Origin of the sequence: Halomonas rhizosphaerae (genome assembly GCF_030012485.1) — a bacterium.
Taxonomy (GTDB): domain Bacteria; phylum Pseudomonadota; class Gammaproteobacteria; order Pseudomonadales; family Halomonadaceae; genus Halomonas; species Halomonas rhizosphaerae.
Window position 1 is genome coordinate 1 of the sequence record NZ_JASCQQ010000010.1, and the last position, 53,611, is coordinate 53,611.

Sequence of the window (53,611 nt, forward strand, 5' to 3'; positions counted from 1 at the left end):
GGTCGACGCTGCCTGGGAGGTTACTCGATGCACCTACTTCAGCCCCTTCGTCGCCTGAGTGACCTGGTCAATCAGGCGGCGATCGTGACGTGTGTGGCCTGCGTGCTGATCATGCTGGGCATCTCCTTCACGGCCTTCCTCTACAAGCTGGCCACCGGCAGCACCCTGAGCTGGACCTACTCGCTGGCGCGGCTCTTCCTGCCCTGGATCGGCTTCCTCTCCATGACCATCTCGCTGCGTTACGGCGAGCATGTGGCCATGACCCTGTTGGTGCGCAGCCTGCCCCGCGTGCTGCTCACCGTGGCAGCGGGACTCTGCCTTGGCGTCATCGCGCTGTTCGCCCTGATGCTGGTCTGGTACGGCTGGATCTTCTTCCAGGGAGCCTCCCAGGTCTACATGGTCTCCGACCAGATCCAGATCTCCGGCAAGTTCACCGCCATCGTGATTCCGATCAGCGGGGTCATCATCCTGCTGCACCTGGTTCAGGGCTTCGACCTGCTGGAACACTTCATCGATGACGAGACGATGATCGAGGAACTCATTGACGCCACTGATGGGGAGGAGCGCTCATGACGCCCGCGATCATCGCCTTCGTCGTGCTTCTGCTGATCGGGGCCCCGGTGGCCGTGGTGATGGCCATGTCGGGGCTGGCCGGCGGCTTCGCCATGGGCGGCGAGCGCATGCTCGGCATCATCGCCGACCGCATGTTCTCGGGCGTCTCGGGGTTCCTGCTGATCGCCGTGCCCTACTTCATCTTCACCGCCGAGCTGATGAACCAGGGCGGCCTGACCCAGAAGCTGATCGCCTTCAACAACGCCCTGTTCGGTCGGGTGCGCGGGGCGCTGTCCCACGTCAACGTCTCGGTGTCGGTGTTCTTCGCCGGGCTGACCGGGGCGGCGATCACCGACACGGTGGCGATCGGCAAGATCATGATCCCGGAGATGAAGCGGCAGGGCTATGACGCCGAGTACGCCGCGGCGATTACCGCCTGCTCGTCGATCATCGGGCCGATCATCCCGCCCAGCGTGGTGATGGTGGTCTATGCGACCCTGCTGCGTGACATCTCGGTGATCGACCTCTTCGCCGGGGGGATCATTCCCGGCCTGCTGATGGCCCTGGCGCTGCTCGCGGTGAGCTTCTTCCTGGCCTGGAAACGGGGCTATCCCAAGCAGCCCCCCACGCCGCTCAAGGCGGCGGCCATGGCCTTCCTGGTGGCACTGCCGGCGATGATCGTGCCGCTGATCATCCTCGGCGGCATCCTCTCGGGGCTGACCACCATCACCGAGGCCTCGGGGTTCGCCGCCGTCTATGCCATCGCCATCGGGGTCGTCTTCTACCGCAACCTCACCTGGCGCAAGATCTGGCACGCGCTGGTGGTGACGGTGCGCTTCTCGGGGGTGGTGTTCTTCCTGCTGGCGACCTCGGCGGTGCTCGGCTGGTTCGTCACCCGCTCCGGTATCGCCCGGGACGCGGCGGGCCTGATCACCACCTTCAGCGACTCGACCTTCCTGCAGCTGCTGCTGGTCTGCGCCTTGCTGATCCTGGTCGGCACGGTCATGGACGTGCTGCCGGCGCTGGTGGTGGTGGCCCCGGTGCTGGTGCCGGCGATGATCCAGCTCGGCGTCGACCCGCTGCACTTCGCCATCCTGATGATCGTGGTGCTCAATATCTCCAACGTGACGCCGCCGGTGGGGATGACGCTAATGACGGCGGCGAGGATCGCCAACGTGCCCTTCGAACGGGCGATCATTGCCTCGCTGCCGTTCTATGTGGCCTTTATCGTGGTGATCCTGCTGCTGGTCACCTTCCCGTCGCTCTCCACCTGGATCCCCTCGCTGCTGGGCTAAGGAACCCCTCATGAAGCTCTTCTACCATCCCGACCAGGAACGCCATGCGCCGCCGACCTTCCTGCTACGGGGCCGGCCGGTGGATTCCCCGGAAGGGCCGGTGCGAGCCGAGCTGTTGACCCGGGGGCTGGCCTCCATGGGCCTCTCCATGACCCCGCCCACCGAGGTCGACAGTTCGTGCCTGAGAGACCGCCTGGCCAGGATCCATGCCCCGCGCTATCTCGAGTTCCTCGAGACCATCCATGCCCGCTGGCGGGCGCTGCCGGGTGCCGCGGAGATCGTGGCGCCCAACGTCCACCCCTGCGGTGGCGGGCACCACTATCCCCGGCATCCGGTGGGGCTGGTGGGCTGGCACATGCATGACATGGCCTGTCCGATGACCGCCGACAGCTTCGCCGGCATCCTGGCCAGCGCCGCCAGCGCCGAAGCCGCCGCCGATGCCGTGCTGACCGGTGAGCCCTCGGCCTATGCCCTGTGCCGGCCGCCGGGTCACCATGCCGGTCCCGAGCGCGCCGGGGGCTTCTGCTTCCTCAACAACTCGGCCTTGGCCGCCACGGTGCTGCGCGAGCGCCATGCGCGGGTGGCGATCCTTGACGTGGACCTCCACCACGGCAACGGCACCCAGGATATCTTCTATGATCGCGGCGATGTCTGGACCGGTTCCCTGCATGCCGACCCCGCCGACTTCTATCCCTTCTTCTGGGGCGGAGCCGACGAGCACGGCGAGGGGGACGGGCAGGGCGCCAACGTCAACCTGCCGCTGCCCCTGGGCAGCGACGGCGCGACCTTCCTGGCGACCCTGGACCGCCTGATCGAGCGCCTGGCCGCCTTTCGCCCCCAGGCGCTGGTGGTGGCCCTGGGGCTCGACGCCCACAAGGATGACCCGCTCGCCGGCCTGGCCCTGGAAACCGAGGACTTCACCGAGATCGGGCGGCGACTGGCCGCCATCGACCTGCCCACCGTGCTGGTACAGGAGGGGGGCTACCCCACCGCGCACCTGGGCGATAACCTGGCCGCCTTCCTGGGCGGCTATACCGCAGCTTGATTGCCACCCCGACACCCCGACACCCCGACGAGAGACCACGCCATGACCGTCACCTATCACGACAGCAATGCCCGCATGAGCCAGATCACCGTGCACAACGGCACCGTCTACCTGGCCGGCCAGGTGCCGACCGACCCCTCCGCCGACATGCGTGGCCAGACCGAGCAGGTGCTGGCCCGCATCGATGACCTGCTGGCCAAGGCCGGCACCTCCAAGGAGCACCTGGTCGCCGCCCAGATCTGGGTCACCAGCATGGCCGAGTTCGACCAGATGAATGCCGCCTGGGATGGCTGGGTGGTGCCGGGACGCCCGCCGGTGCGAGCCGCCGTCGAGGCCAAGCTCGCCAAGCCCGAGTGGAAGGTGGAGATCATGGTCACCGCGGCGCTGCCGGAGGCCTGAGATGCGTATCATCACCGCCGAGGAGGTGTCGGCCTCGCTGGCCTGGCCGGCGCTGGTCGAGCGACTGGCCACCACCTTTCGCGAGGGGGTGGAGTCGCCGCCGCGTCACCACCACGCCATGCATCGCCCCGATGGCGAGGCCACCATGCTGCTGATGCCGGCCTGGGAGCGGGCCGGCTATATCGGCGTGAAGATGGTCAACGTCTTCCCCCAGAACGCCGACCACGGGCTCCCGGCCATCGCTGGCGTCTACCTGCTCAGCGAGGGCGCCCACGGGCGCCCCCTGGCCTGCATCGACGGCAGCGAGCTGACCCGGCGGCGCACCGCGGCGGCCTCGGCCCTGGCGGCCCGGGAGCTGGCCCGGGACGATGCCGCGACCCTGCTGGTGGTGGGCACCGGCAAGCTGGCCCCCATGGTGATCGAGGCGCATGCCGCGGTCCGGCCCATCACCCGGGTCAGGGTCTGGGGGCGCAACGCCGACAAGGCCGAGCGGCTGGCCGCCGACTATGCCGACCGCTTCGACAGCGCCGCGGTCACCGACCTCGAGGCGGCGACCCGCGAGGCGGATATCGTCAGCTGCGTGACGCTCTCCAGCGAGCCGCTGATCCACGGCGACTGGCTCACGCCCGGCACCCACCTCGACCTGATCGGGGCCTTCCGGCCGACCATGCGCGAGACCGATGCCGAGTGCCTGGCCCGCAGCGAGGTGTTCGTCGACACCTATGCCGGGGCCCGGGGCGAGGCGGGCGATATCCTGCAGGCCATCGACGAGGGGGGCTTCGCCTTCGACGCCATCCGCGGCGAGCTCGCCGAGCTGCTGCGCGGCGAGCGCCCTGGGCGCTCCTCGACCGATGCCATCACGCTGTTCAAGTCGGTGGGCGCCTCGCTGGAGGACCTGGCCGCGGCCATCGAGGTCTGGGAGCGGCAGGAGGGCCGTGAATGACGGCTGCCACAGGCTTCTTCTGGCACGAGCGCTGCTTCTGGCACGACCCGGGGGCCATCGGGGTCTTCTCGGCCCCCGGCGAGTTCCTGCAGCCGCAGCCGGCCTCGGAGAGCCCGGAGAGCAAGCGGCGGCTCAAGAACCTGCTGGAGGTCTCCGGGCTGATCGATGCGCTGGCGGTGCGCAAGCCGCCGCCGGCTCGCCGCGAGGATCTCGAACGCTTCCACACGTCCCGCTACCTCGAGGCGCTGGAGGCCGGCGACCGGGGACGCGGTGGCGACGGGGGCGACTGCGCCCCCTTCACGCCGGGTAGCCTGGCCGCCGCGCGCCAGTCGGCGGGCCTGGCGATCGCCGCGGTGGAGGCCGTGGCCACCGGGGAGCTGGAGCGTGCCTATGCGCTCTGTCGTCCCCCCGGCCACCACGCCGAGGCCGACCTCGGCCGGGGCTTCTGCCTGCTGGGCAACATCCCGGTGGCCGTGATGCGGGCGCGTGCCCTTGGCCAGGCGGGACGCGTGGCGATCCTCGACTGGGATGTGCACCACGGCAACGGCCAGCAGGCGGCGTTCTACTCCGACCCCGAGGTGTTGACGGTCTCGATCCACCAGGCGGGCAACTTCCCGCTGGACACCGGCACCTTCGAGGAGCAGGGGGAGGGGGACGGCGAGGGCGCTTGCCTCAATCTGCCGCTGCCGCCCGGCTGCGGCCTCGGGGCCTATGAGCACGCCATGACCGAGCTGGTCCTGCCGGCGATCGAGGCCTTCGCGCCAGAGCTGATCGTGGTGGCCTGCGGCTATGACGCCTGTGCCAAGGATCCGCTGGGCAAGATGTTGCTCAATAGCGCGGCCTTCGCGCGCATGACCCGCCAGCTCCGCGAGCTGGCAGAACGACGCTGTCAGGGGCGGCTGGTGATGATTCACGAGGGCGGTTATTCGGAAGGCTATGTCCCGCTGTGCGGCCACGCGGTCGTCCAGGCCCTGGCCGACAGCGACATCACCGTGCCCGACCCCCAGAATGATGAGATCGCCGCCTGGGCCTACCAGGCCCTGCAGCCCCACCAGCGCGAGCTGATCGACGCCTGGCGTGCGGCCTGGGCCGCGGCCGGCCGGCTCTGACCACGGTTTTCCGATGACCGATTCTTTCACGACAGGAGCGCATGCCCATGACACCGCTCTTTGACCGCGACGGCTGGATCTGGCATGACGGCGAGTGGCTGCCGTGGCGCGACGCCCGCACCCATATGCTGACCCATACCCTGCACTACGGCATGGGTTGCTTCGAGGGCGTGCGTGCCTACGATGGCCCGCGTGGCGCGCACCTGTTCCGGGTGGCGGAGCACACCCGCCGGCTGCTGGATAGCGCCCACGCCCTCGATATACCGTTATCTTTCGATGATGAGGCATTGATCCAGGCCCAGCGCCAGTGCCTGGAGCGCAACGGCCTGACCAATGCCTACCTCAAGCCGACGGTCTACCTCGGTGCCGAGGGCATGGGGTTGAGGGCGAAGGGGCTCTCCGTGCATGTGATGATCGCCGCCTGGGACCTGGGCGACTACATCTCGCCAGAGGCGGCGTCGATCGGCCTGCGCGCGCTGACCTCTTCCTGGGCGCGCCACCATGTCAACATCAGCCTGTGCCGGGCCAAGACCAACGGCCACTACGTCAACTCGATGCTGGCGCTCAACACCGCCGTCAAGGCGGGCTTCGATGAGACGATCATGCTCGACCCGGAGGGTTATGTCGCCGAGGCCTCGGCGGCCAATGTCTTTCTGCTGCGCGACGGCGTGCTGCATACTCCCGAGGTGACCTCCTGCCTGCAGGGGATCACCCGCGACAGCGTGATCCGCCTGGCCAGGGAGGTGCTGGGCATCGAGGTGCGCGAGCGGCGCATCACCCGCGACGAGCTCTATATCGCCGACGAGGCCTTCGTCACTGGCACCGCCGCGGAGATCCTGCCGCTGCGCGAACTGGATGGCCGACACATCGGTGCCCGGGCCGGGGCCCCGTCGCCGGGCCGGCCCATCGCCGAGGCGTCGCTGACCGCCCGGCTGCAGCGGCTCTATCACCGGGTCACCCGTGGCGAGCTTGGCGATGACCTGCAGGGCTTCACCGGCTGGCTGACCGGCGTCTGAGCCGCCGGCCGCCCGGGTTGACATCCGGCCCTGCCGGTCGTGGTAGCCTCGCGCTATCCCGCTCGCAAGGACGACGATGATTATGGCCCTGCTGGATGGCATCCTGTGGCTGGCGCTGCTGCTCGCCACCCTCTGGGGGGCGCTGGCCTTGGGCCATCGCCTGGCGCTACCACGGCCCGGGCGCTGGCTGGTGGTGGGGCTCTGGCTGCTCGCGGGAGGCCTCTGGCTGTGGCTGGCCTGGCAGGGGGCGCGGCTGGGGCCGCTTGCCGCCATGGCGGTGCAGATGACCGCGCTGCTGGCCTGGTGGCGGCGCCTGACGCCGGCAACGGACCTGGCGTGGGCCGAGGATGTCGCCCACCTGGCGACGGGTGACGTCGAGGGGCACCGGCTGACCCTGCACCGGGTGCGTCACTTCGACTGGCTGACCCCGAACGATGCCCGTGGGGGCTGGGAGCGGCGCGTCTATGACCTGCGCCGCCTGCGTGCGGTCGACCTGTTCGTCTCGAGCTGGGGCCGGCCGGGTATCGCTCATGTGCTGGTCTCCTTCGGCTTTTCCGGGAAGGGACCGGTTGACGACGACTTCGTGGCCTTCTCGGTGGAGGTGCGGCGCGAGCGCCACGAGCGCTTCTCGGAGCTCGGCGGCTTCTTCAAGCAGTACGAGCTGGCGATCATCGCCGCCGATGAACGCGACGCGGTGCGCCTGCGAAGCAACGTGCGCGGCGAGCGGGTCACCCTCTACCATGTCACCCTCTCACCCGAGGCCCGTCGCGACCTGCTGCTGGCCCTGGTGGCGGCGGCCAATGACCTGGAGGGCGAGCCGCGCTTCTACCACACCATCACCGCCAACTGCACCACCCTGGTGTTCGCCATGATGCGGCGGATCATCGAGGGACTGCCGCTGGACCATCGCCTGCTGCTCAGCGGCCTGCTGCCGGGCTACATCCATGACCATGGCGGCCTGGTGCGCGGCTACTCCCTGCACGAGCTGCGCCGGCTGGGGGATATCACCGAGCGCGCCCGGCAGGCCCATGATGCCCCCGACTTCTCCCGTCGGATACGCGTGGGCGTCCCCGGCTGGGAGTCCCTGGGCCGTTGCCCATGAAAAACGCCACGACGCGGGCGTCGTGGCGGCATGTCTCTCCTCCCTGGGCATCATCCCGATGCCGTTCTCCCTGGGAGGGCTCCCGCCCCCCTCGCGTCCCTGGCGACATTTCCGGCAGTGTCCCTTGCCTGTCCCCGATGTTATCGCCGCTCCCCGTGACAGCGGCGTGATGGCTGGGTGACGGTTGCATGACATCCGGGTCGAGGCGCGCCGGCAGGTCAGGCCGCCTTCTGGTAGAATCCTGCGCCGTTTCGTCTCAATCCAACTCCTTTTTCGGGAAAGCTGTCATGAATGCAGTAATCATTGCGGTGCTGGTGATGGTGGGGCTGTCGCTGGCACGGGTCTCGGTGGTCTTTGCGCTGGTGGTCGGTGCGCTGGTCGGGGGGCTGGTCGGTGGGCTCTCCATCGAGGCGACCCTGGCGGCCTTCAACGACGGCGTGGGCGGGGGCGCCAAGGTGGCACTGGCCTATGCGACCCTCGGGGCCTTTGCGGTCGCCATCTCGCGCTCCGGGCTGCCGGACCTGCTGGCGCATCGGCTGATCCGGCTGCTCGGCCAGGAGGCCTCGGCGAGCCGACAGGCCACCGTGAAGTATCTGCTGCTCGGCGCAGTGCTGCTGGTCTCGATCTCTTCCCAGAACCTGATTCCGGTACACATCGCCTTCATCCCGATCCTCATCCCGCCACTGCTCAAGGTGATGAACCAGCTAAGACTCGACCGCCGGGCCGTGGCCTGTGCCCTGACCTTCGGCCTGACCGCGCCCTATATGCTGCTGCCGGTGGGGTTCGGGGCGATCTTCCTCAATGACATCCTGCTGGCCAACATCAACCAGGCCGGTGAAGCGCTGGGCCTCGAGATCAGCCGCGGCATGGTGCCCCTGGCGATGGGCGTGCCGGTGGCCGGCATGGCGCTGGGTCTCCTGGTGGCAGTGTTCATCAGCTATCGCAAGCCACGCGACTACGAGGAGCTGGACGTGGCGACCAGCAACGTGCCGCACCACCATCCCGAGGTGCATGAGCCGCATGCCCTGGGGCTGGTGATGTCGTTGGTGGCCATCGTCGCCGCGCTGGGCATCCAGCTCTATACCGGCTCGATGATCCTTGGCGGCCTGGTGGGCTTCGCATTGCTCTCGGTGGGTGGCATCTTCAAGTGGCGGGAGGCCGACGACCTCTTCACCAGCGGCATGCGCATGATGGCACTGATCGGCTTCATCATGATCTCTGCCTCGGGCTTCGCCGCGGTGATGACCGCCACCGGGCAGATCGAGACCCTGGTGGCCTCCAGCGTCGAGGTGATCGGCGACAACCGTGGCCTGGCCGCGCTGCTGATGCTGCTGGTGGGGCTGTTCATCACCCTGGGCATCGGCTCGTCGTTCTCCACCATCCCCATCATCGCGGCGATCTTCGTGCCCCTGGCGGTGCAGTTCGGCTTCTCGCCGCTGGCCACCGTGGCGCTGGTGGGCACCGCCGCGGCACTGGGCGATGCCGGCTCGCCGGCCTCGGACTCCACCTTGGGGCCGACCTCGGGGCTCAACGTCGACCGCCAGCACGACCATATCTGGGACAGCGTGGTGCCGACCTTCCTGCACTACAACATCCCGCTGATCGCCTTCGGCTGGCTGGCGGCGATGACCCTCTGATCGCTCTCCCTGCGTGATCGACGATGGCGGCGCCTGGGGCCGCCGTCGTCGTTTCCGCCCGTCACGCGTCGGGGAGGTGGCTCTCCAGGGAGGCGAGTAGGCCTCGGAGCAGCGAGAGCTCGCGGCGAGAGGGCTGGGCCCGGGCGAACAGGGCCTCGAGCTGGTCCTCGGTGCGGGCATGGGGCTGATTGATGAAGCCGCTGCGTTGCATCACCCGCGAGAGGTGGGCCTGGAAATGGCCGAGCTGCTCGCGCGTCGGCTGGCGCTCCTGTGCCGGCCGCGGTGAGCGGTAGCCGCTGTCGGGGCGGCGCCGCCAGGCGGTGAAGAGCTCGTGGGCCAGGACCTGCACCGCCTGGGAGAGGTTGAGGATGCCGTAGTCGGGATTGGCGGGGATGCTTACCTGATGACTGCAGCAGCGGATCTCGTCGTTGGTCAGGCCGAAGCGCTCGCGGCCGAACACCAGCGCCACCGGATCATGGCTGGCCTCGTCCACCAGTCCCCGGGCCATCGCGTCCGGCTCGTCGAAGTGGGGCAGTGGCAGGCTGCGCAGCCGCGCGCTGGCCCCGACCGCCTGGACGCAGTCGCTTACCGCCTCGGCCAGTGAGCCGACCACCCGGGCGTTGTCGACCAGGTCCTCGGCGCCCGCGGCCAGCCGCGAGGCCTCGAGGTCGGGAAACTGCCGGGGATTGACCAGCACCAGGTCGGTCAGGCCCATGGTCTTCATGGCTCGGGCCGAGGCGCCGATGTTGCCGGGGTGGTAGGTCTGGACGAGGACGATACGGATATTGGAAAGCATGGGCGTGACGGAAAGTGGACGAGTGACGTTCGGCGCCTCGCGCCTGGAAGTGAACAGTCTACCCGTAAATCCACTCAGTCTCTTCGGTCCTTCGTGCTTGCTCGCTGTGCCGGGACCGACCAAGATGATATTGACTGATCGGCCTGCCTCCATAATCGGATGAATGACTTCGTTTCGATCCTTCCCCTCGCGGCGCCGCTCGATCGTGACGGTCTGCGGCGGCTGGCGATCCATGCCTGTCTGGAACTCCACCGCGTACGCTGGCGGCGGGGTTACCTGGCGTCTGACGGGCAGCGCATGCTTTGCTGGTATCAGGCCCGGGACGCGGAGTCCATTCGCCTGGTGCTGCGCCAGCAGGGTTCGGCGGATGCCGCAGTGTGGCCGGTGGTGCTGATGGAGGGCGTGGCAGGAGAAGCGATCGAAGGAACGAGCGACCGTGTCCTCGTGGAGATGCCTCTCGATGGGGACGACTCGAGTGACATCGCGCCCACGACAAGTGCGCTTCTTGACGCCCTGGCAAAGGCCGGGGTGGTGGTTAGCCGAACCTTCTTGTCCCGACATTACGGCCGGCTGTTCTGCCTGGTGGAGGGACGTGACACGCATGCCCCTACCCAATGCCTGGGAACCCTCGGTCTTGTTCCGACAAGCGTCTGGCGGTGCACCGAGCTCGATCCCGCACCGCCCAGGCTCTTCGCATCACAGTCCGCCCCGAGACCGTCTCAACTCGGCAGGATGAAGCAGAATGTCCGTGGTCCCGCTCCGCCCCAGGGAACTGCTGCCCTGGATGCCGTCATCATCGGAGCAGGCCTCTCGGGCATCTGTGCGTTGGAACGTCTCAGCCGGATGGGGCTGCGTACCCGCGTCTATGAGAGCGGCACCGAGGTGGGGGGCGTCTGGCATTGGAACCGCTATCCCGGCGCGAGGGTCGATTCGGAGATCCATACTTACGGTTTCTCGTTTTCGGATGCCTTGCTCCGGGATTGGGAGTGGCAGGAGCTCTTCCCGGCCCAGCCCGAAATGTCCCGCTACCTTCGCCACGTGGTCGAGCGATTCGGCCTGCGTCGGCACATACGGCTCGGCACACCTGTGCTTGCCGCAACGTTTGACGAGGGGGACGCGCTCTGGCAGGTCGAGACCGGCACCGGGCAGCGCGTGGCCGCGCGCTACCTGATCGCCGCGGCAGGCACCTTGTCGGTTCCGCAGCTGCCCGACTACCCAGGGATGAGCGACTTTTCGGGAGAGAGCTTTCATACCGCGAGATGGCCGGCCGGCGTGGCCTTGGAGGGCAAGCGCGTGGGAATCATCGGCACCGGCGCCTCGGGAGTGCAGGTGATCCAGACCATCGCGCCGGCGGTCGCACACCTCACGGTATTTCAGCGCACCCCCACCTATTGTATCCCCCAGCGCAACCGGCCGCTGACGGATGCCGACCGCCGCGAGATCCGCCGGGACTGGGCTCAGATCCTGGCCACCTGCCGCGAGTCCTATGGCGGGTTCATTCACACCTTCGATCCCCGGTCCGGGCTGGCCGTTTCCGCTGCAGAACGGGAAGCCAAGTTCGAACACCTCTGGCAGAAGGCAGGCTTCGCGTTCTGGTTCGGCAACTTTGCCGATCTGATGATGAGCTTCGAAGTGAACGAGCACGCCTGTGAATTCCTGCGTCGGAAGATCAAGGCGCGTGTTCACGACCCCGAGTCGGCGCGACGGCTTCTGCCCAGTCACCCTTTCGGCACGAAGCGCGTGCCGTTGGAGAACGGCTACTACGAAGTGTTCAACCGCGGCAACGTTACGCTGACGGATCTGCGGGAGACGCCCATCGAGAGGGTCACCTCGGGAGGCATTCGAACCTCGCGTGAAGAGCATCCGCTTGACGTGATCGTCTACGCCACCGGCTTCGATGCCGGTACCGGTTCGTTGAGTCGGCTTGATATCCGCGGCACCGACGGCCTATCGCTGGCCGAGAAATGGAAGGAGGGGCCGAAGACGTTCCTCGGGCTGCTCGTCAGCGGCTTTCCCAACCTGTTCATCGTCAACGGCCCGCATAATGCCGCGGCACTCTGCAACGCGGGGCGCTGCATCGAACAGAACGTCGACTGGATGGCACGCTGCATCGAGCAGATGCGTCGCCAGGGGGCAACGCGCATCGTGCCGACACCGGCTGCGGAGGACGAGTGGACCGGACACGTCCACGACGTTGCCGACGCTTCCGTACTGGCGGCGATGAAGGACTCCTGGTTCTTCGGCGCCAATACGCCGGGCAAACCGCGCGTTGCCACCATCTATGCGGCCGGAGCAGGCGAGTACCGCAAGCACTGTGAGGCGGTGGCCAACGCCGGATTCGCTGGCCTGGAACTGTCCTGAATCAGCAAAGCAAAAACCCCGCCGGTTTCCCGGCGGGGTTCGTCTCAGGCAAGGCCTGGGGCAGGGGGCGCTGATTACATCATGCCGCCCATGCCACCCATGCCACCCATGCCACCCATGTCGGCGCCACCGGCTTCCTTCTCTTCCGGGTCGTCGGCGATCATGCACTCGGTGGTGATCATGAGGCCGGCGACGGAGCCAGCGGACTGCAGGGCAGAACGGGTCACCTTGGCCGGGTCCAGCACGCCCATCTCGAACATGTCACCGAACTCGCCGGTCTGGGCGTTGTAGCCGTAGTTGCCTTCGCCTTCCTTCACCTGGTTGAGGATGACGGAGGCTTCCTGGCCGGCGTTGGTGACGATCTGGCGCAGCGGGGTCTCCATGGCGCGCAGCGCCAGGGCGATGCCGTGGTTCTGGTCCTCGTTGTCACCCTTGAGGCCGGCGAGCTTGGTCAGCACGCGCACCAGGGCGGTACCGCCACCGGGCACCACGCCTTCCTCGACGGCGGCGCGGGTGGAGTGCAGGGCGTCCTCGACGCGGGCCTTCTTCTCCTTCATCTCGATCTCGGTGGCGGCACCGACACGGATGACGGCCACGCCGCCGGCGAGCTTGGCGACGCGCTCCTGCAGCTTCTCGCGGTCGTAGTCGGAGGAGGTCTCCTCGATCTGCGCGCGGATCTGGCCGACACGTGCCTCGATGTCACCGTCCTTGCCGGCGCCATCGATGATGGTGGTGTTCTCCTTGGACATGGTCACGCGCTTGGCGGTGCCCAGGTGGTCCAGGGTCGCCTGTTCGAGGGTCAGGCCAACCTCCTCGGAGATCACGGTACCGCCGGTGAGGATGGCGATGTCCTGCAGCATGGCCTTGCGACGGTCACCGAAGCCCGGTGCTTTGGCGGCGGCGACCTTGACGATGCCGCGCATGGTGTTGACCACCAGGGTGGCCAGCGCCTCGCCCTCGATGTCCTCGGACACGATCACCAGCGGCTTGCCGGCCTTGGCCACGGCTTCCAGCGTCGGCAGCAGCTCGCGGATGTTGGAGATCTTCTTGTCGACCAGCAGGATGTAGGGGTCTTCCAGCTCGACCGCCATGGTGTCCTGGTTGGTGACGAAGTAGGGCGACAGGTAACCACGGTCGAACTGCATGCCTTCGACGACATCCAGCTCGTCCTCGAAGCCGCGGCCCTCGTCGACGGTGATCACGCCTTCCTTGCCGACCTTCTCCATGGCGTCGGCAATGATCTCGCCGATGCGCTTGTCACCGTTGGCAGAGATGGTGCCGACCTGGGCGATGGCCTTGGAGTCGGTGCAGGGCACGGACAGCTCCTGGACCTCCTTGACGGCGGCGGACACGGCCTGGTCGATGCCGCGCTTGAGATCCATCGGGTTCATGCCCGCGGTCACGGCCTTCATGCCCTCGGTGACGATGGTCTGGGCCAGCACCGTAGCGGTGGTGGTGCCGTCACCGGCAACGTCGGAGGTCTTGGAAGCGACTTCCTTGACCATCTGGGCGCCCATGTTCTCGAACTTGTCCTTGAGTTCGATCTCCTTGGCCACGGAGACACCGTCCTTGGTCACGGTCGGTGCACCGAAGGACTTCTCCAGTACCACGTTGCGGCCCTTCGGCCCCAGGGTGGCCTTGACGGCGTTGGCCAGGACATCGACGCCGCGCGCCATGCGCTTGCGGGCATCATCGGAGAACTTGACTTGTTTTGCTGCCATTTTCGTATGCTTCCTGTGAGTTCGTGAACGTCAGTATCTAGCAGTTGCGGGTCGTGTCCGGGGGTTAGCCTTCGACGACGGCCAGGATGTCGGACTCGCTCATGATCAGCACTTCCTCGCCGTCGATCTTCTGCTTCTCGACGCCGAAGCCATCCTTGAAGATGACGGTGTCACCGACCTTGACGTCGAGCGGGCGGACGTCGCCGTTGTCGAGAATCCGGCCGTTACCGACGGCCAGGACTTCGCCACGCGTCGGCTTTTCCTGGGCGTTTCCCGGGAGCACGATGCCGCCAGCGGTCTTCTGTTCTTCTTCAACGCGACGGATCACGACGCGATCGTGCAAGGGACGGATGTTCATTGCTCACGTTCTCCTGATGGTTTGCTGTGCTCGGGCATTACCCGAGCGGTTTTCATCATCTACCCGCAGTCATGCTGCGGGGTGGAGGCGGGGTTCGCCTTCCTTGTCGATGGCCCGGGGGTTAACCCGTGCCGAATCCTGATGCTGTCGGATAAGTGGGGCTCGGCATTGGGCTTTCAAGGCCCCGCATGAAAATTTTTTGTGCCCCGCTCAGCGCGAATCGTCACGCGAGATGAACTCGCCTTCGAGGGGCTCGTCCTGTGGGTCGCCGTGCGGCTGCTTGCCTTGCTCGTGAGTGCCCCGCTCAGCGGAGGATTCCCGGCGCGGGCCGGCCTGCTGCCAGTCGGCATCGGTCCCCTGGCGCGGGCGATAGGTCTCGGCATGCAGGTGCAGGCCCTTCATGCGCACGCCCACCCAGCCGAGCAGCCTGGCCAGCAGGCGCCGCGCATTCGGGATCAGGCACATGAAGCCCAGCGCGTCGGAGAGGAAGCCGGGGGCCATCAGCAGGGCACCACCGAAGATCAGGGCCGCCCCGGTCAGCAGCTCGCCCGAGGGGATCTCCCCCTGGGCCATGCGTTCCTGGGCACGGGCGAAGGTGGCCACGCCTTCTCGGCGGATCAGGTGCAGGCCGATGAACCCGGTGGCCAGGACCAGCAGCAGGGTGCTCAGCAGCCCGATCTGGCTGCCGACCGAGAAGAGGATGACGAAGTCGAGCAGGGCGAAGAGGGTGAAGATGACGAGAAAGGGCATGATGACTCCGCGTAAGACAGATGCGCAGGTGATGGGGGCAGGGCAGGGAAATTCAAGCCATCGCCGTGGCGTGCTGGAGTGATGGAATGTCCTTCCATGATTCGCTATGGTGATGGTGCAGCGCACCATAATAAGGTTATAGCGTGCACTGGCCCCGCGCCGGCGGCTGCCCGGCAACCGCGCCGACTGCGCGATTTCCCATCCCCTGGAGAAGCGCCCATGAAACTCGACAGTACCGTTATCGCCATCACCGGCGGTGCCCGCGGCCTTGGCCTGGCCATGGCACGCCGGCTCGGTGGTCAGGGGGCGAGGCTCGCCCTGATGGACATGGACGGCGATAGCCTCGACGATGCCGTCTCCGCCCTGCATGCCGACGGGATCGAGGCCCGCGGCTTCGTGGTCAACGTGGCTGACGAGGCGTCGGTGACGCAGGCGTTCCGCGACATCGCGTCATCGCTGGGCCCGGTCCACGGCCTGGTCAACAATGCGGGCATCGTGCGCGACGGCCTGCTCGTCAAGGCCAGGGATGGCAAGGTGGAGAAGACCCTGCCGCTGGAGCAGTGGCAGCAGGTGATCGACGTCAACCTGACCGGCGTCTTTCTGTGCGGGCGCGAGGCGTCGGTACAGATGATCGAGGCGGGCCACCGTGGCGTCATCGTCAACATCTCGAGCATCTCGCGGGCCGGCAACATGGGCCAGAGCAACTATGCCGCGGCCAAGGCCGGTGTGGTGGCGCTGACCACGACCTGGGCAACGGAGCTGGCACGCTACGGCATTCGCGTGGGGGCAGTGGCGCCGGGGTTCATCGAGACGGACATGACGGCCGCGATGCGTCAGGACATGCTCGACAAGCTGACGGCGGGCGTGCCGCTTGGACGGCTCGGCCAACCCGAGGACATCGCCGAGAGCGTGGCCTTCATCATGACCAACGACTACTTCACCGGACGCGTGGTCGAGTGCGACGGCGGGTTGCGCCTCTAGGCGGCCGCCGAGGGTCGAGGGGGTGACGCCGGCCGAGCGGCCGGCGTCGTCGTGGTTGGCAGGCGCAGCCCCGCTCAGAAGGTCACCTGATCGGCGAGTCCCTCCACGGTGGCCTCGCCGATGCCGTTGACTCGCGTCAGCGCCTCGGCACTCTCGTAGGGGCCGTTCGCCTCCCGGTCCTCGACGATCGCGGCCGCGCGAGTCTCCCCGATGCCGGGCAACTCGGTCAGCAGCTCGGCATCGGCACTGTTGACGTTGATCGGCTCCATCTCCTGGGCCAGCGCCTGGCCGGCGACAAAGGGGGCGAGGCCGAGCAGCATGACCAGCAGCAGGCCGGGCAGGCGTCGCGTGATGGCGGTAATCATGATCACTCTCCTTGTTCCTGGGTGGTTGCGGCCGACACCGCGCGGCGCCGGCCTGCCCCTTTCAAGCTAGTGGGCTCCCGGCCGCACCCGTGTCATCGAATGCGGTCGAGTCATGTCAGCGATTACGGAAGGCGTGTCGGCGACCTGGCGGACATGCGCCGTAGGCCATGGCTGATATACTTGGCCGGTCCACCCAACCCGCCAGGAGCCAGCCCGTGCCCACCGCCTCCCCCCTGATCATCGCCCTCGACTATGCCTCCCTGGACGCCGCCCTGTGCATGGCCGATCGCCTCGATCCCTCACGCTGCCGGCTCAAGGTGGGCAAGGAGCTCTTCACGCGCAGCGGGCCCGAAGTGCTCGATGCCCTTCACGGCCGCGGCTTTGAGGTGTTCCTGGACCTCAAGTTCCACGACATTCCCAATACCGTGGCCGGGGCGATCCAGGCCGCCGCCGAGCAGGGTGTGTGGATGGTCAATGTCCACGCCAGCGGTGGCCGCCGGATGATGGAGGCGGCCCGTGAGCGCCTCGACCGCCAGCGGTTGACGACCCGGCTGATCGCGGTGACGGTGCTGACCAGCATGGAAGCCGCCGACCTGGCGGAAGTGGGCATCGAGACCTCACCTGCCGACCAGGTCGAGCGGCTGGCCGTGCTGGCCCGTGACAGTGGCATGGACGGGGTGGTCTGCTCGGCGCAGGAGGCGTCGCGCCTGCGTGAGCTGTGCGGCAGCGACTTCCTCAAGGTGACCCCTGGCATCCGTCCGAGCTTCGCCGTGGCCGGCGATCAGCGTCGCGTCATGACCCCTGCCGATGCCATGGCCGCCGGCAGCACCCACCTGGTGGTGGGGCGGCCGGTGACCCAGGCAGAGGAGCCGATGGCCGCCCTGGCCACCATCGAGGGCGAGCTGGCCGGCGACTGACCCTGGCTACTCGCCCTCGATGCCGGTGATGGGCTTGGTGGTGCCCCAGCTGCGACAGCGGGGGCACTGCCAGTGCAGCCGTTCGCCGGAGAAGCCGCAGCGTCGGCAGCGGTGGCGGGGCAGGGCCTGCACCAGGGCGTGGGTGTGGTGCTGCAGCAGCGCGAGGCGCTCGTGCTCCTCGCCACTGGCGTTGTGCCGGTAGAGGGTCAGCAGGTAGTGCACCGCCCCCAGGCTGGGCTCCCGGTCGAGCTGCGCGGTGACCAGCGCCAGGGCGTCCCGGTCGTTGCCGTGGTGGTGGCGCAGCGTCTCGGCCAGCCGGGTGATCACGCTGGTGCAGGGCGCCTGCTCGAGGAGCTCCTGCAGGCAGCGGATCAGGCCCTCCTCGTCATCCAGCAGCCGATAGGCGCGGGCCAGGGGCTCGAGGATGGTGGGGGTGAAGGCCGGGTCCTGGTCGGGAATTCGCCTGAGCAGTCGGATGGCCGGCTTGTACTGGCCGGTATCGTGCTCCATGGCGGCCAGCAGCAGGTTGGCGCGCACGCAGTGCGGGTCGGTGGCCAGGGCCTGGCGCAGGTGGCGCCGCGCCAGCACGGGGCTGGCCGAATGACGCTCCTGTTCGGCCAGTTCGCAGAGCCAGTGCGCCGCCGCGCGGCGGATGTCGTCGTGCTGTCGGACCAGCCTGGGCAGGGCGACATCCAGCGCGGCCTGCCACTCGCCCTCCCGTTCCAGCAGGTCGACCAGCAGCCGCCTGGCCGCATTGCGCAGTTCGTCATCCTGGCAGTCGCGCACCAGGCCCTGAAGAAGGCGCTCGGCGCGGTCGAGCAGGCCCAGGGCGAGGAAATCGCGGGAGAGCTCGAGCTGTACCCGGTCGCTCTGCTCGGCGGTCAGCGTCGGGCGGGCGAGCAGGTTCTGGTGGATCTTCAGGGCGCGGTCGGCCTCGCCCCGGGTCCGGAAGAGGTTGCCCAGCGCCAGGTGCGTCTCGATGGTGTCGCTGTTGACCTCCAGCGCACCGATGAAGGTCTCGATGGCCCTGTCCTGCTGGTCATTGAGCAGGTAGTTGAGGCCCACGAAGTAGTCCCGCGCCAGCGCCGGCGGCTGTGATGTCCTGCCGGTGCCCTGGCGCTCCCGGCGGCCCAGCCACCAGCCGATGGCGACGGCCACCACCAGCAGGGCCAGCAGGAAGACATCGGGCATTCTAGGGGAGTTCCTTCATCTCCTGGACGCGCAGGCGGTCGAGCTCCTTGCGCTGCTGCTGGTTGTGCCGCTGGGCGCGGGTCAGCAGGGTGCGCAGGCGCAGGTAGACGCCACTCATGGCGAGCATGCCCAGCAGCACGCCCACGGCCAGCGAGACCAGCAGCCAGACGGAGAGCGAGGCTGCAGGCAGCTCGATCCAGATCAGGTTGAGGGGCAGGGCCTGCTGGTTGTTGACGGCAAAGAGGATGCCGATCAGCAGCACCGCCAGCAGGATAATGGCCAGGATCAGGCCTTTTAGCCAACGCATGTGCTTGTTCCCATGTCGGTTGAAGGAGAGACGGCGGTCGCTGGGCGCCGCTCAGTAGCCGAGCGCGCGGCTGGCATCCACCTGTTCGCGCAGCTCCTTGCCGGGTTTGAAGTGTGGCACGAACTTGCCGTCGAGTGCGACAGGTTCCCCCGTCTTGGGGTTGCGACCCACCCGGGGCTCGCGATAGTGCAGCGAGAAGCTGCCGAAGCCGCGGATCTCCACGCGTCCCCCCTCGGCCAGGGTGTCGGTGATGTCGTCGAGGATCAGGCGCACCGCCGCCTCGACCTCCTTGACCGACAGCTCCGGCTGTCGCATGGCGATCTGTTCGATCAGTTCGGACTTGGTCATCGGCTCTACTCCGTGCGGTCCTGCCTGGGTCGACGCGATCCCGGCGTTGTTGTTTTTCCAAAGCATACTGTGCAAGTCTCGAGAAAACAACGCACTACGACCTTTTCTCGAGCCGGCGGGGAGTGAGGGGGCGGCAGGCTGCCGGCGGGGCGGGGCTCGGGTATACTGACGCCACACTCATCCGACCCAACGAGGCCGACCTTGAACGACGATTCGTCTCCGGAAGCGACCCTCCGCAAGCGCCTCTACTGGCATTCGCGTCGCGGCATGTGGGAGCTGGACCTGCTGCTGATTCCCTTTCTCGAGCAGTGCTATGGCGACCTGGCCGAGGCCGACCAGGCGGCCTTCCGGTCACTGATCGAGGAGGAGGACCAGGACCTGTTCGCCTGGCTGATGCGCCGCGAGTGGCCCGAGGATCCGGCGCGGCGGCGCATCGTCAAGATGATCGTCGAGCATGCCGAGACCACCGACAACGATCGCTATCGCAACCTCTAGGCTATCGCTGGCCGCCCATGGGCTCTCGGCCGCGGCGGTTGCCGGTCTGGTGGCAGCGGTGGCACCGCCCTGGGCCGGCGTGCTCGCGGCGATGGTGCTGGGCGGGGTGCTGGTGACGCTGGCCCGGCAGCGCCCGCGTGGCGAACTGCGTGGCACGCCGAAGGCGGCGGGTGGCGTGGAGTGGTCCTGGCGCGACAGTGCCGACCAGGCCTGGCGCGCGGTGAGCCTGCGCTGCGACTACCTGGGTCCCTGGCTGATCGGGCTGAGGGTCGAGGGGCGGCGCCTGTGGCTGTGGCCCGACAGCAGCGATCCCGAGTCGCTGCGTCGCCTGCGCCGGGAACTGCTGCCGCTGCCCTGAGCGCCCAGGCCAGCGCTCAGGGCCACGGGGTCACATCGCCTCCAGGGCCTGCAGCCGAATCCGCGAGGGGTGCGGGGTCGCGTCGCCGTGGACCGGGCAGTCGGGGTTGAAGTGCAGGCCGCGGGACTCGCGCCTTGCCCTGGCGCAGGCCACGGTGAGGCGCGCCAGGCGCAGCGCATGCCAGAGGTTCACCAGGGGCACCGTGGGTATGGCGTCCGTCATGCGGGGGGCGAGACGCCGATGCAGCTGCGCCAGGCCGTGGGCGGCCTCGGCAAGCCCTTGGTCGGTGCGCACGATGGCCACGCGGGCACTCATCAGCTGGCGCATTGCCTCGCGGATCTCCTCGATGTCGTCCCGGGAGACGCGATGCTCGCCCCTGTGGGCCGGGGCCAGCTCGGCAGCCGGCTCCGCCTCGGCGGAGCGTAGCCGTCGTGCGCAGCTGCGGGCATAGACCAGGCACTCCAGCAGGGAATTGCTGGCCATGCGGTTGGCCCCGTGCAGGCCGGTGCAGGCCACCTCGCCGATGGCGTGCAGTCGCGGGACGGTGGTGCCGCCCTCGAGGTCGGTGGTGATCCCGCCGCAGCTGTAGTGGGCGGCCGGGACGACCGGGATTGGCTGGTGCACGATGTCCAGCCCGCGACTGGCGCAGTGGGCATGGATGGTCGGGAAGTGATGGCGGATGGCGGCCTCGCCGAGGTGGCGGATGTCCAGGAAGACATGATCGGTGCCGGTGTGCTGCATCTGGGCATCGATGGCCCGGGCAACGATGTCGCGGGGCGCCAGTTCGGCCCGCGGGTCCACTGCCGGCATGAAGCGCTCGCCCGCGGCGTTGATCAGCAGCCCGCCCTCGCCGCGTACCGCCTCGCTGACCAGGAAGGCGGGGCCCTCGGGGTCATAGAGGCAGGTGGGGTGGAACTGTTGGAACTCCAGGTTCATCAGCTCGGCGCCGAGTTCGGCGGCCATCATCATGCCCTCGCCACTGGCCGGCTGGGGGCTGGTGGTATGGCGATAGAGGCCGCTGGCCCCGCCGGTGGCGAGCACAGTGTCCTCGGCCGGCAGCTCCTGCAGCCGGCCATCGGCATCCAGGCAGCGTGCCCCGCGGCAGCGGCCCTCGCCGTCGCCGATCAGGCCGATGGCGGTAAGCTCGCCACACAGGCGGATGTTCGGGTGGGCCTCCACATGCTGCCTGAGGGTCTCGACCACGGCACGGCCGGTGGCGTCGTCGGCATGGATGATGCGCCGCGCGCCATGGCCGCCCTCGCGAGTGAGGTGGTAGGGATAGCCGGCATCGGGACTCGCGTCCGGCGTGAAGGGGACGCCCAGTGACAGCAGCCACTCGATGGCCGAGGGCCCCCGCTCCACGGTGAAGCGCACCGCCCGCTCGTCGCACAGGCCATCCCCCGCCACCAGGGTGTCGGCCACATGGGCCTCGATGTCGTCCTGGGGGGAGAGCACGGCGGCGATCCCGCCCTGGGCCCAGCGGCTGGCACCCTGGTCGTCGCTGGCCGGTCGCAGCAGCGTCACCCGGCGATGGTCGGCCACCTCAAGTGCCAGAACCAGCCCGGCGACCCCGCCGCCGATGACCAGCACTTCATGCTTGCCGTCTGTCATCTGCCTTTCCTTCTTGCGTTGTGGCTCGCGTGATGGCCGAGGGGGCTTCGTTGAGGCCGTGGTGGGGGGCCCGGCGACGCAGCCGCCGGCTGGGAAGGCGTTCGAGGCCGCCCAGGCGCCGGGTGAGGTCGGCGGTGAGGCGGGCCAGTTCCCGATTGAGCCACAGGTAACCACTGGGGCTGAAGAGCATGCGGCCATCGGTGGACCGGGCATTGCCGGCCAGTTCGGCGTGGCGCTGCAGCTCGAAGGGGGTGATGGTCACGTCGACCGGCTGTCCGGTGCGCACCTGGAAGGCCAGGGTGCCGATGCCGCGCGCCAGGGTATGCTGTTCCTCGCGGAGTCCGCTCATGGCGTCGATGTGTTCGTGCCCGTCGCGACTGGTCCAGTGAGTCTCGAGCAGCAGCTCGATGGTGGAGAGCATGCGCCGCTGCAGCGATATCAGGTCGTCCAGCTCGTCGCGGCTCAGCCGACGCTCGCGATGGATGGCATCCACCAGGCCTCGCTGCTTGACCAGCAGGCTGCTGGTGGCCTTGAGCATCTCGCGGGCATCGATGTCGGGGGCCGCCGTGGCCGAGGTGTGAGCATGGTAGAGGCGGGCCATGCGGTCCAGGTTGTCGGCCAGCATGAAGCGCATCATGTCGGTGGCCTTCTGCGGCAGCACCAGCACCGTGACGGCGATGCCCACCAGGGTGCCGAGCAGCACGTCGAAGGCGCGCCACAGGGCGATACCGAGTTCCTGGGTGCCGTCGCCGATCACCAGCAGCAGGCTGATGGCGAACATCAGGCCGCTGTAGCCGTGCCGGTTGCTGAAGGTCAGCCAGGTGGCGACGGCGATGCCGGCGAGGGCGGCGACGGGAACGAGGGGCGGCCAGGGCAGCGGCAGCAGGATCAGCAGCAGGCCCCAGCCGGCACCGAGCAGGGTGCCCAGCAGACGCTGGCGCCCCTTGTCGAGCACGCCGCCGATATGCGGCAGGTTGCCCATCACCATGATGGTGCTGACCAGCGCCCAGCCGCTGTGCTGGATGGCGAAGAACTCGATGATGCCGAAGGTGAAGCACAGGGCCAGCACGATGCGCAGCACATGCAGCTTGCGCCGATGCTGGTAATTGAAGTAAGGGTCGCGCAGGCGCGGCAGGATCATGTCACGGCGTCCCGTTGGAGGGTCGCGCCCGACGCTTGCTGGAAGGGTGCAGGAAAGCTGGTGCCCGGAGCCGGGCTCGAACCGGCACGGTGTTACCACCGAGGGATTTTAAGTCCCTTGCGTCTACCAATTTCGCCATCCGGGCGGCACGGTTCCGAGCGGGCAGCTAGGGGAATGATGGAGGCTGGAGTCGGAATCGAACCGGCGTACACGGAGTTGCAGTCCGCTGCATAACCACTCTGCCATCCAGCCTCATGAGTCGTGCCATTCGTGGGGAATGGAGCGGGAAACGAGATTCGAACTCGCGACCCTCGCCTTGGCAAGGCGATGCTCTACCACTGAGCTATTCCCGCCTGACTCGAGAGCGAATTATACGGATAAGTCGGTGACTGTCAAACAGTTTTCACCACTCCTCAGCGCATCGAGCTGCTCAGGTGCGGCCATGCCGCCTTGAGGTAGAGGAACATCGACCAGAGGGTCAGCAGGGCCGCCACGTAGAGCGTCGCCACGCCCAGCAGGGCAACGGAGGTCCCCGGGGCGAAGGCCAGCAGCACCAGCAGGGCGACCATCTGCAGGGTGGTCTTGACCTTGCCAATCCACGAGACCGCCACCTGGCCGCGTTTGCCCATCTCGGCCATCCACTCGCGCAGCGCCGAGATGACGATCTCGCGGCCGATGATCACCAGCGCCGGCAGGGTCAGCCAGATGGCCTCGTAGCGCTCGATCAGCAGCGCCAGGGCCACGGCCACCATCAGCTTGTCGGCGACCGGATCGAGGAAGGCGCCGAAGGGGGTGGACTGGTCCCAGCGCCGGGCCAGGTAGCCGTCGAGCCAGTCGGTCACCGCGGCCAGCGCGAACAGGGCGGCGGCCAGTGGCATGCTCCAGGTGAAGGGCAGATAGAACAGCACCACCAGCAGCGGGATGAACAGGATTCTGGCCAGGGTGAGCAGGTTGGGGATATTCATCGGGAGGTGCGGTCCTTGCCATGAGAGATACCGGAAACCCCCTCATTCTATCCGTCGGGGCCCGACTCATCCATGCAGGGCGCGATGAATCGTCTCGGCCATTGTGGCACTGATGCCGGGGACCCGGGCCAGCTCCTCGCGGCTGGCCTGCCTGACCCCCTGCAGGCCGCCGAAGAAGCGCAGCAGCTCGCGTCGGCGATGCGGCCCCACGCCCGGAATGTCCTGCAGGGTGGAGGTGCGCCGCGTCTTGTCGCGTCGTGCCCGATGACCGGCGATGGCGAAGCGGTGCGACTCGTCGCGGATGTGCTGGATCAGGTGCAGCGCCGGGGAGGCGCCGTCGAGGTCCAGGCTGCGGTCGACGGTCTCGACGAACAGCGTCTCGAGCCCGGCCTTGCGTGTGGTGCCCTTGGCCACGCCGAGCAGGGAGATGCCGCTCACGCCCAGTTCGGCGAACACTTCTCGGGCCATGTTCAGCTGCCCCTTGCCGCCGTCGACGATGAGGATGTCGGGGCGTTCGCCCTCGCCCTCGGTGAGGCGCTTGAAGCGGCGGGTCAGCGCCTGGCGCATGGCGGCATAGTCGTCGCCGGCGGCCACGCCCTCGATGTTGAAGCGGCGATAGTCGGACTTGCGCGGCCCGTTCTCGTCGAACACCACGCAGGAGGCCACCGTGGCCTCGCCATGGCTGTGGCTGATGTCGAAGCACTCCAGGCGGCGGGGGGTGTCCTCGAGTGCCAGGGCCTCGCGCAGGGCGGCGAAGCGTTTCGAGAGCTGGGTCTGGCTGGCCAGCTGACTGGCGAGTTGCTGTTCGGCATTGGTGCGGGCCAGCTCCCGCCACTGGGCGCGATGGCCGCGGACCTGGGCGGTCAGGCGAATGCGCTTGCCGGCGCGTTCGCCGAGCGCGCGGGCGATCAGGTCGGCATCCGGTACCGGGTGGCTGGTGATCACCTCGGCCGGAATCTCCCTGGCCTGGCCCAGGTAGAACTGGCTGATGAAGTCGCCGAGCAGCGCCTCCGGGCCCAGGTCGAGCCCGTTGGCCGGGGCATGGTGCCGAGCCCCCAGCAGGCGGCCCTGGCGGACCGTGAGCACCGAGATGCACAGCGCCCCGGGTCGGCTGGCCAGTGCGAAGACGTCGGCATCGCCGCCGCCGGTGTCGACGAACTGGCGCTGCTGCATCTGGCGCAGGTGCTGGACCTGGTCGCGCAGGCGGGCCGCCTCCTCGAAGTCAAGCCGGGCGCTGGCGGCCTCCATGGCCTCGCTCAGCTCGCGGGTCACCGCATCGCTCTTGCCCTCGAGGCACATCACCGCATGCTCCAGGTCACGCCGATAGTCCGCCTCGCTGATATGGCCCACGCAGGGGGCGCTGCAGCGCTGGATCTGGTACTGCAGGCAGGGCCGGGTGCGGTGGGCGAAGACGCTGTCCTCGCAGTTGCGGATGCGGAAGATCTTCTGCATCAGCGACAGGCTCTCGCGCACGGCGCCGCTGCTGGGGTAGGGGCCGAGGTAGCGTCCATCGTCGCGGCGCACCCGGGCGCGCTTGTACTCCAGGGCGGGGAAGGGGTGGCGGTCGGTAACGAAGACGAAGGGGTAGGACTTGTCGTCGCGCAGCAGGATGTTGTACGGCGGGCGCAGCTCCTTGATCAGCGTCTGCTCGAGCAGCAGGGCCTCCGTCTCGCTGTTGGTCACCGTCACCTGGATGTCGGCGATGCGGCCGACCAGGGCCTGGGTCTTGGTGTTGAGCGCACCGCGAAAGTAGCTCGCCAGGCGCGCCTTGAGACGACGCGCCTTGCCGACATAGAGGGTCTCGCCGTGCTCGTCGAGCATGCGGTAGACCCCCGGGGATTCGCTGACGCTGCCGAGGAAGTCGCGGGAATCGAAGCTCATGGAAACGGCGTGCCGGGGACGGGAAGCGGAAGCCCTATTCTACCAGATCCGGACCCTCGGGAAGGCGCTCAGTCGGCGTCGCTGAAGCCGTCGACCAGGCCGTGGCGCAGGCCGAGGTGGGTCAGCTCCACATCGGAGGTCACGCCGAGCTTCTCGAAGATCCGGTAGCGGTAGGTGTTGACGGTCTTGGGGCTGAGGAACATGCGGTCGGCGATGTCGGCGACGCGCTGGCAGTTGACGACCATCATCGCGACCTGGAGCTCGCGCTGGGAGAGCTGGTCGAAGGGGTTGTCCGGCGCATCGATGCGCGACAACACCAGCCGCTGGGCGATCTCGGGGCTGACATAGCGCTTGCCGCCGAACACGCAGTGGATCGCCTCGACCATCTCGTCGTGCTGGCAGCCCTTGCTGATGAAGCCGTGGGCGCCGGCCTCGAGCAGGCGCTGGGCGAAGGTCTCCTCGATGAAGGCCGTCAGCACCAGGATGCGGATGTCGCCGGCGAAGCGGTTGATCTTGCGGGTAGCCTCCAGGCCGCCGATCCCGGGCATGCGGATATCCATCAGCACGATGTCCGGTTCGAGCTTGCGCGCCTTGGTGATGGCCTCCTCGCCATCGGCGGCCTCACCGACCACGCGGATCCCGCGCTCGGCATTCAGCAGGTGGGCGATGCTGGTCCGTACCAGGTGATGGTCATCGGCGACGAGAACCCTGATCAACGCAGACGCTCCTGAAGACGTGGTATGTGAGTGTCGTCCCGAGACGGGGCCTGGCTAGGAAGCTGCCAACATGTCGTCCGGCTCGGTATCAGTCTTGGTAGGTTGGCACATCCCGTCCCTAAGGGGAATTGGCACAAGGCAGAAGAGTGAAAATGCCCTCATGGGGTTGACGCCTCCGGAAGGGCTGCGTAATATTCGCTCCGTTCTCGCAGGACGGGAACGACGTGGGGCCTTAGCTCAGCTGGGAGAGCGCAACACTGGCAGTGTTGAGGTCAGCGGTTCGATCCCGCTAGGCTCCACCAACAAGACACATCGAATCAGCCGCTTAGCGTACCCCGCTAGGCGGCTTTTTCGTGCGCCCGTAAAACTCCCGAAAAATTCGCCACGGTTGGTGGCCATTGAAGCCCTTCCGGCAGGTCGATTTCCTCGCCCAGCTTGGCGAATGCCAGTGCTCGCATGGCGGCCCGATATCCTTCGTTACGAATGACGAACAGTGCAGTACCCTGTAGCTCGGGTCCGGTCATCAGGGAGAGGCCATCGTGGGATTTCGCTTCCAGCGTCGCATTCGTCTCGCACCCGGTGCGCGACTCATTACCTGCAGGCTGCGTCCCGGGCTCTCGGTCGGACCGCCCGGTATCCGTCTGCAGCTGGCATCCGGTGAGGGAGGCGAGGGCCTGCCGGTGTATCTGGATATCGCCGCCAACGGGGAGATCCGCTACCGGCATCCCGATGGGCGCCGCCTTCCCGATGCCGAGGCCCGGGCGCTGCGGCGCCATGGCGAGGCGGCGATACGCGCAGCACTCGCCTCGCACTGCGAGCAACTCAACGCCGATCTCGACTCTCTCGAGTGCCTGCACGAGCAGACGCCGCCATCAGGGGCCGCCGGCTATCAGCCGCGCAGCTACCCGGTGTCTCCTCCCACGCCGGTGACCCCGGAACAGCCCGACTGGCGGCATGCCCTCTGGCCGGCTGCCCGGGCACGGCTCGAGCGGGAGAACGCGCGCCGCGAGGCGTCGCATGCGCAGGCCTATCGTGCCTGGGAATGGGAGAAGGCCGAGTTCGATGCCCGCGAGTTCGAGCGTCAGCAGCGCGAGGAGGTCGCGGCCTGGGACGACCCGGAGGCCATGCAGCAGACGCTGGCTGAGCGGCTGGAGGAGCTGGGCTGGCCGCGCGAGACGCTGGTCGACTTCGAACTGAGTGACGACTGTCGCACCATTGCCCTGGACATCGACCTGCCCGGCGAGGAGGAGCTGCCCGACCGCTATTGGACCATGCCGGCCAAGCGCCTCAAGCTCTCGCCGCGCAAGCTCGGCGCCACGCGACAGCGCGAGCTCTATCGGCGCCACGTGCATGGCGTGGCCTTCCGCGTGCTGGGCACGGTCTTCGCGCGGCTGCCGGGCATCGAGCGTGTGCTGGTCTCCGGCCATCACCGGGTCAAGGTCCCGGACAGCGGCGAGTTCCGGGCCCGCTACCTCTTCAGCGCCAAGGTCACCCGCGAGTCGTGGGAGGGTATCGACTTCGACCGACTGGCGCGACTCGACCCGGCCGAGGCCCTGGCGGCCTTCCCCCTGCGGCGCGAGATGAGCCGGGCCGGCACCTTCCGCGACATCACGCCCTTCGAGCTGGACTGGCGCTGGCGGTGACGCCGGCCTGACGTCCTGCCCCAGGGAGTCCCGTCAGTCATGGCGCCATTCCGGGCGAAGCCTGCTAGCTTGACCTCAGGGAGACGTGTTGGGGAGTGCGGCGATGCGCGATGCCTTCGATCTGGCCGACGACCTGGGGCCCGAGAAGATCCTCTACCTGCATGACCCGGCCACGGGGCTCCGGGCCATCCTGGTGGTCGACAACGTGGCGGCAGGGCCGGCCATCGGCGGGACGCGCATGGCGCCGGACGTAAGCCTGGCGGAGTGTGCGCGGCTGGCCCGCGCGATGACCCTGAAGAACGCGGCCGCCGGCCTGCCCCATGGCGGGGCCAAGGCGGTGATCTTCGCCGACCCCAGGATGCCGGCCGATGACAAGGAGCGGCTGGTCCGCGCCTACGCCCATGCGCTGAAGGACGTGAAGGACTACATCGTCGGCCCGGACATGGGCACCGACGAGACCACCATGGCCTGGGTGCACGACGTCATCGGGCGCTCGGTGGGGTTGCCGAGGGAGATCGGCGGCATTCCCCTGGACGAGATCGGTGTCACCGGTTTCGGCCTGGCCGTCGCCCTCGAGGCGGCCGAGCCCTTCGCGGCCTTCCCGCTCGCCGGCGCACGGGTCGCCATCCAGGGCTTCGGGGCGGTCGGCATGAACGCCGCGCGCTTTCTCGTCGAGCGCGGCGCGCAACTGGTGGCGGCGTCCGATTCCGCGGGCAGCCTGACGCGAGCCGAGGGCCTCGATGTCCCGGCGCTGGTCGACTGGAAGCGTCAGGGCGGACGCCTGGCCGAGTTCCCGGGCGGCGAGGGCGGGGGGCGCGATGCCATCATCGACGCCGAGTGCGACATCTGGATTCCGGCGGCACGGCCCGACGTCATCCACGAGGGCAACGTGGATCGGCTTCGGGCTCGGGTCGTGGCGGAGGGGGCCAACATCCCGGTGACCGAGGCCGCGGAGCGGCGGCTCGCCGAGCGCGGCGTGCTGGTGCTGCCGGACTTCATCGTCAATGCCGGCGGGGTGATCTGCGCGGCCGTCGAGTATCGTGGCGGCAGCCAGGGGGAGGCCCTCGCCAGCATCGCGGAGAAGGTCCGCGCCAACGTCACCGAGGTGCTGCAGCGGGCCGAGGCGACCGGGGGGCTCCCCCGTCAGGCGGCCGTCGAGATGGCCCGGGAGCGGGTGGTCACCGCGATGCGCTTTCGCCGGACCTGGTGAGCGGATCTCGTCCCGGGGCCCGGCGAGTACGTCGCCCGCCGGGCGGCGTTCAGTCGGACGAGGCCTGGCCGGCGCTGAGGATATGGTGCAGGCCGGCGCACGCCACCAGGGGGTCGTCGCAGTTGACCACGATGTCGGATCGGGCCAGCACGTAGCTCTTGCCGGTGATGATGTTCTCCACGACCGTATGGGTCCCTTCCTGTCGCGTGCCGGTGAACTCGCCGATGAAGCCGGTCTCGCGCAGCGAGACGGTTTCCAGCTTGTCACCGGGCTCGATGGTGCCCTCGTGGCGCATCAGCGCCAGGCGCGCCGAGGTGCCGGTACCGGTGGTGCTGCGGCAGATCACGCCGGGATGCACGTAGGTGGTCGAGCGGGAGCGGTAGAAGTCGTCGGCGACCTGTTCGACGGGGCCCATGAAGTGCAGGAAGGGCAGCGGACCCACGTCGCCCAGGGTGTAGTGGGAGAAGCCGCGTTCGGCCTGGATCGCCTCGACGATCCGGTGGGCACAGTCGGCGAGCTCCCGCTCCTCGTCGCGGTTGAGGTGGAAGCCCAACTCGGTGGCGTCCACCAGGGCGTAAAAGCCGCCGCTGTAGGCAACGCTGTAGGTCACGTCGCCGATGCCAGGCACATGGATGCTGGCGCGGTAGGTGTCGATATAGCTGGGCAGGCCCCCGCAGGTGATCGCCTCCACCACGCCGTTCTCGACCAGTGCCTCGATCTGCACCAGTCCTGCCGGCGACTCCAGCTTGAAGCGCTGGCGTCCCTCCTGCTTGGGCACCAGGCCGCTTTCCAGCACCGCCGTGGCGGTACAGATGGTGTTGGAGCCGGAGTAGATCGGATAGCCCATCACCTCCATGATGATGTAGCCCACCTCGGCGGCCGGGTCGGTGGCGGGCACGATCAGGTCGACCGACATCTCGGGAATGCCGTAGGGCTCCTCCAGCAGCAGCTTGCGCAGGCCATCGGCGTCGTCGCGCAGGTAGTGCATCTGGTCCCTGACGGTGGCGCCGGGCAGGGGCTCGATGCCGCCGACCACGATGCGGCTGACATCGCCGCCGGCGTGGGTGTCGATCAGTTGCAGGGTCAGTGCCTGGCTCATGAGTGTCCCTCGAGGGCGAAGGGCGCGCCATGCTCGTCCCACTGGCTGTCGGGGACGATCACGATCTTGCCCAGGAAGTTGCTGCCGCGGCTGACGAAGTAGCGCTCGGCCTGATGCAGGTCGGAGAGCCGGAAGGCGGCGTGCAGCACCGGCCTGAGCTCGCCTGCACGGATCCAGGCGATCAGCTGCTCGGCCTCCGCGCGGGTACCGTGGGAGACGCCGAAGATCTGCACCTGATAGAGGTAGATGCGCGTCCACAGGATCTCGCTGATGTTGCCGCCGCTGGCGCCGGCGATGGAGAGGCGAGGGTAGGTGGTGCGTGCCTTCATGTCCTGGATCATGGTGTCGATGAAACGGTCGGTCATCTCGCCGCCGACCAGGTCCATCACCGCGTCGATGGGCGCGCCCCCGGTGGCTTCGAGCACCCGCTCGGCGAAGCCCGCCAGGTCGCCGCGGTCGATCACCGCCTCCGCGCCGAGCGCCTTGAGGGCCTCGGCCTTCTCCTGCTGGCTCACCGCATAGGGCACCGCGCCGACGATACGGCACAGCTGGATCAGCGCCGTGCCGACCCCGCCGCTGGCGCCGCTGACGAGGATTCGTTCACCCGCGCTTACTCGGGCGGATGTCATCATATGGTAGGCGGTCTGGTAGGAGCACATGCCCATGGCGGCGAGTTCGGCGTCGCTGAGCTCCGGGTTGGGCACATGGTGGAACTGGTCCGAGGGCACGGCGACGTATTCGGCGAAGCCGCCGTCGGCGCCGTGGCCGTAGTAGTCCGGGGTCAAGTTGATGTCGCGCCGGGCGTCGGGATAGAGGTTGAAGTCGAGCAGGCCGCGCTCACCGATCCGCGAGGCCTCGACCCCGTCGCCCACCGCCACCACGCGCCCGGCGATGTCGGCGCCCTGGATGCGCGGGAAGGTCAGGGTCGGCGTCCCGCCCATGGCAAACGATGTCACCTCGCCCTTCTTCACCGGATAGAGCCCCTCGCGGGCCTTGCGGTCGGTGTTGTTCTTGGCGGTGGCCGTGACCTTCACCAGCACCTCGCCGGGCCCCGGTCGCGGGGTCGGCACGTCGTCGTGGTAGACCAGCTTGTCGACGTCACCATGCCCGGTCAGCAGCATGGCGGCCATGGTATCGGGGAGGGTCTGGCTGCTCATGGGTGCCTCCTTTCGTCTACGGGGTCGCCTCGGGCAGACGATAGCAGACTTCCCCGTCCCGACGTCATCCCCCGGCGGCTCCTGCGCCGGGACTATCTGCCATCGCGATGCCAGAAGGGCTGGCCCACCGTCGGCGTGCTGGGACTGGCAGTCTGGCGCTGCTGCATGAGTCCGGCCAGGTAGGCCTTGCGGCCGGCGCGGATGGCCTCGGCAAAGGCCTCGGCCATCTGCGGCGGGCGATGGGCCCGGGCCACGGCGGTGTTGAGCAGCACGCCGTCGAAGCCCATCTCCATGGCCTCGGCGGCCTGGGATGGCGCGCCCAGGCCGGCATCGATGATCAGCGGCACGTCGAGGCGCTGGCGCAGGGTCTGGAGGGCGTAGCGGTTCATCAGGCCGCGGCCGGTGCCGATGGGCGAGCCCCAGGGCATCAGCGCCTGGCAGCCGGCGTCGCGCAGGCGCTGGCAGAGCACAAGATCGTCCGTGCAGTAGGGCAGCACCTTGAAGCCCTGGTCGATCAGTTCCCGGGCCGCCTCCAGCAGACCGAAGGGGTCCGGCTGCAGGTTGTAGTCGTCGCCGATCACCTCGAGCTTGATCCAGGGCGTGTCGAAGAGCTCGCGCGACATCTGCGCCAGTGTGATGGCCTCCCGGGCCGAGCGGCAGCCGGCAGTGTTGGGCAGCAGCCGGCAGCCGCTGTCGCGCAGGATCTGCCAGAAGGCCTCGCCGTCGCCGGCCGCGGGGTTCTGCCGGCGCAGGCCCAGGGTCACCATCTCGCAGCCGGCGGCCCGGATGGCCTGCTGCATCACCGTGGGCGAGGGGTAGAGGGCGGTGCCGAGCAGGAAGCGGCTGGCGAAGGCCTCGTCATACAGCGTCAGGGTATCGTCGTGCAGCGCGTCCATCAGCCACCTCCTACCGGGGCCACGATATCGATACGGTCGTTTTCCTGCAGGACCCGTCCGGCGTAGGCCGAGCGGGGCACGAACTCGCCGTTGACCGCCACCGCGACCCGGCGGTCGGCGTAGTGCCACGCCTGCAGGGCGTCGGCGAGCGGTGTGCCGGCGGGAAGGCGGGCGGTCTCGTCGTTGAGTCGCAGGGTGATCTGGTTCATGCGGCGTTCTCCTGCGGCGGGCGTGCCGCCAGTGTGTCGGCGAAGGGCCGGTCACCGTGGCCGCGGATCCCGGCCAGCAGGTGGCAGACCACGGCCGGTGCCAGCAAGTAACCGTGCCGGAACAGGCCGTTGGCGGTGATCAGCTCCTGCTGTTGAGTGACATGTGGCAGGTTGTCGAGGAAGGCGGGACGCAGGTTGACCCCCTGCTCCAGGATGCGCGCCTCGGCGAAGGCCGGGGACAGGGTATAGAGGGCGCTGCCCAGCTCCAGCGAGGATTGCAGGGACATGGGCGAGCGGTCCTCGCTCTCGATCTGGGTGGCCCCGATGACGAAGCGATCCTCCGGCTTGGGGACCACGTAGAGCTGGTAGCGGGGGTGCATCAGCCGTACCGGCCGCGAGAGCTGGATCTCGGCCGTCCGCACGTGCAGGGTCTCGCCGCGCACGCCCCGCAGGCTCGGGTGGCGCGGTCGGGCGCCGGTGCCTCGACAGTCCACGACCAGGTCGAAGCGCCGGGGGCCGTCGGCGGTGACGACCTCGCCGGGGAAGGTCTCCACCGGGCAGTGGGCATGGCACTCCCCGCCCAGGGCGCGAATCTCGTCCAGCAGGCGGGTGAGCAGGGCCCGGTTGTCCAGGTGGGCCTCGTCCGGCAGGAACAGGCCCTGGTGGAAGCCGGGCGCCAGGTCGGGCTCCAGCCGATGGATCCCCCGGGCGTCGAGCGTCCGGCAGGGGGAGTCGCCGCCCAGCGCATGGTCGAGGTCGCGGCGGAACTGGGTGAGCTCACCCAGGTCCTGGGGGTGCGCTACCATCAGGCTGCCGTTCTGCTGCCACAGCGATTGAGCGTCGAGGGCTTCGAGCCACCTCGGCCATTGGGCCAGGGCGAAGCGGCCCATGTCGTAAACGCAGCGTTCGGAGATCGCCGTTTCGCAGAGCGGGGCGACCATGCCGGCGGCGGTCCAGGCGGCAGCGGGCGGGGCGTCCAGGTCCCCGGCGTCGTAGAGGGTGACGGCGTGGCCGTCGCCGAGCAACTGCCAGGCGACCAGGCGCCCCAGCAGGCCGGCGCCGGCGACGGCGATGTGATCGGTGGTGTGTGTCACGATAGCGGCCATCCAGCAGCAGGCATGGCTGACCAGGGGGGATGACGGCAGGGGGCGGGCAGGAATGACACGCGCTTGTTCCCTCCGCAGGCATCAACCTGATCAGGTTCAACGGGTTCGGCCGTACCGATCTCAGCCCCCGTGCACGGCTCCATGAGCGTGCCGGGGCTCCCCGACAAGTCCTGCCAACTTAACCAAAGATGCCCGGGCACGCAATCTCGTCGCGTACCCGGGCATCAGAGGGGATGGCGTCCTGTCCGCCTCAGGCGCAGTCGGCGGCCCCTTCGCCGAACATGTCAAACAGTAGTTCGCGGCCGAGGCCGGTCAGCACGAAGCGCTGCTGGTCGTTCCAGGTGGCGGCCCGGCTGGTCTCGAGGATGTGTTGGCAGGGTGCCCAGTCGCGGTCGGCTTCGCCGAGTGCCTTGAGGGCGTTGCGGTCGAGGCCGCGGTGCGGGACGGTGACCGTCTCGAGGACGTGCCCCTGGCGATAGAGCAGGGCGGCCATGTTGGAGAGGCACTGACGCAGGCTGCGCTGCATGCCGTGGGTGCTGGGGGTGTCATCTATCATGCTGCCGCATCTCCTGAAGGGATTCTGCTGCAGCGCATTATACATGCGACGAAGGTTGATGTCATACCAAGGTCTAACATGCCCCGCCGTGGCAGCCTCCACGCCGGGCGGGGCAGCATCCCTCACCCCTCCACTCGCCCCAGCAGCAGGAACTCGATCAGTGCCTTCTGCGCATGCAGGCGGTTGCCGGCCTCCTGCCAGACCACGGCCCGCGGATCATCGAGCAGGGTCGTGCTGATCTCCTCGCCGCGATGGGCGGGCAGGCAGTGCAGGAAGAGCACGTCCTCCTTCGCCCGGTCGAGCATCGCCTCGCTCACCTGGAGGCCGGCGAAGTCCGCCTCGCGCCTGGCCTGCTCCTCTTCCTGGCCCATGGAGGCCCAGACGTCGGTGGTGACCAGGTCGGCTTCCGCCACGGCCTGCTGGGGATCGCGGAGGATGGTCACCCGGTCGCCGGCGGCCGCGAGAATGTCCTGGCGGGGCTCGTAGCCCTCCGGACAGCAGATGCGCAGCTGGAAGTCGAACTGGCGGGCGGCGTTGATCCAGGAATGGCACATGTTGTTGCCGTCGCCGATCCACACCGCGGTGCGGCCCTTGACGCTGCCGCGCAGCTCGGTCCAGGTCATCACATCGGCGAGCAGCTGGCAGGGATGGTAGTCGTCGGTGAGCGCGTTGATCACCGGCACCGTGCTGGCGGCGGCATATGCCTCCAGTCCCTCGTGGGAGAAGGTGCGGATCATCACCGCGTCGACCATCTCCGAGAGTACCCGCGCGGTATCGCCGATGGGCTCACCGCGGCCGAGCTGGGTGTCGCGGGGCGAGAGGAAGAGCGCATGGCCCCCGAACTGCGCCATGGCGGTCTCGAAGGAGACCCGGGTGCGGGTCGAGGACTTCTCGAAGATCATCGCCAGGGTGCGGTTGGCGAAGGGCGTGTAGGTCGGCCCGTGGGTCTTCAGGCCGTTCTTGATCGAGATGGCGCGCTGGACCAGGTAGCGCAGCTCGTCCGGACTGAGGTCAAGCAGGGTGAGGAAATGGCGGGTGGCCATGGTGTCGCTCCACGGGAAAAAACGACCATCCTAGCCAGCCCACGGGGGATGCGCAACGCGCCCGTCATCAGTAGAATGGCCCTCATCCACAAGGCCGACCAGCTTGCTCGGGTATTGCCCGGGCGCCTGCCGGCCACGGTCTATCGCGGCCCGGTCCGTCGAGATCCGGCCACACGAGAAAGGGAGATGTCATGAGCACCACCGTCGAGAACATCCAGCGCCAGATCGGCGAGAACCCCATCCTGATCTACATGAAGGGTACCCCCCAGCTGCCGCAGTGCGGCTTCTCCGCCCAGACCGTCCAGGCCCTGATGGCCTGTGGCGAGCGCTTCGCCTTCGTCAACGTCCTGGATAACCCGGACATCCGCGCCGAGCTGCCCAAGGTGGCCAACTGGCCGACTTTCCCTCAGCTGTGGGTCGAGGGCGAGTTGGTCGGTGGCTGTGACATCGTGGTCGAGATGCACCAGAGCGGCGAGCTCGAAAAGCTGGTCAAGGCCGCGGCCTCCCGCGCCGAGGCAAGCGAGGGCGACCCTCAGGCCTGAGGGTCGCGCCGTCGCGCCTGTCAGCGCTGCACCAGACGAGAGCCCCGCAGGCAACGGCCTGCGGGGCTCTCTCTTGCTGAAAGGGTGCCGCCGGGCGGCTACTCTTCCAGCCCCTGCTCCTTCTGGGCCAGGGCCCAGCCGCCCAGGTCCTTGTAGCGGTTGACCATGGCACAGAACAGCTCGGCGGTGCGCTCGGTGTCGTAGCGCGCCGAGTGGGCCGCGCTGTTGTCGAACTCGATGCCCGCGGCGCGGCAGGCCCGGGCCAGCACGGTCTGGCCATAGACCAGGCCACCGAGCGATGCCGTGTCGAAGCTCGAGAAGGGATGGAAGGGGTTGCGCTTGATGCCGCAGCGGTTCACTGCTGCGTTGAGGAAACCGTGGTCGAAGGCGGCATTGTGGCCGACCAGCACGGCCCGTGTGCAGCCATGGGCCTTGATGGACTTGCGCACCGGGCGGAAGATCTCGCCCAGCGCCTCGGCCTCGCTGACGGCCACCTGTCGTCGCAGCGGGTCATCCAGCCGGATGCCGGTGAAGTCCAGCGCCGACTGCTCCACGTTGGCCCCCTCGAAGGGAGTGACATGGTAGGCATAGGTGGCGTCGGGGATCAGGTTGCCTTCCGGGTCCATGGTCAGGGTGACCGCGGCAATCTCGAGGATCGCATCGCCCTCGGGATTGAATCCGCCGGTTTCCAGATCCACCACCACGGGCAGGAAGCTGCGGAATCGCTGCGCCATGAGTTCGCGGGCGATCGCCTCGCTCATGCACCTCTCCTTGTCTGGGCCATCGTGTTTTGAAACCGCGAAAGTCTAGCAGCTTGCCATCAGCGAGTCGCGTCGCCGGTATTCGCTGCAGGCTCGTCGCGCTATAATCACCGTCTTTACGACTGTTACGAGAGGAGCCTCAGCATGTCCGATGTCAAGAAGGTCGTGCTCGCCTATTCCGGCGGCCTGGATACGTCCGTCATCGTCAAGTGGTTGCAGGAAACCTATGACTGCGAGGTCGTGACCTTCACCGCGGACATCGGCCAGGGCGAGGAGGTCGAGCCGGCCCGCGCCAAGGCCCAGGCGCTGGGGGTCAAGGAGATCCATATCGAGGATCTTCGCGAGGAGTTCGTGCGCGACTACGTCTATCCGATGTTCCGCGCCAACACCATTTACGAGGGCGAGTATCTGCTCGGCACCTCCATCGCCCGCCCGCTGATTGCCCGTCGCCTGATCGAGATTGCCAACCAGACCGGTGCCGACGCCATCTCCCATGGCGCCACCGGCAAGGGCAACGACCAGGTGCGCTTCGAACTCGGCGCCTATGCGCTGAAGCCCGGCGTCAAGGTGATCGCGCCCTGGCGCGAGTGGGATCTCACCTCCCGCGAGAAGCTGATGGCCTACTGCCAGCAGCACGACATCCCGGTGGATTTCTCCTCCACGAAGAAGAAGTCGCCCTACTCGATGGATGCCAACCTGCTGCACATCTCCTACGAGGGCGGCATTCTCGAGGACCCCTGGGCCGAGGCCGAGGAGGACATGTGGCGCTGGAGCGTGTCGCCGGAGGCCGCGCCGGACACCCCTACCTATATCGAGCTGACCTACGAGAAGGGCGATATCGTGGCCATCGACGGCGTGCCGATGAAGCCCCACGAGGTGCTCGAGAAGCTCAACACGCTGGGCGGCGACAACGGCATCGGCCGCCTCGACATCGTCGAGAACCGCTATGTGGGGATGAAGTCCCGCGGCTGCTACGAGACGCCGGGAGGCACCATCATGCTGCGCGCCCACCGCGCCATCGAGTCGCTGACCCTCGACCGCGAGGAGGCGCACCTCAAGGACGAGCTGATGCCCAAGTATGCCGAGGTGATCTACAACGGCTACTGGTGGAGCCCGGAGCGTCGCATGCTGCAGGCGGCCATCGACGAGACCCAGAAGAACGTCTCCGGCGTGGTGCGCATGAAGCTCTACAAGGGCAGTGCCACCGTGGCGGGCCGCCGTTCCGACCAGTCGCTGTTCGACGAGTCCATCGCCACCTTCGAGGACGATGCCGGCGCCTATGACCAGAAGGATGCCGAGGGCTTCATCAAGCTCAACGCCCTGCGCCTGCGCATCGCTGCCGGCAAGGGCCGCAGGCAGGACTGAGACGGACCGTCATGCCTTCCTCGACGCCGGCTTGCCGCCGGCGTCGTCGTGTGGAGGCCCATCACCTGTGAGGAGAGCACCATGTTCAAGAAACTGTTATCCGGCCTGCTCGGCGGTGGCGATAGCAAGTCCGGCAACGCCTCGGCCGCCGAGCCGGTGGAGTACAAGGGCTTTTTGATCATCTCCGAACCGGCCGACCAGGGTGGTCAGTACCGCGTCAGCGGCTGGATCCGCAAGCCGCTGCCCGCCACCGATGGCGAGGAGGGCGAGATGCTCGAGCATCGCTTCGAGCGCTCCGACATGCTGCCCGGTCGCGAGGCCTGTGACGCCCTGATGGTCAGCAAGGCGCAGCGCTTCATCGACGAGGTCGGCGACGAGATGTTCTCCTAGCTCGCTCACTCGAGTGCTCCGGGCGGGTGCCCTCGCTATACTCCCCTCGCTATACTTCAGGACATGCCGATTCGTCCCGTGATCCGGAGTCTCCATGCGTGTGCTGCATCGACCCTCGCCCTGGCGAGCGCTCTTCGCCACCGATGCGTTGCCCGACCCCGGTGGCTGGCCGGCGCTGCTGGCCCCGCTGGGCCAGGCCCTGGCAAGCCTGGGGCCCGCCCCCGCGCTGGCCGAGGCCCATGCCTGGCAAAGCCAGCTGGTGGAGGCGCTGGACCGGCTCGACCTGCCCGCCTGGCGAATCAGCCAGCTGGTCAGCGACCACAATGACTGGCTCTATCGGCGGGCCATCACGCTCTCCCTGGAGGAGATGCGCGGCCTGGGCTGGGGTGCCCCGCCGGCGGCCTTCTGCGTGCTGACCCTCGGGTCGGGGGCACGCCACGAGAGCCTGCTGGCGCCGGATCAGGACAACGCCATGATCATTGCCGACTACCCCGACGAGCGGCATACCGAGATCGACGGGTATTTCCAGTCCCTGGGCGAGCGCTTCACCGCGCGCCTCGATGAGGCCGGGATCCCACTCTGCCAGGGCCATGTCATGGCCCGCTGGCCGATGTGGCGCAAGCGGCTCTCGGAGTGGCGCGCACAGCTCGAGATCTGGACCGCGGAGCGCCGCGTCAAGCGTGTCCAGCAGGCCAACATCCTGCTCGACTTCCACCCGGTCCATGGCGAGGCCGCGCTGGCCGAGGCCCTGGCCGATCGGGTGGCCCGGCTGCTGCCGACATCGCATCTGTTCCTCGACGAGATGGCGAGCCTGCTCGATGAGCTGCCGCTGGCCCTGGACCGTCTCGGCCGACTCAGCGGCGACGGCGAGGGCGCTCCCCACGAGCGGGCCATCAACCTCAAGCGCCAGGGGATGCTGCCGCTGGTGAATGCCGTGCGCCTGCTGGCACTGCGCCACGGGGTGCGCCCGCCGGATACCCGCTCGCGGCTGGTGGCACTGGTGATGCAGGAGGTGCTCGGCACCGAGCATGCCCGGGCCCTGACCGCGGCGCTCGAGCGGTTGCAGGCGCTGATGCTCGACGAGCAGCGCCTGGCCCTGGCCGAGGGGCGCAGCCCCGATGGCTGGGTGAACATCGCCCGCCTGGGCGAGGACCAGCGCCAGCTGCTGCGTCATGACCTGTTGCAGATCCGCGCGCTTCAGAGAAGAGCGCGGAAGCCATAAGAACCCGCCGGGAGCTGGAAGAGCGCCCGCTTCGCGGGCTTAAGCTGGAAGCTTGAAGAAAGCCTTGACACCGTGTTGGGTGGCTACAGGCTGCCTTTCAGCTTTCAGCTTTCAGCTTTCAGCTTTCAGCTTTCAGCTTTCAGCTTTCAGCTTTCAGCTTTCAGCTTTCAGCTTTCAGCTTTCAGCTTTCAGCTTAAGCCTTTTCGGGCGGTGCCTCGGGCAGCTCCATCACCAGGCAGGCACCGCCCAGTCGCGGCGCCTCCTCGACCCACAGCCGCCCGCCCAGGTGGGCGACGATGCCGCGGCTGATGGGCAACCCCAGGCCGCTGCCGCGAGGGCGACCGCGGGCCTCGCCACCGTCCTGGCGCTGGATCTGGTGGAACTTCTCGAAGACCCGTTCGCGCTCGTCCTCGGCGATGCCGGGACCATTGTCCTCCACGGCGAGGCGGTAGTGGTCCTTGTAGCGCTCGAGGCGCAGCAGCACCTTCGGGTCGTCGTCGTCGGCAAACTTGCCGGCGTTGTCGAGCAGGTTGATGATCACCTGTTCCAGGCGGTCCGGGTCGCCGATGACCGTCGCGGTCTCCGGCGTGATCTCGACCTCCAGGGTCACCCCGCGGTTCTCCTGCAGCCGGTGCACCGCATCCACGCTGTGGCGGGCCAGGGCCACCAGGTCCAGGCGCTGTGGCTCCAGGGTCAGGCGGCCGCTCTCCAGCCTGGCCAGGTCCAGGATCTCCTCGATCAACCGCGAGAGCCGCTGGCTCTCGCGGACCACCACGTCGAGGAAGTGGCGGCGCTTCTCGTCGGGAAGGTCGCCGCTGTCACGCAGGATCTCGGCAAAGGCCCGGATCGAGGTGAGGGGCGTGCGCAACTCGTGGCTGACCATGGCCACGAACTCGTCCTTGAGGCGGTCGAGCTCGCGCAGGCGTTCGTTGGCCGCGCGCAGCTCCTCGCTGGTGCGCGCGAGCTCCCGGGACTTCTGCTCCAGGCGGCGGTTGACCTCCAGGGTCTCGGAGGTGGTGTCGAGAATGCTGAGGATCGACTCGAGGTTCAGGGCCTCGCCGCGCACCACCGAGTCGATCAGTACCCGCGCCGAGGCGCTGCCCAGCGAACCGGCCAGGGCCTGCTCGGCGCGGGCGGTCAGCCCCGGCGGCGCGGGCTGGCTGTCGTCGGCGGCCTCGTCGGGATGGGTGGCGAAGACGCGGGCGGTGGCGGCCCCTCCCAGGTAGCGGTCGAGCAGGGCGCGCAGTTCGCCCCGGGTGGTCTGGCCCTGCCACAGCGAGGTCTGCACCAGGCCGGGATGCATGGCCTCGGTGAACAGCGCCGCCTGGGTCTGCTCCAGCGGTGACTGGCGGGTGAACAGCGAGATGCCGACCAGCAGGCCGAGATTGGCGCCCAGGCTCCATAGCAGCGAGTGGGTATAGATGTCCCAGCCCTCGAGCCCGAACAGCGCATAGGGCCTCAGCCAGGCGAGCCCCCAGGGGCCCTGGTCGAGGAAACCGGCATCCAGCCAGCCGGACTGGGCGAAGCCCGGGATCAGCAGGGTCCAGGCCCAGATCAGGAAGCCCGCGCTCATGCCCAGTCCGGCCCCCAGGCGGTTGGCACCCCGCCAGTACATGCCGATCAGCAGCGCCGGGGCGAACTGGCAAGCGGCGGCGAAGGAGACCAGGCCGATGGTCACCAGGCTGTAGGCGTCGCCGATCAGCGCATGGTAGAGGTAGCCGAGCAGCAGGATGAGCAGGATGGCCACGCGCCGGATGCGCAGCAGCCAGCCGGCGAGCTCGCCGCGGGTGCTCAGGTGGAGGTGGCGCGAGCGCAGCAGCAGCGGCATCACCAGCTGGTTGCTGACCATGGTCGACAGGGCGATGGTCTCGACGATCATCATGCCGGTGGCGGCCGAGAGGCCGCCGATGAAGACCAGCAGCGGCAGCCCTTCCAGCCCTGCCGAGAGGGGCAGGGTGAGCACGAAGCTGTCCGGGTCGCTGCTGACGTCACCCAGCAGCAGCCCGGCCAGGGCGATGGGGATCACGAAGAGGTTGATCACCAGCAGGTAGAGCGGGAAGAGCCAGCTGGCGCGCTTGAGGTGACGCTCATCGACGTTCTCGACCACCAGCACCTGGAACTGCCGCGGCAGGGTGAGAAAGGCCAGGAACGCCAGCACCAGCATCCCCACCCAGCCCAGGGCGCCCCCGGGCACCGCTTCCATGCTCATCAGCCGGGTGAGTTCGGGCATGGCGACGACGCGGGCGAAGAGGTCCGCCGGGCCGTTGAAGAGCACGAAGACGGTGAAGACCCCGACCGAGAGGAAGGCCACCAGCTTGACCAGCGACTCGAAGGCGATGGCCGCCACCATGCCCTCGTGGCGCTCGCTGGCGTCCAGGTGGCGGGTGCCGAAGAGGATGATGAACACCGCCAGCACCAGGGCGACCCAGAAGGACTTGTCGGCCCAGAAGCTCTCGTCGGCCAGGCGCAACTCGGCGGCCTGCGGATAGTTGACCAGCACCGCGTGGCTCACGGTGATGGCCTTGAGCTGAAGGGCGATGTAGGGGGTGATGCCGATCAGGGCGATCAGCGCCACCAGGGCCCCCAGGCTCGAGCTCTTGCCGTAGCGGGCGCTGATGAAGTCGGCGATGGAGGTGATGCGCTGGGCGCTGGCGATGCGCACCATCTTGCGGATCACGAAGGGGGCCATCAGCATCGCCAGGGTCGGGCCCAGGTAGATCAGCAGGAAGCTGGGGCCGTACTGGGCCGCGCGGCCGACGCTGCCGTAGAAGGTCCAGGCGGTGCAGTAGACGGCAATGGAGAGCGCATAGACGGTGGGCGAGCCGATCAGCGAGCGTCCCTGCTCGGCGCGGCGGTCCCCCCAGGCGGCGATGACGAAGAGCAGCGCCAGATAGCCGAAGGCCACCGTCAGGACCACGACGCTGCTTCTCATGGCGTGTCAGCCTGCATCCCGGGGTCACTCCTCGTGACGGTGTTCCATCAGCCAGGCCATCAGGGCGATCACCGCCCCCCAGGCCAGGTACAGGTAGGCCACCAGCCAGCCCGGGGCCGCCGGAGACCGATCGGCGATCAGCAGCAGGGGCGGGGAGAACAGCAGGGCCGCCAGCACGATCAGCGCGACCAGGCGCTCCTTCAGGCGCGGCGTGTTCACGAGGCGAAGGCGTCCTCCTTGTCGAAGGCGCTGGCCTGCAGGGCCAGCGCCTGCTCCAGCGTCTCGATGCCACGCGCCTCCAGCCGGGGCAGCAGCGAGAGCCACAGCTCTGCGGTGACCCGGGCGTCGCCCAGGGCGGTGTGTCGGGTCCCGGGCGGGAAGCTGAGGTCATAGCGGTCGGCCAGGCTGTCCAGGTCGTGGCCGTCGAGGCTGTCGTCGAGTGCCCGGGAGAGCAGCAGGGTGTCGAGCACCGGCATGTCGAACGCGATGCCGCCACCGGGGGGCTGGATGGCCAGCAGGTCGAAGGCGGCGTTGTGGGCCAGGATCACCGCCTCGCCGATGTAGTCGCGAAAGCGCGGCAGGGCCAGGTTGAGCGGCGGGGCCCCGGCCACGTCGTCATCGGTGATGCCGTGGATGGCGGTGCTGGCTGGCGGGATGGGCCGTTCCGGGTCGACCCGCAGGTCGAAGGTGTCGCTGGCCAGCAGTCGCGCATTGACGATGCGGCAGGCGCCGATGCTGACCACGGTGTCGCCGCGGCGCAGATCCAGACCGGTGGTCTCGGTGTCGAAGGCCACGACCTCCAGGGTCCTCAGGGGCCGGGCCGCCAGCTCGGCATCCGGCGGGGGCATGTCGGCGATGCCGAAATCGTGGAATTCCGGGCGCGGCGGGGTGCGCGGGCGTGGAGCGCCGACCCGTTCGGTGGCCGGCAGCGGCAGGCGCAGCCGGGCATGCTCGCCGTCCTGGTCGGCGATGCTCCAGGCATCGCTGGTGTGCTGTCGCAGTACATCGCCGACCCGGGGGGCCAACGGCAGGGCCTCCAACCGCTCGGCGCGCCACTCGTCCAGCACCTTCTCGCCCAGCGGGCGTCCTCGCCAGATCAGGTCCAGGTAGACCCGACGGTTGCCCAGGCAGACCTCGCCTTCCAGCTCGGCCTGGCCGGAATGCGCCGCCAGGCGCGCGAGCAGCGAGTCGAGCAGCACCAGCAGGGCCGGGGCGTCGCCTTTCAGCCAGGCGGGCATGCCGATGGGGATGATGCGCAGGGACGCGCTGTCCTGGCGCTCGTCGAGGGCCGCCCAGAGGTCATTGGACCATAGCGGGACCAGGCGCTCGCCCTCGCGATGCATGTCTTCCATGAGTCTGCCCATGCGCTCGAGCTGGGCGGCCAGGGCGCGGCTCTCCTCGTCGATCACCGCCTCCAGGCGCTTCCCGAGTTCGCCGGCCTCGGCGTCGTCGCGCACGCCGACCAGGGCGTCGGCGGCACTGGTCAGGCTGGCACTATGTCGGCGCAGTACCGGCAGCATCTCGGCGATGTCGGCACGGGCCCCCATCTCGCTGGTCCAGGCCGCCGTGGTGTCGGTCAGGGTCAGCAGCGTCTCGTGGTTGCTGTCGGGGACGCGGCGCAGTATCACATGCAGCCAGCGCTCGTCGCAGGGCACCAGGATCTCACGCGGCGCCCCGTCATCGGGCAACTGGCCCAGCGCATCCTCCAGGCTGGATATCGGCAGCAGGGCATCGAGGCGCTTGCCGAGCCCCAGGCCGGGGTGGCCCTCGAACAGCGTCTCGGCAGCCTGGTTGAAGAGCAGCACCCGGCGGTGGTGGTCGCAGAGCAGCAGCGGCGTGTCGAGGACCTGGAGCAGGGTCTCGAGCTCCTGGCGGATGCGGGCGGCGCTGCGTGCGCCCTCGGCATGGGCGGTGGCCAGCCGCTCGCGGTCGGCCCGCCAGGCCTCACGAACGCGCATGAGGTCGGGACCGAGTCCTCGCAGCCAGCCCTCGGGCGGATAGTCCTGGCGGGCATCCGGGTTGGCCACCAGGCGGGCCAGCTGCACCTGCAGGTGACGCAGGGGCGTGAACAGCTGGCGCTCGAGCAGCAGGCCGACCAGGAAGATGGTCCCACCCCCGGAGAAGCAGCCCAGCCACAGCAGCAGCCGCGCCATGCCTTCGAGGCCGGCAAGGCTGTCCAGCCAGAGGGCGAACACGGCGCCACCGAAGATACTGATGCCGCTGAGCAGCAGCCACAGGCCGATCAGCCGCTGGCGGCGAGGCAGGCGGGAGCCACGCTTGGCCATCAGGACACCTCGGCGAGCAGCGTCTTGACCTTCTCGACCAGCGCCTGGGTCGAGAAGGGCTTGGTGATGTAGTCATCGGCCCCCAGGGCCAGGCCCTTCTCGCGCTCCACCTCGCGCCCGTGGGCCGTGAGCATGATGATCGGCAGCCGGGCATGGGCGGGGTCGCCACGCAGGCGCTCGAGGACGTCGAAGCCGCTGATGCCGGGCAGACTGATGTCCAGCAGGACCAGATCCGGGGGCGACTCGGCGATGCGCGACAAGGCACTCTCGCCATCCTCGGCGGTGTCGACCTGGAAGCCGGCCTGCTGCATCAGGAATTCCAGGGACAGGACGATGTTGGGTTCGTCGTCCACCACCAGCACCTTGGTCATGGTGCCCTCCTATGAGTGTGCGGTCTTTTATGCATGGTTGCCGATCAGTCTAGTGGCCGGCCGGGCGGTGGCAAAGACGACCTTGGCAGGAGGCGAGGGGGATGGCGTGCTAGGGTGCGGGGATTGCCCCCGCTACCGGGGGCGCCATCGAGGAGGACGGCATGATCAAGGTCCATCATCTGGAGAACTCCCGCTCCCAGCGTGTCCTGTGGCTGCTGGAGGAGCTCGGCGTCGATTACGAGGTCATCACCTATCGGCGCGACCCCCGCACCATGCTGGCGCCCGCGTCGCTGCGCAAGGTCCATCCGCTGGGCAAGTCGCCGGTCATCAGCGACGAGGCCCGGGAGGGTCGGGTGGTGGCGGAATCGGGGGCGATCCTCGAGTACCTGGTCGAACGCTTCGATGCGCCGGGCCGGCTGGTGCCGCCGGCGGGCAGTGACGCGTACGAGCGCTATCGCTTCTGGCTGCACCATGCCGAAGGTTCTGCCATGCCGCCGCTGGTGATGCGGCTGGTGTTCGCCTCGCTCGGCAAGCCTCCGGTGCCGGCGCTGGCCCGGCCCCTCGGCCGGCTTTTCGCCCGGGGGGTGGAGCGGCAGTTGCTGGCGCCGCAGATCCGCCAGCTGAGCAACTACTGGGAAGCCGAACTCGAGCGTGGCGCCTGGTTCGCCGGAGAGGCGTTCAGTGCGGCCGACATCCAGATGAGCTTTCCGCTGCTCGCCCTGGAAGACGGGGGCGGCCTGTCCGGCTACCCCAGGCTTCAGGCCTTCCTGGCGGCCTGCCGCGAGCGTCCGGCCTATCGCCGTGCGGTGGAGCGGGGGGGCGAGTTCTCCTTGTCATGACGGGGCGTGGCTACTTGCGGTGCCGGCCGAGCCCGCGCCTCGGACCCAGCGGACCCAGCCACAGCCAGACCTGCAGGACCACCAGTACCGGCAGCCACCAGGCCGGCGCGCCGGTCACCCAGTTGAGCACCAGATGGATGAAGAAGGCGGTGATGCCGGCGACGAGGCCCACCAGCGGGAAGAGCAGGGGGCGTTCGCGGCCGGGCCAGCGTGTCAGCCGGCAGAGCGAGCCGAGAAGGGCGCCGAAGGCGGCCGCCAGGGAGAGGGGGATCAGCAGGTCCAGCATGTCGAGCCTCGTGTCGAGGGACGGGATGAAGCGGCCAGCCTAGCGACTAACGAGAGGCGTGGCGCTTCGACTTTGGGGTCAGTCACCGCGGCGTAGCAGGTGGTTGCGCAGTGCCAGGTCGGCCCGCCCCAGCCACTCGTGCAGGGCACGGGTGCTCTGGTGGAGGTGGTAGGCGCGCGGGATCACTCCCTGAACGCCAGGCGGTGGGGCGCTCGCGAACTCGGTCGGTGCGGCCGTGACGGACAGGCCGGCGCGCTCGAACTCCGCCACTGCCCTCGGCAGGTGCCATGCCTGGGAGACCAGCGCAACATGCCCGATACCATCACCGCCCAGCATCTCGGCGGTGTAGCGGGCGTTCTCGGCGGTACTGCGGCTGCGCCCCTCCATCCAGCGAACGGGCACCTCGAAGACCTCGCGAAGCGCCGCTGCCATCAGGCTCGCCTCGGCGCTGTGCTCGTCGTGCACGCGCCCCCCGCTGACCAGTAGCGGCAGCCGGGTCTCGCGGTGCAGGTGGGCGCCATAGGCCAGCCGACGCCAGCTGGCATTGGACGGGGCATCGCCCCAGCCGAATTCCGGGGAGGCGTAGTCGCGTCCGCCGCCGAGAATGACGATGGCCTCGGCCTGGCGCAGCTGGCCGGGGCCGGCCAGGGCGGGAGGCTCGAGCCCCTGGCGCAGGGCGTGGCTCGCCAGCGGGGTGGAGAGAGCCAGCAGGCTGGCCAGCCCCAGGGTGACCAGCAGGCCACCGGCCAGCCGGCGAGCGCCCATCGCCAGGCCGGCGAGGATCAGCAGGGCATTGACCACGGGCGGCAGCAGGAGATACTTCAGCGCTTCCATGGGCGGGTCTCGTTGGCGGTCATGCTGCCAGTGAACCAGCCGGCGGGCACTTGTGCCAGCCAAGGGCCCTGCGGAGCCTGCTGCCTCGAGGCGGACGGTTCGTCACGGGCCGGCGAGGGCGCCTGTCACAGCTCGGTCTTGTCCGGGTACTCGCAGAGGTCCTCGATGATGCAGCTGCCGCAGCGGGGCTTTCGGGCCAGGCAGGTGTAGCGCCCGTGGAGGATCAGCCAGTGGTGGGCATCCTGGCGGAACTCCCTGGGCACATGGCGCAGCAGCTTCCTCTCGACCTCGACCACGTCCTTGCCCCTGGCGATCCCGGTGCGGTTGGCCACGCGGAAGATATGGGTATCCACGGCGATGGTGGGCTCGCCGAAGGCGGTGTTGAGGATGACGTTGGCGGTCTTTCGGCCGACGCCCGGCAGGGCCTCGAGGGCCTGCCGGGTGCGGGGCACCTCGCCGCCATGCTGCTCGACCAGGATCCGGCAGGTCTTCATCAGGTTCTCGGCCTTGGTGTTGTAGAGGCCGATGGTCCTGATGTGCGCCTTGAGACCGTCGATCCCCAGCGCGAGGATCGCTTCTGGCGTGTTGGCCACCGGGAAGAGCCGGGCGGTGGCCTTGTTCACTCCGACGTCGGTGGCCTGGGCCGAGAGCAGCACGGCGGCGAGCAGCTCGAAGGGGGTGGTCCAGTGCAGTTCGGTGGTCGGCTCGGGGTTGTGGTCGCGCAACCGCGCGAAGATCTCGTGGCGTTTCTGGGCGTTCATGGTGTTCCGGGTCAGTGGCAATGCCCGGGGCTTTTCCGGAGACAGGTCTACGAGGAGGCGCTGTGAACCCCTCCTTGGGCGCTACCGACGCCATCCCTGGCGTAGGACCTCCTCTCCGACCTGTCTCCGGAGCCCCTCTCAGTCGGGTGCTGGCTGAATTAGCCATCGTTGTTTTGCATCATTCGTCCGCGGTTGCCTGCTCCAGCGCCTGATGCGCTTCAGCAAGCAGCCGACTGGCGCTGTCGACCTGTTCCTGGGCCGCCTCGATCGCGCTGCCCTCGCCCTGGCGCTCGGCATGGGCCAGCTGCTGCCTGGCCCGGCGCAGGGCCTGTTCGGCGGCCTTGACGGCCATCTGTCGCTGGCGCCGCGGGTCGGGCCCGCCAGCGTTGCTCGCGCTAGACCGCTGGCGCTGTCGAATCAGCCGCTTCTGGCGCTCCATGCGCCTCTCCCGGGCCTCTCGGGCCAGGCGCTGCTGGCGGGCGCGATGGCGACGGCGTCCTTGCTCGGCGCGGCGGGCCAGGTAGGCGTCGCGCGCCTCATCGGTCTCGGCGGCTTCCCAGGCGGGGTGGGGCAGCAGGTCGATGCAGTCCACGGGGCAGGGCGCCACGCAGAGCTCGCAGCCGGTGCATTCATCGACGATGACCGTGTGCATGCGCTTGGACGCCCCCAGGATGGCATCCACCGGGCAGGCCTGAATGCACTTGGTGCAGCCGATGCATTCGGCCTCGCGGATCCAGGCCACCAGCGGCGGCTGGGCGGGCTCGGCCAGCGGCAGTGGCGCGCGGCCGGTCAGCGCCGCCAGCCGGGCCACGGTGGCCTCGCCGCCGGGCGGGCAGCGATTGATGGCCTCGCCGTCGACGATGGCCTCGGCATAGGGTCGACAGCCGGGCTGCCCGCACTTGCCGCACTGGGTCTGGGGCAGCTCGGCATCGATGGCCTCGATCAGCGCGGCCCGGGAGCGGGCATCGGTGTCCGTCACGGCGGCGCCTCAGCGCACCCGCTGGCCCGGCTCGGCGCCGGAATCCGGGCTGAGCAGGTAGATGCCGTCGTGATTGCCGGCGGCGAGCACCATGCCCTCGGACACGCCGAAGCGCATCTTGCGCGGTGCCAGGTTGGCGACCATCACCGTCAGCCGTCCCTCCAGGGCCTCCGGGGCATAGGCCGCACGGATGCCGGCGAACACGGTGCGGGTCTCGCCGCCCAGGTCCAGGGTCAGCTTCAGCAGCTTGTCGGCCTTCTCGACATACTCCGCCCGGGCGATGCGGGCGATGCGCAGGTCGACCCTGGCGAAGTCGTCGAAGCTGATCTCGTCACCGATGGGATCCTCGGCCAGGGGGCCCTTCGCCGTCTCCTTGAGTTTCTGTTCTTCCACCAGGTCCTCCTTCGATGCCGCCATCATGGCATCGATCTTGTCCCGCTCCACGCGGGTCATCAGGGGTTTGAACTTGGCGATCTCGTGGTCCACCAGCAGGGTGTGTCGGCTGTGCCAGTCGAGGGTCTCGAGCCCGAGGAACGCGCGGGCCTGCTCGGCCATGGCCGGTACCACCGGGGCCAGGTAGACCATCAGCTGGTGGAACAGGTTGATGCCCACCGAGCAGATCTCCAGCACCTCCTGCTCGCGGCCGGGCTGCTTGGCCAGTACCCAAGGCTCGGCCTCGGCGATGTAGGTGTTCGCCTCGTCGGCCAGTTCCATCACGCGGCGCATGGCGCGGCCGAACTCGCGGGCCTCGTACTCCTCGGCGATGGCGTCACCGGCGGCGATGAAGCGTGCCACCATCTCGGGCTCGCTGCAGTGGCCGGCGAGGCGACCGCCGCCGAGCTTCTTGACGAAGCCGGCGCAGCGGCTGGCGATGTTGACCACCTTGCCCACCAGGTCGCTGTTCACCCGCGCCGCGAAGTCCTCGAGGTTGAGGTCCAGATCGTCGACCCGTGAGGTCAGCTTGGCGGCGAAGTAGTAGCGCAGGTACTCGGGGTTGAGGTGGTCGGCATAGGTCGCGGCCTTGATGAAGGTGCCGCGAGACTTCGACATCTTGGCGCCGTTCACCGTGACGAAGCCGTGGCAGTTGACCGCCGTGGGCGTGCGGAAATCGGCGCCGTGCAGCATGGCCGGCCAGAACAGGGCGTGGAAGTAGACGATGTCCTTGCCGATGAAGTGATAGACCTCGGCGTCGGAGTCGGGTGCCCAGTAGGCGTCGAAGTCCATTCCCCGGCGGTCGCAGAGGTTCTGGAAGCTGGCCAGGTAGCCGATCGGGGCATCGAGCCAGACGTAGAAGTACTTGCCCGGCGCATCGGGGATCTCGAAGCCGAAGTAGGGGGCGTCGCGGGAGATGTCCCACTCGTTGAAGCCCGACTCGAACCACTCCATGAGCTTGTTGCGGATCTGCGGCTGGACATGGTCATCGTCGATCCACGCCTTCAGGAAATCGGCGAAGTCCGGCAGCTTGAAGAAGTAGTGGGTGGAGCTTCGCACCTCGGGGGCGGCACCGGAGATCGCCGAGACCGGATCGATCAGCTCCGCCGGCGTGTAGGTGGCCCCGCAGGCCTCGCAGTTGTCGCCATACTGGTCCTCGGCCTTGCACTTCGGACAGGTGCCCTTGATGAAGCGGTCGGCCAGGAACAGCCCCTTCACCGGGTCGAACATCTGCTCGATGTCGCGGGTGGCGATATGCCCCTTGTCGCGCAGCCGGGTGTAGATCAGCTCGCTGAAGTGGCGGTTCTCCGGGGAGTGGGTCGAGTGATAGTTGTCGAAGGCCACCCCGAAGCGGGAGAAGTCGGTCTGGTGGTCGCGGGAAACCCGTTCGATCAGCGCCTCGGAGGTGATGCCCTCCTGCTCCGCGCGCAGCATGATGGCCGTGCCGTGGGCATCGTCGGCACACACGTAGTGGCACTCATGCCCGCGGCTCTTCTGGAAGCGCACCCAGATGTCGGTCTGGATGTACTCCAGCAGGTGGCCCAGGTGGATGGCACCGTTGGCATAGGGCAGGGCGCTGGTGACCAGGATCTTGCGCGAGGCGCGGGCGGAGTTCGACATGGCGGCTCAGGGTATCCCGTTGAAAATCAGGCCACGATTGTAGCCATCTTCGCGCATGGCTGCATCCGCGCTGACCGCCCGATTGGCGCGGCCTCCACCGCTCGGGTATGATGCCGCCATTCGGCGGGGCGTCAAACGGAGTGACGGCCGGCCGAAGGCTCTGCAACCGAAGTCACGCTGGAGATCCCTGTCCCCCCTCACGGAGGAATTCCCCATGCGTCTACGTCATGCCCTGCCCCTGGCCGTTCTCGCCGCCCTTACCGCTGGCTGCACCAGCAGTGCCATCTCCCCGACCTATACCAGTGCCAACCCGGATATCATGCGGATTAGCGACGAGCGCCCTGCCGACCCGGAAAAGCGCGTCGAGGACCTCGGTTCCTACTGCGTCGAGGTCAGCGAGAGCTGGAACGCCCACGGCACCACCCCTGACGGCAAGAGTCTCTGGGCCAAGGATACCGCACGCACCGTCGTGCCCTGCGACTGAACGGCCCCGGCCCATGCCCCGCGTGGGCCGGAACCCTGTGCCTCCCGATATCGGCAACGCCTCCCGGGGACCCTTCAATAGCGTTGCGCTTGGACCGTGAGGCCGCCAGCTCCTAGTGCCGGAGTTGCGCCAGCCGCTCCTTCAATCCGTTGATTTCATCGCTCAGCAGGTGGTCGGCGTCGAATTCGGCTTCGGCGATCAGTCGCGGCGGGTCATAGACCTCGATGTGGTCGCGGTGCTTCTTCAGCACGCGATCCTGCTCCAGCGCCTTGAGGATGCGATTGATATGCACCGGCGACAGGCCCAGGATGTTCCCCAGCAGCCGCTGGGAGACGGGAAATTCGAATGAGGCCAGCTCGACGTCCAGCACCTTTTCGAGGCGATTGAAGGTCTCGAGCATGAAATGCAGTACCTGTGAGCGCGCGCTGCGATGGAGGCTGATCAGCATCCGTTCGGTGAGGAGGGCTTCCTGACGGTTGATATTGGCAAACAGGGCGATCGCCAGGGGCGTGGAGGCCGCGACGATATCGACGACATTCTCGTGAGGGAAGGGCTGGACCCTGCCCAGGGTAATCATGCTGGCCTCGGTCACATGCCGCCTGAAGGTGAACTCCCGGAGACCGACGATATCACCGGGCAGCAGCAACTCGATGATCTGCTGCTCGCCGTCGGGGGTGTAGCGGATGGTGCAGGCCCAGCCCCTCTCCAGGATGAACAACTCGTCGACCCTGGAGCGAGCACGCCAGAGCAGCTCATGCTTCTTCACGGTGGTCGAGGTCTGCTCGAAGCTGGCCAGCAGCCGTGCCTCCGATTCATTCAGGTCGACATTTCGTCCCATGATGGTCTGGAAGAGGCTCATTCCATGTCCTCCAGCTGGTTGATAGCGGTGTGCGGATTGCTTTCCCCCTCGGCTGGCCGATGACAGTGTGCGGATGAGCAGCTGCCTCGCGCATGTCTGATGGTACCCGGATGGCGGTGCGTCTCTCCTGAGTCTAGTTGTGGCCGCTCGAGAGCACCATCACGCCTCGTGTCGGGAGCAGGAACGGCCATGGGCTGGGGCCTACGACGACATGGCACCGGGCGACCTCGCCGACCCTCCTCCAACGGCGGCCCGCGTCGTCGGCCATGCCTGACGTGTCGCCCTACCGCAGGATACCGCGAGGCGGAGGCGGGCATGGCCGAGTCGGCAACTGGTCCTCGGCTTCCTGGAGGATCTGGAGCTGAGTCTGGGCCTCGCCAATGCAGGCATTCAACAGGGCATTCAGCGCTGGGATGCCGTTATGCGCCTGAAGACGCTCGTAGAAGCGTCGCGATCGCCACTCCTCGAGCACTGCCCGGCTGAGCTCCCGGGCCGCCATCTCCTCATCGAGTATGAAGAAGTGGGCCTGCTGAGTAGCGTGAGCCCGTTGTTGAGAGGAGGCCTGCCAGGCCTGCGCGGCCGGGTCCCGAAGCACGGGTTCGCGCATCGGCAGCGAGGCCGACTCGACGATCAGGGCCTGGATCCGTTGCTGGCTCTGGACGGACAGGGCTTCCATGAGTCGGCTGATGCCGGTGTGATAGGTGATAAAGCGCAGGGACAGCCAGCGATAACGATGGTACTCGTGGTGTTCATGGTCGTTGGCCAGCGCCAGGACCTCCTCGACAGAGGTGATAACGCCCGGCTCTAGACCTGTCTTCATGCGCGGGTGATCGATCCGGCTGGTGACCATTGGTGTGTTCACGGTTCGCCTCACGTCGATGTGCTGAGTCGATGGCCAGGATGGTCCTGCGTCGCGTGCCATGGCACTAGCTCAGGCTAGCCAGCAATGCCGACAAGGTCTGCTAACCTGGGTTAATGATCCCCGGTTTTTATGCCTTGCTGCGTCGCGAGCGGCACGGATGATGGCCATGGCCGATTTTTCGTCAGAGGGAGGGGTCGTTGGGACTGGAGCGTCGTGCTTCGCTCGCTCACCGACCGGGGCGAGTCCGAGCTGATTCGAGACAAGATAACGTCGTGCCAAAATTGTCTCACCGCATGGGGTGATGGTCGCTACACTCAAGAGCGCACCAAATCCGTCGTTCTTGAGGGTGTTAAAGATGTCAACCGCTAAACAAGTGTCCATGGATCACTCGACTCCTGAAGTGATCCCCGTAATCCCTCACGATGTCCCTCATCTAGCCGTCACCGCTTTGCCGGCGGGCGTCGCCCAGGCCTCTCAGCCGGTCTTTGACTGGTGGATGCTTCATTGG

Annotated in this window: 54 protein-coding genes, 4 tRNA genes, 1 pseudogene and 1 riboswitch; of the genes and pseudogenes, 23 read left to right on the top strand and 36 right to left on the bottom strand. The window is 68.1% G+C overall.

All coding sequences use genetic code 11. From position 1 onward, the window contains the following. Positions 1-27: 27 nt before the first annotated feature. The 9 genes from QLQ86_RS05085 to QLQ86_RS05125 all read left to right on the top strand — a co-directional run bounded on the left by QLQ86_RS05085 (position 28) and on the right by QLQ86_RS05125 (position 9,098). The gene (locus QLQ86_RS05085; RefSeq protein WP_282734654.1) at positions 28-573 is read left to right on the top strand and encodes a TRAP transporter small permease; all 546 of its coding nucleotides are present in this window, start codon (positions 28-30) and stop codon (positions 571-573) included. Further along, on the top strand, positions 570-1,847 hold the full coding sequence (locus QLQ86_RS05090; protein ID WP_282734653.1) for a TRAP transporter large permease: 1,278 nt from the start codon (positions 570-572) through the stop codon (positions 1,845-1,847). Before QLQ86_RS05085 ends, QLQ86_RS05090 begins: the two co-directional genes overlap by 4 nt. A gap of 10 nt (positions 1,848-1,857) precedes the next feature. Further along, a complete protein-coding gene (locus QLQ86_RS05095) occupies positions 1,858-2,892 on the top strand; it encodes a histone deacetylase family protein (RefSeq protein WP_282816129.1) in 1,035 nt (344 codons plus the stop codon). A 42-nt stretch (positions 2,893-2,934) separates the two neighbouring features. Then, positions 2,935-3,291 carry a RidA family protein gene (locus tag QLQ86_RS05100; RefSeq protein ID WP_282816130.1) on the top strand — a complete coding sequence of 119 codons (357 nt, stop codon included), beginning with the start codon at positions 2,935-2,937 and terminating at the stop codon, positions 3,289-3,291. A 1-nt stretch (position 3,292) separates the two neighbouring features. Then, positions 3,293-4,234, top strand: a complete 942-nt coding sequence (lhpI, locus tag QLQ86_RS05105) for a bifunctional Delta(1)-pyrroline-2-carboxylate/Delta(1)-piperideine-2-carboxylate reductase (protein ID WP_282816131.1) — start codon at positions 3,293-3,295, stop codon at positions 4,232-4,234. Next, positions 4,231-5,343, top strand: a complete 1,113-nt coding sequence (locus QLQ86_RS05110; RefSeq protein WP_282816132.1) for a class II histone deacetylase — start codon at positions 4,231-4,233, stop codon at positions 5,341-5,343. Before lhpI ends, QLQ86_RS05110 begins: the two co-directional genes overlap by 4 nt. Positions 5,344-5,390: 47 nt before the next feature. Beyond that, on the top strand, positions 5,391-6,359 hold the full coding sequence (locus QLQ86_RS05115) for a branched-chain amino acid transaminase (RefSeq protein ID WP_282816133.1): 969 nt from the start codon (positions 5,391-5,393) through the stop codon (positions 6,357-6,359). An 82-nt stretch (positions 6,360-6,441) separates the two neighbouring features. Continuing rightward, complete coding sequence (locus tag QLQ86_RS05120; RefSeq protein ID WP_282816134.1) at positions 6,442-7,461, top strand: Lnb N-terminal periplasmic domain-containing protein; 1,020 nt, start codon at positions 6,442-6,444, stop codon at positions 7,459-7,461. Positions 7,462-7,748: 287 nt separating this feature from the next. Then, entirely contained in the window at positions 7,749-9,098 is a 1,350-nt protein-coding gene (locus QLQ86_RS05125) for a Na+/H+ antiporter family protein (RefSeq protein ID WP_282734646.1), read from the top strand. 61 nt (positions 9,099-9,159) lie between these two features. On the opposite strand, the gene QLQ86_RS05130 is transcribed toward QLQ86_RS05125, so the two are convergent. Then, complete coding sequence (locus tag QLQ86_RS05130) at positions 9,160-9,894, bottom strand: RNA methyltransferase (protein ID WP_282816135.1); 735 nt, start codon at positions 9,892-9,894, stop codon at positions 9,160-9,162. A 159-nt stretch (positions 9,895-10,053) separates the two neighbouring features. Here QLQ86_RS05130 and QLQ86_RS05135 point away from each other — a divergent pair, with 159 nt between their 5' ends. Continuing rightward, entirely contained in the window at positions 10,054-12,255 is a 2,202-nt protein-coding gene (locus tag QLQ86_RS05135) for a flavin-containing monooxygenase (protein ID WP_282816136.1), read from the top strand. A 74-nt stretch (positions 12,256-12,329) separates the two neighbouring features. On the opposite strand, the gene groL is transcribed toward QLQ86_RS05135, so the two are convergent. The 3 genes from groL to QLQ86_RS05150 form a co-directional block, all read right to left on the bottom strand. Further along, on the bottom strand, positions 12,330-13,976 hold the full coding sequence (gene groL, locus QLQ86_RS05140) for a chaperonin GroEL (RefSeq protein WP_282734643.1): 1,647 nt from the start codon (positions 13,974-13,976) through the stop codon (positions 12,330-12,332). A gap of 64 nt (positions 13,977-14,040) precedes the next feature. After that, positions 14,041-14,334, bottom strand: a complete 294-nt coding sequence (locus tag QLQ86_RS05145) for a co-chaperone GroES (protein WP_010628243.1) — start codon at positions 14,332-14,334, stop codon at positions 14,041-14,043. Between the two features lie 210 nt (positions 14,335-14,544). Next, positions 14,545-15,084 (bottom strand): FxsA family protein, encoded by a 540-nt coding sequence (locus QLQ86_RS05150; protein WP_282734642.1) that lies wholly within the window; start codon positions 15,082-15,084, stop codon positions 14,545-14,547. 219 nt (positions 15,085-15,303) lie between these two features. Between QLQ86_RS05150 and QLQ86_RS05155 the strand changes: the two genes are divergently transcribed. Beyond that, positions 15,304-16,065 (top strand): SDR family oxidoreductase, encoded by a 762-nt coding sequence (locus QLQ86_RS05155; protein WP_282734641.1) that lies wholly within the window; start codon positions 15,304-15,306, stop codon positions 16,063-16,065. Between the two features lie 74 nt (positions 16,066-16,139). Here QLQ86_RS05155 and QLQ86_RS05160 read toward each other — a convergent pair whose 3' ends face one another. Continuing rightward, on the bottom strand, positions 16,140-16,430 hold the full coding sequence (locus QLQ86_RS05160) for a ComEA family DNA-binding protein (RefSeq protein WP_282734640.1): 291 nt from the start codon (positions 16,428-16,430) through the stop codon (positions 16,140-16,142). Positions 16,431-16,645: 215 nt separating this feature from the next. On the opposite strand from QLQ86_RS05160, the gene pyrF reads away from it, so the two are divergent. Next, positions 16,646-17,347, top strand: coding sequence for an orotidine-5'-phosphate decarboxylase (gene pyrF / locus QLQ86_RS05165; protein WP_282734639.1), 702 nt, complete (start codon positions 16,646-16,648; stop codon positions 17,345-17,347). A 6-nt stretch (positions 17,348-17,353) separates the two neighbouring features. On the opposite strand, the gene lapB is transcribed toward pyrF, so the two are convergent. From lapB to QLQ86_RS05180, 3 genes are read right to left on the bottom strand one after another with little or no spacing between them, the layout of a single operon-like run. Further along, on the bottom strand, positions 17,354-18,538 hold the full coding sequence (gene lapB, locus QLQ86_RS05170) for a lipopolysaccharide assembly protein LapB (protein WP_282816137.1): 1,185 nt from the start codon (positions 18,536-18,538) through the stop codon (positions 17,354-17,356). A 1-nt stretch (position 18,539) separates the two neighbouring features. Beyond that, on the bottom strand, positions 18,540-18,845 hold the full coding sequence (locus QLQ86_RS05175) for a LapA family protein (protein WP_282734637.1): 306 nt from the start codon (positions 18,843-18,845) through the stop codon (positions 18,540-18,542). A gap of 51 nt (positions 18,846-18,896) precedes the next feature. Beyond that, positions 18,897-19,193: an integration host factor subunit beta gene (locus QLQ86_RS05180; protein ID WP_040187190.1), complete on the bottom strand. Its 297-nt coding sequence runs from the start codon at positions 19,191-19,193 to the stop codon at positions 18,897-18,899. Between the two features lie 201 nt (positions 19,194-19,394). Here QLQ86_RS05180 and QLQ86_RS05185 point away from each other — a divergent pair, with 201 nt between their 5' ends. Together QLQ86_RS05185 and QLQ86_RS05190 are read left to right on the top strand one after the other, a co-directional pair. Further along, on the top strand, positions 19,395-19,688 hold the full coding sequence (locus QLQ86_RS05185; protein WP_282734636.1) for an FAD assembly factor SdhE: 294 nt from the start codon (positions 19,395-19,397) through the stop codon (positions 19,686-19,688). Beyond that, complete coding sequence (locus QLQ86_RS05190; protein ID WP_326521267.1) at positions 19,648-20,046, top strand: protein YgfX; 399 nt, start codon at positions 19,648-19,650, stop codon at positions 20,044-20,046. Before QLQ86_RS05185 ends, QLQ86_RS05190 begins: the two co-directional genes overlap by 41 nt. Positions 20,047-20,076: 30 nt before the next feature. Here QLQ86_RS05190 and nadB read toward each other — a convergent pair whose 3' ends face one another. The 8 genes from nadB to uvrY all read right to left on the bottom strand — a co-directional run bounded on the left by nadB (position 20,077) and on the right by uvrY (position 26,360). Next, entirely contained in the window at positions 20,077-21,657 is a 1,581-nt protein-coding gene (gene nadB / locus QLQ86_RS05195) for an L-aspartate oxidase (RefSeq protein ID WP_282816139.1), read from the bottom strand. After that, positions 21,638-22,798 carry an FUSC family protein gene (locus tag QLQ86_RS05200; RefSeq protein WP_282816140.1) on the bottom strand — a complete coding sequence of 387 codons (1,161 nt, stop codon included), beginning with the start codon at positions 22,796-22,798 and terminating at the stop codon, positions 21,638-21,640. Before QLQ86_RS05200 ends, nadB begins: the two co-directional genes overlap by 20 nt. Before the next feature lie 58 nt (positions 22,799-22,856). Beyond that, positions 22,857-22,943, bottom strand: a tRNA-Leu gene (locus QLQ86_RS05205). A gap of 33 nt (positions 22,944-22,976) precedes the next feature. Continuing rightward, positions 22,977-23,050 (bottom strand) — tRNA-Cys (locus tag QLQ86_RS05210). Between the two features lie 26 nt (positions 23,051-23,076). Continuing rightward, a tRNA-Gly gene (locus QLQ86_RS05215) sits at positions 23,077-23,151 on the bottom strand. A gap of 60 nt (positions 23,152-23,211) precedes the next feature. Continuing rightward, positions 23,212-23,763 carry a CDP-diacylglycerol--glycerol-3-phosphate 3-phosphatidyltransferase gene (gene pgsA, locus QLQ86_RS05220; RefSeq protein WP_282816141.1) on the bottom strand — a complete coding sequence of 184 codons (552 nt, stop codon included), beginning with the start codon at positions 23,761-23,763 and terminating at the stop codon, positions 23,212-23,214. 66 nt (positions 23,764-23,829) lie between these two features. Next, positions 23,830-25,644, bottom strand: coding sequence for an excinuclease ABC subunit UvrC (uvrC, locus tag QLQ86_RS05225; RefSeq protein ID WP_282816142.1), 1,815 nt, complete (start codon positions 25,642-25,644; stop codon positions 23,830-23,832). A gap of 68 nt (positions 25,645-25,712) precedes the next feature. Further along, complete coding sequence (uvrY, locus tag QLQ86_RS05230; protein ID WP_282734630.1) at positions 25,713-26,360, bottom strand: UvrY/SirA/GacA family response regulator transcription factor; 648 nt, start codon at positions 26,358-26,360, stop codon at positions 25,713-25,715. Between the two features lie 226 nt (positions 26,361-26,586). Here uvrY and QLQ86_RS05235 point away from each other — a divergent pair. Further along, positions 26,587-26,662: transfer RNA gene (locus tag QLQ86_RS05235), tRNA-Ala, on the top strand. Positions 26,663-26,698: 36 nt separating this feature from the next. Here QLQ86_RS05235 and QLQ86_RS05240 read toward each other — a convergent pair. Next, a complete protein-coding gene (locus tag QLQ86_RS05240; RefSeq protein WP_282816143.1) occupies positions 26,699-26,884 on the bottom strand; it encodes a hypothetical protein in 186 nt (61 codons plus the stop codon). 15 nt (positions 26,885-26,899) lie between these two features. On the opposite strand from QLQ86_RS05240, the gene QLQ86_RS05245 reads away from it, so the two are divergent. Then, the gene (locus QLQ86_RS05245; RefSeq protein WP_282816144.1) at positions 26,900-28,003 is read left to right on the top strand and encodes a DUF4236 domain-containing protein; all 1,104 of its coding nucleotides are present in this window, start codon (positions 26,900-26,902) and stop codon (positions 28,001-28,003) included. Positions 28,004-28,106: 103 nt separating this feature from the next. After that, positions 28,107-29,213, top strand: a complete 1,107-nt coding sequence (locus tag QLQ86_RS05250; RefSeq protein ID WP_282816145.1) for a Glu/Leu/Phe/Val family dehydrogenase — start codon at positions 28,107-28,109, stop codon at positions 29,211-29,213. A gap of 49 nt (positions 29,214-29,262) precedes the next feature. Here QLQ86_RS05250 and QLQ86_RS05255 read toward each other — a convergent pair whose 3' ends face one another. From QLQ86_RS05255 to argF, 7 genes are all read right to left on the bottom strand, one after another. Continuing rightward, positions 29,263-30,312, bottom strand: coding sequence for a proline racemase family protein (locus tag QLQ86_RS05255; RefSeq protein ID WP_282734559.1), 1,050 nt, complete (start codon positions 30,310-30,312; stop codon positions 29,263-29,265). Next, a complete protein-coding gene (locus QLQ86_RS05260; RefSeq protein ID WP_282816146.1) occupies positions 30,309-31,469 on the bottom strand; it encodes a zinc-binding dehydrogenase in 1,161 nt (386 codons plus the stop codon). Before QLQ86_RS05260 ends, QLQ86_RS05255 begins: the two co-directional genes overlap by 4 nt. A gap of 92 nt (positions 31,470-31,561) precedes the next feature. Then, a complete protein-coding gene (locus QLQ86_RS05265) occupies positions 31,562-32,365 on the bottom strand; it encodes a thiazole synthase (RefSeq protein ID WP_282734557.1) in 804 nt (267 codons plus the stop codon). After that, on the bottom strand, positions 32,365-32,574 hold the full coding sequence (gene thiS, locus QLQ86_RS05270; protein WP_282734556.1) for a sulfur carrier protein ThiS: 210 nt from the start codon (positions 32,572-32,574) through the stop codon (positions 32,365-32,367). The genes QLQ86_RS05265 and thiS overlap by 1 nt, the downstream gene beginning before the upstream one ends. After that, positions 32,571-33,668, bottom strand: coding sequence for a glycine oxidase ThiO (gene thiO, locus QLQ86_RS05275; RefSeq protein WP_282734555.1), 1,098 nt, complete (start codon positions 33,666-33,668; stop codon positions 32,571-32,573). Before thiO ends, thiS begins: the two co-directional genes overlap by 4 nt. A 62-nt stretch (positions 33,669-33,730) precedes the next feature. Continuing rightward, positions 33,731-33,853: riboswitch (TPP riboswitch) on the bottom strand. A 77-nt stretch (positions 33,854-33,930) separates the two neighbouring features. Beyond that, positions 33,931-34,236: a hypothetical protein gene (locus QLQ86_RS05280; protein ID WP_282734554.1), complete on the bottom strand. Its 306-nt coding sequence runs from the start codon at positions 34,234-34,236 to the stop codon at positions 33,931-33,933. Positions 34,237-34,358: 122 nt separating this feature from the next. Then, positions 34,359-35,279 (bottom strand): ornithine carbamoyltransferase, encoded by a 921-nt coding sequence (gene argF, locus QLQ86_RS05285; protein WP_282816147.1) that lies wholly within the window; start codon positions 35,277-35,279, stop codon positions 34,359-34,361. Between the two features lie 191 nt (positions 35,280-35,470). On the opposite strand from argF, the gene grxD reads away from it, so the two are divergent. Then, complete coding sequence (grxD, locus tag QLQ86_RS05290; RefSeq protein WP_282816148.1) at positions 35,471-35,821, top strand: Grx4 family monothiol glutaredoxin; 351 nt, start codon at positions 35,471-35,473, stop codon at positions 35,819-35,821. A gap of 98 nt (positions 35,822-35,919) precedes the next feature. On the opposite strand, the gene rnt is transcribed toward grxD, so the two are convergent. Further along, on the bottom strand, positions 35,920-36,582 hold the full coding sequence (rnt, locus tag QLQ86_RS05295; RefSeq protein WP_282734551.1) for a ribonuclease T: 663 nt from the start codon (positions 36,580-36,582) through the stop codon (positions 35,920-35,922). A 120-nt stretch (positions 36,583-36,702) separates the two neighbouring features. On the opposite strand from rnt, the pseudogene QLQ86_RS05300 reads away from it, so the two are divergent. The 3 genes and pseudogenes from QLQ86_RS05300 to QLQ86_RS05310 all read left to right on the top strand — a co-directional run. After that, positions 36,703-37,947 (top strand): annotated as a pseudogene (locus tag QLQ86_RS05300) (argininosuccinate synthase); the annotation flags it as partial. Positions 37,948-38,028: 81 nt separating this feature from the next. Next, positions 38,029-38,337, top strand: coding sequence for an HlyU family transcriptional regulator (locus tag QLQ86_RS05305; RefSeq protein ID WP_282734550.1), 309 nt, complete (start codon positions 38,029-38,031; stop codon positions 38,335-38,337). 94 nt (positions 38,338-38,431) lie between these two features. Then, complete coding sequence (locus QLQ86_RS05310) at positions 38,432-39,559, top strand: DUF294 nucleotidyltransferase-like domain-containing protein (protein ID WP_282816149.1); 1,128 nt, start codon at positions 38,432-38,434, stop codon at positions 39,557-39,559. Between the two features lie 193 nt (positions 39,560-39,752). Here the strand turns inward: QLQ86_RS05310 and QLQ86_RS05315 are convergent, their stop codons facing one another. Genes QLQ86_RS05315 through QLQ86_RS05330 form a run of 4 tightly spaced genes read right to left on the bottom strand, consistent with a single transcriptional unit; the run spans position 39,753 to position 45,147 of the window. Then, on the bottom strand, positions 39,753-42,491 hold the full coding sequence (locus QLQ86_RS05315; protein WP_282816150.1) for an ATP-binding protein: 2,739 nt from the start codon (positions 42,489-42,491) through the stop codon (positions 39,753-39,755). 24 nt (positions 42,492-42,515) lie between these two features. Then, positions 42,516-42,710: a hypothetical protein gene (locus QLQ86_RS05320; protein ID WP_282816151.1), complete on the bottom strand. Its 195-nt coding sequence runs from the start codon at positions 42,708-42,710 to the stop codon at positions 42,516-42,518. Further along, on the bottom strand, positions 42,707-44,776 hold the full coding sequence (locus tag QLQ86_RS05325; protein WP_282816152.1) for a 3'-5' exonuclease: 2,070 nt from the start codon (positions 44,774-44,776) through the stop codon (positions 42,707-42,709). The genes QLQ86_RS05320 and QLQ86_RS05325 overlap by 4 nt, the downstream gene beginning before the upstream one ends. Then, entirely contained in the window at positions 44,776-45,147 is a 372-nt protein-coding gene (locus tag QLQ86_RS05330; protein WP_282816153.1) for a response regulator transcription factor, read from the bottom strand. The genes QLQ86_RS05325 and QLQ86_RS05330 overlap by 1 nt, the downstream gene beginning before the upstream one ends. 161 nt (positions 45,148-45,308) lie before the next feature. On the opposite strand from QLQ86_RS05330, the gene QLQ86_RS05335 reads away from it, so the two are divergent. Further along, positions 45,309-45,986: a glutathione S-transferase family protein gene (locus QLQ86_RS05335; protein ID WP_282734544.1), complete on the top strand. Its 678-nt coding sequence runs from the start codon at positions 45,309-45,311 to the stop codon at positions 45,984-45,986. A gap of 10 nt (positions 45,987-45,996) precedes the next feature. On the opposite strand, the gene QLQ86_RS05340 is transcribed toward QLQ86_RS05335, so the two are convergent. The 5 genes from QLQ86_RS05340 to metG form a co-directional block, all read right to left on the bottom strand. Beyond that, positions 45,997-46,272 (bottom strand): hypothetical protein, encoded by a 276-nt coding sequence (locus tag QLQ86_RS05340; protein WP_282734543.1) that lies wholly within the window; start codon positions 46,270-46,272, stop codon positions 45,997-45,999. A 78-nt stretch (positions 46,273-46,350) separates the two neighbouring features. After that, complete coding sequence (locus QLQ86_RS05345) at positions 46,351-47,106, bottom strand: YdcF family protein (protein ID WP_282816154.1); 756 nt, start codon at positions 47,104-47,106, stop codon at positions 46,351-46,353. 125 nt (positions 47,107-47,231) lie between these two features. After that, complete coding sequence (gene nth / locus QLQ86_RS05350) at positions 47,232-47,867, bottom strand: endonuclease III (RefSeq protein WP_282734541.1); 636 nt, start codon at positions 47,865-47,867, stop codon at positions 47,232-47,234. 178 nt (positions 47,868-48,045) lie between these two features. After that, complete coding sequence (locus tag QLQ86_RS05355) at positions 48,046-48,846, bottom strand: RnfABCDGE type electron transport complex subunit B (protein WP_282816155.1); 801 nt, start codon at positions 48,844-48,846, stop codon at positions 48,046-48,048. A 9-nt stretch (positions 48,847-48,855) separates the two neighbouring features. Next, positions 48,856-50,898, bottom strand: a complete 2,043-nt coding sequence (gene metG / locus QLQ86_RS05360; RefSeq protein ID WP_282816156.1) for a methionine--tRNA ligase — start codon at positions 50,896-50,898, stop codon at positions 48,856-48,858. Positions 50,899-51,112: 214 nt separating this feature from the next. Here metG and QLQ86_RS05365 point away from each other — a divergent pair, with 214 nt between their 5' ends. Beyond that, positions 51,113-51,382, top strand: a complete 270-nt coding sequence (locus QLQ86_RS05365; RefSeq protein WP_282734538.1) for a hypothetical protein — start codon at positions 51,113-51,115, stop codon at positions 51,380-51,382. 112 nt (positions 51,383-51,494) lie between these two features. Here the strand turns inward: QLQ86_RS05365 and QLQ86_RS05370 are convergent, their stop codons facing one another. Then, positions 51,495-52,241, bottom strand: coding sequence for a Crp/Fnr family transcriptional regulator (locus QLQ86_RS05370; protein ID WP_282734537.1), 747 nt, complete (start codon positions 52,239-52,241; stop codon positions 51,495-51,497). Between the two features lie 283 nt (positions 52,242-52,524). After that, on the bottom strand, positions 52,525-53,061 hold the full coding sequence (locus tag QLQ86_RS05375; RefSeq protein WP_282816157.1) for a hypothetical protein: 537 nt from the start codon (positions 53,059-53,061) through the stop codon (positions 52,525-52,527). Positions 53,062-53,611 lie beyond the last annotated feature (550 nt).

What these genes read in the sequence shown, in the direction of transcription:
- QLQ86_RS05085 (WP_282734654.1), top strand. Translation starts at nt 28, where the DNA reads ATGCACCTACTTCAGCCCCTTCGTCGCCTGAGTGACCTGGTCAATCAG.
- QLQ86_RS05090 (WP_282734653.1), top strand. Translation starts at nt 570, where the DNA reads ATGACGCCCGCGATCATCGCCTTCGTCGTGCTTCTGCTGATCGGGGCC.
- QLQ86_RS05095 (WP_282816129.1), top strand. Translation starts at nt 1,858, where the DNA reads ATGAAGCTCTTCTACCATCCCGACCAGGAACGCCATGCGCCGCCGACC.
- QLQ86_RS05100 (WP_282816130.1), top strand. Translation starts at nt 2,935, where the DNA reads ATGACCGTCACCTATCACGACAGCAATGCCCGCATGAGCCAGATCACC.
- lhpI (WP_282816131.1), top strand. Translation starts at nt 3,293, where the DNA reads ATGCGTATCATCACCGCCGAGGAGGTGTCGGCCTCGCTGGCCTGGCCG.
- QLQ86_RS05110 (WP_282816132.1), top strand. Translation starts at nt 4,231, where the DNA reads ATGACGGCTGCCACAGGCTTCTTCTGGCACGAGCGCTGCTTCTGGCAC.
- QLQ86_RS05115 (WP_282816133.1), top strand. Translation starts at nt 5,391, where the DNA reads ATGACACCGCTCTTTGACCGCGACGGCTGGATCTGGCATGACGGCGAG.
- QLQ86_RS05120 (WP_282816134.1), top strand. Translation starts at nt 6,442, where the DNA reads ATGGCCCTGCTGGATGGCATCCTGTGGCTGGCGCTGCTGCTCGCCACC.
- QLQ86_RS05125 (WP_282734646.1), top strand. Translation starts at nt 7,749, where the DNA reads ATGAATGCAGTAATCATTGCGGTGCTGGTGATGGTGGGGCTGTCGCTG.
- QLQ86_RS05130 (WP_282816135.1), bottom strand. Translation starts at nt 9,894, where the DNA reads ATGCTTTCCAATATCCGTATCGTCCTCGTCCAGACCTACCACCCCGGC.
- QLQ86_RS05135 (WP_282816136.1), top strand. Translation starts at nt 10,054, where the DNA reads ATGAATGACTTCGTTTCGATCCTTCCCCTCGCGGCGCCGCTCGATCGT.
- groL (WP_282734643.1), bottom strand. Translation starts at nt 13,976, where the DNA reads ATGGCAGCAAAACAAGTCAAGTTCTCCGATGATGCCCGCAAGCGCATG.
- QLQ86_RS05145 (WP_010628243.1), bottom strand. Translation starts at nt 14,334, where the DNA reads ATGAACATCCGTCCCTTGCACGATCGCGTCGTGATCCGTCGCGTTGAA.
- QLQ86_RS05150 (WP_282734642.1), bottom strand. Translation starts at nt 15,084, where the DNA reads ATGCCCTTTCTCGTCATCTTCACCCTCTTCGCCCTGCTCGACTTCGTC.
- QLQ86_RS05155 (WP_282734641.1), top strand. Translation starts at nt 15,304, where the DNA reads ATGAAACTCGACAGTACCGTTATCGCCATCACCGGCGGTGCCCGCGGC.
- QLQ86_RS05160 (WP_282734640.1), bottom strand. Translation starts at nt 16,430, where the DNA reads ATGATTACCGCCATCACGCGACGCCTGCCCGGCCTGCTGCTGGTCATG.
- lapB (WP_282816137.1), bottom strand. Translation starts at nt 18,538, where the DNA reads ATGCCCGATGTCTTCCTGCTGGCCCTGCTGGTGGTGGCCGTCGCCATC.
- QLQ86_RS05175 (WP_282734637.1), bottom strand. Translation starts at nt 18,845, where the DNA reads ATGCGTTGGCTAAAAGGCCTGATCCTGGCCATTATCCTGCTGGCGGTG.
- QLQ86_RS05180 (WP_040187190.1), bottom strand. Translation starts at nt 19,193, where the DNA reads ATGACCAAGTCCGAACTGATCGAACAGATCGCCATGCGACAGCCGGAG.
- QLQ86_RS05190 (WP_326521267.1), top strand. Translation starts at nt 19,648, where the DNA reads ATGCCGAGACCACCGACAACGATCGCTATCGCAACCTCTAGGCTATCG.
- nadB (WP_282816139.1), bottom strand. Translation starts at nt 21,657, where the DNA reads ATGACAGACGGCAAGCATGAAGTGCTGGTCATCGGCGGCGGGGTCGCC.
- QLQ86_RS05200 (WP_282816140.1), bottom strand. Translation starts at nt 22,798, where the DNA reads ATGATCCTGCCGCGCCTGCGCGACCCTTACTTCAATTACCAGCATCGG.
- pgsA (WP_282816141.1), bottom strand. Translation starts at nt 23,763, where the DNA reads ATGAATATCCCCAACCTGCTCACCCTGGCCAGAATCCTGTTCATCCCG.
- uvrC (WP_282816142.1), bottom strand. Translation starts at nt 25,644, where the DNA reads ATGAGCTTCGATTCCCGCGACTTCCTCGGCAGCGTCAGCGAATCCCCG.
- QLQ86_RS05240 (WP_282816143.1), bottom strand. Translation starts at nt 26,884, where the DNA reads ATGACCGGACCCGAGCTACAGGGTACTGCACTGTTCGTCATTCGTAAC.
- QLQ86_RS05250 (WP_282816145.1), top strand. Translation starts at nt 28,107, where the DNA reads ATGCGCGATGCCTTCGATCTGGCCGACGACCTGGGGCCCGAGAAGATC.
- QLQ86_RS05255 (WP_282734559.1), bottom strand. Translation starts at nt 30,312, where the DNA reads ATGAGCCAGGCACTGACCCTGCAACTGATCGACACCCACGCCGGCGGC.
- QLQ86_RS05260 (WP_282816146.1), bottom strand. Translation starts at nt 31,469, where the DNA reads ATGAGCAGCCAGACCCTCCCCGATACCATGGCCGCCATGCTGCTGACC.
- QLQ86_RS05265 (WP_282734557.1), bottom strand. Translation starts at nt 32,365, where the DNA reads ATGGACGCGCTGCACGACGATACCCTGACGCTGTATGACGAGGCCTTC.
- thiS (WP_282734556.1), bottom strand. Translation starts at nt 32,574, where the DNA reads ATGAACCAGATCACCCTGCGACTCAACGACGAGACCGCCCGCCTTCCC.
- QLQ86_RS05280 (WP_282734554.1), bottom strand. Translation starts at nt 34,236, where the DNA reads ATGATAGATGACACCCCCAGCACCCACGGCATGCAGCGCAGCCTGCGT.
- argF (WP_282816147.1), bottom strand. Translation starts at nt 35,279, where the DNA reads ATGGCCACCCGCCATTTCCTCACCCTGCTTGACCTCAGTCCGGACGAG.
- grxD (WP_282816148.1), top strand. Translation starts at nt 35,471, where the DNA reads ATGAGCACCACCGTCGAGAACATCCAGCGCCAGATCGGCGAGAACCCC.
- rnt (WP_282734551.1), bottom strand. Translation starts at nt 36,582, where the DNA reads ATGAGCGAGGCGATCGCCCGCGAACTCATGGCGCAGCGATTCCGCAGC.
- QLQ86_RS05305 (WP_282734550.1), top strand. Translation starts at nt 38,029, where the DNA reads ATGTTCAAGAAACTGTTATCCGGCCTGCTCGGCGGTGGCGATAGCAAG.
- QLQ86_RS05310 (WP_282816149.1), top strand. Translation starts at nt 38,432, where the DNA reads ATGCGTGTGCTGCATCGACCCTCGCCCTGGCGAGCGCTCTTCGCCACC.
- QLQ86_RS05315 (WP_282816150.1), bottom strand. Translation starts at nt 42,491, where the DNA reads ATGAGAAGCAGCGTCGTGGTCCTGACGGTGGCCTTCGGCTATCTGGCG.
- QLQ86_RS05325 (WP_282816152.1), bottom strand. Translation starts at nt 44,776, where the DNA reads ATGGCCAAGCGTGGCTCCCGCCTGCCTCGCCGCCAGCGGCTGATCGGC.
- QLQ86_RS05330 (WP_282816153.1), bottom strand. Translation starts at nt 45,147, where the DNA reads ATGACCAAGGTGCTGGTGGTGGACGACGAACCCAACATCGTCCTGTCC.
- QLQ86_RS05335 (WP_282734544.1), top strand. Translation starts at nt 45,309, where the DNA reads ATGATCAAGGTCCATCATCTGGAGAACTCCCGCTCCCAGCGTGTCCTG.
- QLQ86_RS05340 (WP_282734543.1), bottom strand. Translation starts at nt 46,272, where the DNA reads ATGCTGGACCTGCTGATCCCCCTCTCCCTGGCGGCCGCCTTCGGCGCC.
- QLQ86_RS05345 (WP_282816154.1), bottom strand. Translation starts at nt 47,106, where the DNA reads ATGGAAGCGCTGAAGTATCTCCTGCTGCCGCCCGTGGTCAATGCCCTG.
- nth (WP_282734541.1), bottom strand. Translation starts at nt 47,867, where the DNA reads ATGAACGCCCAGAAACGCCACGAGATCTTCGCGCGGTTGCGCGACCAC.
- metG (WP_282816156.1), bottom strand. Translation starts at nt 50,898, where the DNA reads ATGTCGAACTCCGCCCGCGCCTCGCGCAAGATCCTGGTCACCAGCGCC.
- QLQ86_RS05365 (WP_282734538.1), top strand. Translation starts at nt 51,113, where the DNA reads ATGCGTCTACGTCATGCCCTGCCCCTGGCCGTTCTCGCCGCCCTTACC.
- QLQ86_RS05370 (WP_282734537.1), bottom strand. Translation starts at nt 52,241, where the DNA reads ATGAGCCTCTTCCAGACCATCATGGGACGAAATGTCGACCTGAATGAA.
- QLQ86_RS05375 (WP_282816157.1), bottom strand. Translation starts at nt 53,061, where the DNA reads ATGAAGACAGGTCTAGAGCCGGGCGTTATCACCTCTGTCGAGGAGGTC.